This window comes from Alteromonas infernus, assembly GCF_902705815.1.
In genome coordinates this window covers 1-57,671 of sequence record NZ_CACSIG010000075.1, presented here as the reverse complement: position 1 = coordinate 57,671, position 57,671 = coordinate 1, and the positions used below count along the sequence as shown (strand labels likewise).

At 45.6% G+C, this 57,671-nt stretch carries 47 protein-coding genes, 8 tRNA genes and 1 pseudogene (1 of these 56 running past the window's edge); 45 read left to right on the top strand and 11 right to left on the bottom strand.

Annotation, left to right across the window (positions count from 1 at the left end):
- The 5 genes from queA to secF all read left to right on the top strand — a co-directional run.
- Positions 1 to 275: the 3' end of a tRNA preQ1(34) S-adenosylmethionine ribosyltransferase-isomerase QueA gene (gene queA, locus ACX5J7_RS17325; protein WP_278383974.1), read on the top strand. The gene continues 772 nt to the left of window position 1, outside the view; 275 of the gene's 1,047 nt are visible here — the last part of the coding sequence; its start codon lies off the left edge, out of view; its stop codon occupies positions 273 to 275.
- A 299-nt stretch (positions 276 to 574) separates the two neighbouring features.
- Positions 575 to 1,687, top strand: a complete 1,113-nt coding sequence (gene tgt, locus ACX5J7_RS17320; RefSeq protein ID WP_014950189.1) for a tRNA guanosine(34) transglycosylase Tgt — start codon at positions 575 to 577, stop codon at positions 1,685 to 1,687.
- A gap of 24 nt (positions 1,688 to 1,711) precedes the next feature.
- Positions 1,712 to 2,050, top strand: a complete 339-nt coding sequence (gene yajC / locus ACX5J7_RS17315; protein ID WP_012519018.1) for a preprotein translocase subunit YajC — start codon at positions 1,712 to 1,714, stop codon at positions 2,048 to 2,050.
- Between the two features lie 55 nt (positions 2,051 to 2,105).
- Entirely contained in the window at positions 2,106 to 3,950 is a 1,845-nt protein-coding gene (gene secD, locus ACX5J7_RS17310; RefSeq protein WP_015067622.1) for a protein translocase subunit SecD, read from the top strand.
- 10 nt (positions 3,951 to 3,960) lie between these two features.
- Positions 3,961 to 4,902 carry a protein translocase subunit SecF gene (gene secF, locus ACX5J7_RS17305; protein ID WP_015067621.1) on the top strand — a complete coding sequence of 314 codons (942 nt, stop codon included), beginning with the start codon at positions 3,961 to 3,963 and terminating at the stop codon, positions 4,900 to 4,902.
- A 148-nt stretch (positions 4,903 to 5,050) separates the two neighbouring features.
- Here the strand turns inward: secF and ACX5J7_RS17300 are convergent, their stop codons facing one another.
- Positions 5,051 to 5,899 (bottom strand): LytTR family DNA-binding domain-containing protein, encoded by an 849-nt coding sequence (locus tag ACX5J7_RS17300; RefSeq protein ID WP_498707663.1) that lies wholly within the window; start codon positions 5,897 to 5,899, stop codon positions 5,051 to 5,053.
- A gap of 135 nt (positions 5,900 to 6,034) precedes the next feature.
- Here ACX5J7_RS17300 and ACX5J7_RS17295 point away from each other — a divergent pair, with 135 nt between their 5' ends.
- The gene (locus ACX5J7_RS17295; protein ID WP_348681794.1) at positions 6,035 to 7,252 is read left to right on the top strand and encodes an acyltransferase family protein; all 1,218 of its coding nucleotides are present in this window, start codon (positions 6,035 to 6,037) and stop codon (positions 7,250 to 7,252) included.
- 192 nt (positions 7,253 to 7,444) lie between these two features.
- On the opposite strand, the gene suhB is transcribed toward ACX5J7_RS17295, so the two are convergent.
- Complete coding sequence (suhB, locus tag ACX5J7_RS17290; RefSeq protein WP_012519013.1) at positions 7,445 to 8,221, bottom strand: inositol-1-monophosphatase; 777 nt, start codon at positions 8,219 to 8,221, stop codon at positions 7,445 to 7,447.
- A gap of 391 nt (positions 8,222 to 8,612) precedes the next feature.
- Between suhB and trmJ the strand changes: the two genes are divergently transcribed.
- From trmJ to der, 21 genes are all read left to right on the top strand, one after another.
- Positions 8,613 to 9,398, top strand: coding sequence for a tRNA (cytosine(32)/uridine(32)-2'-O)-methyltransferase TrmJ (trmJ, locus tag ACX5J7_RS17285; RefSeq protein WP_012519012.1), 786 nt, complete (start codon positions 8,613 to 8,615; stop codon positions 9,396 to 9,398).
- A 5-nt stretch (positions 9,399 to 9,403) separates the two neighbouring features.
- Positions 9,404 to 10,228 (top strand): serine O-acetyltransferase, encoded by an 825-nt coding sequence (cysE, locus tag ACX5J7_RS17280; RefSeq protein ID WP_012519011.1) that lies wholly within the window; start codon positions 9,404 to 9,406, stop codon positions 10,226 to 10,228.
- Positions 10,229 to 10,349: 121 nt separating this feature from the next.
- Positions 10,350 to 11,825 (top strand): flavin-containing monooxygenase, encoded by a 1,476-nt coding sequence (locus tag ACX5J7_RS17275; RefSeq protein WP_462835378.1) that lies wholly within the window; start codon positions 10,350 to 10,352, stop codon positions 11,823 to 11,825.
- Between the two features lie 145 nt (positions 11,826 to 11,970).
- A complete protein-coding gene (gene iscR, locus ACX5J7_RS17270) occupies positions 11,971 to 12,456 on the top strand; it encodes a Fe-S cluster assembly transcriptional regulator IscR (protein ID WP_012519009.1) in 486 nt (161 codons plus the stop codon).
- An 18-nt stretch (positions 12,457 to 12,474) separates the two neighbouring features.
- Positions 12,475 to 13,641 carry an IscS subfamily cysteine desulfurase gene (locus ACX5J7_RS17265; RefSeq protein WP_012519008.1) on the top strand — a complete coding sequence of 389 codons (1,167 nt, stop codon included), beginning with the start codon at positions 12,475 to 12,477 and terminating at the stop codon, positions 13,639 to 13,641.
- A 344-nt stretch (positions 13,642 to 13,985) separates the two neighbouring features.
- Positions 13,986 to 15,422: a Fe-S cluster assembly protein SufB gene (sufB, locus tag ACX5J7_RS17260; RefSeq protein ID WP_012519007.1), complete on the top strand. Its 1,437-nt coding sequence runs from the start codon at positions 13,986 to 13,988 to the stop codon at positions 15,420 to 15,422.
- A gap of 3 nt (positions 15,423 to 15,425) precedes the next feature.
- Entirely contained in the window at positions 15,426 to 16,187 is a 762-nt protein-coding gene (sufC, locus tag ACX5J7_RS17255; protein WP_015067617.1) for a Fe-S cluster assembly ATPase SufC, read from the top strand.
- Positions 16,184 to 17,440: a Fe-S cluster assembly protein SufD gene (gene sufD, locus ACX5J7_RS17250; RefSeq protein WP_498707660.1), complete on the top strand. Its 1,257-nt coding sequence runs from the start codon at positions 16,184 to 16,186 to the stop codon at positions 17,438 to 17,440. Before sufC ends, sufD begins: the two co-directional genes overlap by 4 nt.
- Positions 17,437 to 18,654, top strand: coding sequence for an aminotransferase class V-fold PLP-dependent enzyme (locus ACX5J7_RS17245; RefSeq protein ID WP_498707659.1), 1,218 nt, complete (start codon positions 17,437 to 17,439; stop codon positions 18,652 to 18,654). Before sufD ends, ACX5J7_RS17245 begins: the two co-directional genes overlap by 4 nt.
- Positions 18,655 to 18,663: 9 nt before the next feature.
- Positions 18,664 to 19,020, top strand: a complete 357-nt coding sequence (locus ACX5J7_RS17240) for a HesB/IscA family protein (RefSeq protein WP_012519003.1) — start codon at positions 18,664 to 18,666, stop codon at positions 19,018 to 19,020.
- Positions 19,021 to 19,071: 51 nt separating this feature from the next.
- Entirely contained in the window at positions 19,072 to 19,605 is a 534-nt protein-coding gene (sufT, locus tag ACX5J7_RS17235; protein WP_020743950.1) for a putative Fe-S cluster assembly protein SufT, read from the top strand.
- A 67-nt stretch (positions 19,606 to 19,672) separates the two neighbouring features.
- Positions 19,673 to 20,083: a SufE family protein gene (locus ACX5J7_RS17230; protein WP_020743949.1), complete on the top strand. Its 411-nt coding sequence runs from the start codon at positions 19,673 to 19,675 to the stop codon at positions 20,081 to 20,083.
- A 279-nt stretch (positions 20,084 to 20,362) separates the two neighbouring features.
- Positions 20,363 to 20,794, top strand: coding sequence for a nucleoside-diphosphate kinase (ndk, locus tag ACX5J7_RS17225; protein ID WP_012519000.1), 432 nt, complete (start codon positions 20,363 to 20,365; stop codon positions 20,792 to 20,794).
- A 400-nt stretch (positions 20,795 to 21,194) separates the two neighbouring features.
- On the top strand, positions 21,195 to 22,313 hold the full coding sequence (rlmN, locus tag ACX5J7_RS17220) for a dual-specificity RNA methyltransferase RlmN (protein WP_012518999.1): 1,119 nt from the start codon (positions 21,195 to 21,197) through the stop codon (positions 22,311 to 22,313).
- 24 nt (positions 22,314 to 22,337) lie between these two features.
- Entirely contained in the window at positions 22,338 to 23,531 is a 1,194-nt protein-coding gene (pilW, locus tag ACX5J7_RS17215; protein WP_341456321.1) for a type IV pilus biogenesis/stability protein PilW, read from the top strand.
- Between the two features lie 6 nt (positions 23,532 to 23,537).
- Positions 23,538 to 24,590, top strand: coding sequence for a RodZ domain-containing protein (locus ACX5J7_RS17210; RefSeq protein ID WP_012518997.1), 1,053 nt, complete (start codon positions 23,538 to 23,540; stop codon positions 24,588 to 24,590).
- 8 nt (positions 24,591 to 24,598) lie between these two features.
- Positions 24,599 to 25,717 carry a flavodoxin-dependent (E)-4-hydroxy-3-methylbut-2-enyl-diphosphate synthase gene (ispG, locus tag ACX5J7_RS17205; protein WP_012517543.1) on the top strand — a complete coding sequence of 373 codons (1,119 nt, stop codon included), beginning with the start codon at positions 24,599 to 24,601 and terminating at the stop codon, positions 25,715 to 25,717.
- A gap of 83 nt (positions 25,718 to 25,800) precedes the next feature.
- Positions 25,801 to 27,084 (top strand): histidine--tRNA ligase, encoded by a 1,284-nt coding sequence (gene hisS, locus ACX5J7_RS17200; RefSeq protein ID WP_157316347.1) that lies wholly within the window; start codon positions 25,801 to 25,803, stop codon positions 27,082 to 27,084.
- Positions 27,085 to 27,096: 12 nt separating this feature from the next.
- A complete protein-coding gene (locus ACX5J7_RS17195; protein ID WP_498707657.1) occupies positions 27,097 to 27,717 on the top strand; it encodes a YfgM family protein in 621 nt (206 codons plus the stop codon).
- 44 nt (positions 27,718 to 27,761) lie between these two features.
- Complete coding sequence (gene bamB / locus ACX5J7_RS17190) at positions 27,762 to 29,021, top strand: outer membrane protein assembly factor BamB (RefSeq protein ID WP_012518994.1); 1,260 nt, start codon at positions 27,762 to 27,764, stop codon at positions 29,019 to 29,021.
- A gap of 309 nt (positions 29,022 to 29,330) precedes the next feature.
- A complete protein-coding gene (gene der, locus ACX5J7_RS17185; RefSeq protein WP_012517547.1) occupies positions 29,331 to 30,776 on the top strand; it encodes a ribosome biogenesis GTPase Der in 1,446 nt (481 codons plus the stop codon).
- Between the two features lie 708 nt (positions 30,777 to 31,484).
- Here the strand turns inward: der and ACX5J7_RS17180 are convergent.
- Both ACX5J7_RS17180 and xseA read right to left on the bottom strand, forming a co-directional pair.
- Positions 31,485 to 32,735 carry a hypothetical protein gene (locus tag ACX5J7_RS17180; RefSeq protein WP_498707656.1) on the bottom strand — a complete coding sequence of 417 codons (1,251 nt, stop codon included), beginning with the start codon at positions 32,733 to 32,735 and terminating at the stop codon, positions 31,485 to 31,487.
- Between the two features lie 15 nt (positions 32,736 to 32,750).
- Complete coding sequence (gene xseA / locus ACX5J7_RS17175) at positions 32,751 to 34,103, bottom strand: exodeoxyribonuclease VII large subunit (RefSeq protein WP_023559789.1); 1,353 nt, start codon at positions 34,101 to 34,103, stop codon at positions 32,751 to 32,753.
- Positions 34,104 to 34,203: 100 nt separating this feature from the next.
- On the opposite strand from xseA, the gene guaB reads away from it, so the two are divergent.
- The 4 genes and pseudogenes from guaB to ACX5J7_RS17155 all read left to right on the top strand — a co-directional run bounded on the left by guaB (position 34,204) and on the right by ACX5J7_RS17155 (position 40,159).
- Positions 34,204 to 35,673, top strand: a complete 1,470-nt coding sequence (gene guaB, locus ACX5J7_RS17170) for an IMP dehydrogenase (RefSeq protein ID WP_012517551.1) — start codon at positions 34,204 to 34,206, stop codon at positions 35,671 to 35,673.
- A 70-nt stretch (positions 35,674 to 35,743) separates the two neighbouring features.
- Complete coding sequence (gene guaA, locus ACX5J7_RS17165; RefSeq protein ID WP_012517552.1) at positions 35,744 to 37,321, top strand: glutamine-hydrolyzing GMP synthase; 1,578 nt, start codon at positions 35,744 to 35,746, stop codon at positions 37,319 to 37,321.
- A gap of 186 nt (positions 37,322 to 37,507) precedes the next feature.
- Entirely contained in the window at positions 37,508 to 39,130 is a 1,623-nt protein-coding gene (locus tag ACX5J7_RS17160) for a methyl-accepting chemotaxis protein (protein ID WP_498707655.1), read from the top strand.
- Between the two features lie 119 nt (positions 39,131 to 39,249).
- Positions 39,250 to 40,159 (top strand): annotated as a pseudogene (locus ACX5J7_RS17155) (histone deacetylase family protein).
- A gap of 91 nt (positions 40,160 to 40,250) precedes the next feature.
- On the opposite strand, the gene ACX5J7_RS17150 reads toward ACX5J7_RS17155, so the two are convergent.
- From ACX5J7_RS17150 to folD, 6 genes are all read right to left on the bottom strand, one after another.
- A complete protein-coding gene (locus ACX5J7_RS17150; protein WP_012517557.1) occupies positions 40,251 to 41,270 on the bottom strand; it encodes a phospholipase A in 1,020 nt (339 codons plus the stop codon).
- A gap of 35 nt (positions 41,271 to 41,305) precedes the next feature.
- A complete protein-coding gene (locus ACX5J7_RS17145) occupies positions 41,306 to 42,148 on the bottom strand; it encodes an MBL fold metallo-hydrolase (RefSeq protein ID WP_498707653.1) in 843 nt (280 codons plus the stop codon).
- 39 nt (positions 42,149 to 42,187) lie between these two features.
- On the bottom strand, positions 42,188 to 43,906 hold the full coding sequence (locus tag ACX5J7_RS17140) for a proline--tRNA ligase (RefSeq protein ID WP_498707651.1): 1,719 nt from the start codon (positions 43,904 to 43,906) through the stop codon (positions 42,188 to 42,190).
- A gap of 171 nt (positions 43,907 to 44,077) precedes the next feature.
- Positions 44,078 to 44,797, bottom strand: coding sequence for a tRNA (N6-threonylcarbamoyladenosine(37)-N6)-methyltransferase TrmO (tsaA, locus tag ACX5J7_RS17135; RefSeq protein ID WP_287148750.1), 720 nt, complete (start codon positions 44,795 to 44,797; stop codon positions 44,078 to 44,080).
- 255 nt (positions 44,798 to 45,052) lie between these two features.
- Positions 45,053 to 45,697 (bottom strand): DUF1415 domain-containing protein, encoded by a 645-nt coding sequence (locus ACX5J7_RS17130; protein ID WP_498707650.1) that lies wholly within the window; start codon positions 45,695 to 45,697, stop codon positions 45,053 to 45,055.
- A gap of 64 nt (positions 45,698 to 45,761) precedes the next feature.
- A complete protein-coding gene (folD, locus tag ACX5J7_RS17125) occupies positions 45,762 to 46,616 on the bottom strand; it encodes a bifunctional methylenetetrahydrofolate dehydrogenase/methenyltetrahydrofolate cyclohydrolase FolD (RefSeq protein WP_278382929.1) in 855 nt (284 codons plus the stop codon).
- 408 nt (positions 46,617 to 47,024) lie between these two features.
- Between folD and ACX5J7_RS17120 the strand changes: the two genes are divergently transcribed.
- The 14 genes from ACX5J7_RS17120 to ACX5J7_RS17055 all read left to right on the top strand — a co-directional run bounded on the left by ACX5J7_RS17120 (position 47,025) and on the right by ACX5J7_RS17055 (position 57,299).
- Positions 47,025 to 47,101 (top strand) — tRNA-Pro (locus tag ACX5J7_RS17120).
- A gap of 23 nt (positions 47,102 to 47,124) precedes the next feature.
- Positions 47,125 to 47,201: transfer RNA gene (locus ACX5J7_RS17115), tRNA-Arg, on the top strand.
- Positions 47,202 to 47,289: 88 nt separating this feature from the next.
- A tRNA-His gene (locus tag ACX5J7_RS17110) sits at positions 47,290 to 47,365 on the top strand.
- Positions 47,366 to 47,372: 7 nt separating this feature from the next.
- Positions 47,373 to 47,457: transfer RNA gene (locus ACX5J7_RS17105), tRNA-Leu, on the top strand.
- A gap of 41 nt (positions 47,458 to 47,498) precedes the next feature.
- Positions 47,499 to 47,575 (top strand) — tRNA-Pro (locus ACX5J7_RS17100).
- Positions 47,576 to 47,734: 159 nt separating this feature from the next.
- Positions 47,735 to 47,810 (top strand) — tRNA-His (locus ACX5J7_RS17095).
- A 7-nt stretch (positions 47,811 to 47,817) separates the two neighbouring features.
- Positions 47,818 to 47,902: transfer RNA gene (locus ACX5J7_RS17090), tRNA-Leu, on the top strand.
- A 45-nt stretch (positions 47,903 to 47,947) separates the two neighbouring features.
- Positions 47,948 to 48,024 (top strand) — tRNA-Pro (locus ACX5J7_RS17085).
- A 349-nt stretch (positions 48,025 to 48,373) separates the two neighbouring features.
- Complete coding sequence (gene tig / locus ACX5J7_RS17080) at positions 48,374 to 49,678, top strand: trigger factor (RefSeq protein ID WP_012518983.1); 1,305 nt, start codon at positions 48,374 to 48,376, stop codon at positions 49,676 to 49,678.
- Between the two features lie 98 nt (positions 49,679 to 49,776).
- Entirely contained in the window at positions 49,777 to 50,406 is a 630-nt protein-coding gene (gene clpP / locus ACX5J7_RS17075) for an ATP-dependent Clp endopeptidase proteolytic subunit ClpP (RefSeq protein WP_012518982.1), read from the top strand.
- A 73-nt stretch (positions 50,407 to 50,479) separates the two neighbouring features.
- Complete coding sequence (gene clpX / locus ACX5J7_RS17070; protein ID WP_012518981.1) at positions 50,480 to 51,754, top strand: ATP-dependent protease ATP-binding subunit ClpX; 1,275 nt, start codon at positions 50,480 to 50,482, stop codon at positions 51,752 to 51,754.
- Positions 51,755 to 52,148: 394 nt separating this feature from the next.
- Positions 52,149 to 54,500, top strand: a complete 2,352-nt coding sequence (gene lon, locus ACX5J7_RS17065) for an endopeptidase La (RefSeq protein ID WP_020743944.1) — start codon at positions 52,149 to 52,151, stop codon at positions 54,498 to 54,500.
- 322 nt (positions 54,501 to 54,822) lie between these two features.
- Entirely contained in the window at positions 54,823 to 55,095 is a 273-nt protein-coding gene (gene hupB / locus ACX5J7_RS17060) for a nucleoid-associated protein HU-beta (RefSeq protein ID WP_012518978.1), read from the top strand.
- Positions 55,096 to 55,406: 311 nt separating this feature from the next.
- Positions 55,407 to 57,299 (top strand): SurA N-terminal domain-containing protein, encoded by a 1,893-nt coding sequence (locus ACX5J7_RS17055; RefSeq protein WP_498707649.1) that lies wholly within the window; start codon positions 55,407 to 55,409, stop codon positions 57,297 to 57,299.
- 49 nt (positions 57,300 to 57,348) lie between these two features.
- Here the strand turns inward: ACX5J7_RS17055 and ACX5J7_RS17050 are convergent.
- The coding region (locus tag ACX5J7_RS17050; RefSeq protein ID WP_498707648.1) for a hypothetical protein at positions 57,349 to 57,671 on the bottom strand (323 nt) is incomplete at its 5' end.

Here is a 57,671-nt window from a genome sequence, read left to right as displayed (position 1 = left end):
CACTAGAATCGGCGGCGAAAGCAAGTGCAGAGCGGGGCGATGAACAGATTATCGCGCCCTTTAATGAAGATACCGAAATCTTTATTTACCCTGGTTTTGAATTTAAAGTTGTGGACGCTATGTTTACTAACTTCCATTTGCCGGAATCTACGTTAATGATGTTGATTAGCGCATTTGCAGGTAAAGAAAACGTGATGAATGCCTATCAAGAAGCGATAGCGAAAGAATACCGATTCTTTAGCTATGGCGATGCTATGTTTATTGAGCGCGCTTAAAACGGTAGCGGTTTGCTAAAAACACCTCGTCATGTGTTTTACGCTACGACGTTAAAAAACCGTTGCGATTTCGGTTAACTCGTTTCGAAATCGCAACAAACCCATTGAGGTTTGGCCGTTTAATATAGCCTTATTTTACGCAAAAAGCAGGCAAAAACAGGCTATAGCAGGCGCGGTTCTAGCCCAGTTACAGATAAACATAGATACGGGGCATGATCTCAGCCAAATTACTGGTATAATCGCCGCCAATTTATTTTTATACCCAGCGCAAAAGCGCACCAAAGTGGGAATGCTTTCACATGCAATTTGAGTTGTTAAAAACCGAAGGCCGAGCACGACGCGGTCGTTTGGTGTTTGAACGCGGTGTTGTTGAGACCCCAGCGTTCATGCCGGTAGGTACGTACGGTACCGTTAAGGGAATGACCCCTGAAGAGTTAAAAGACAGTGGTGCTCACATCTGTCTTGGTAACACCTTTCACCTAATGCTGCGCCCAGGTACGGGGATTATTCGCCAGCATGGCGACCTGCACGATTTCATGAATTGGGATAAGCCTATTCTTACTGATTCGGGCGGTTTCCAGGTATTTAGCCTTGGCGATTTGCGTAAAATTACCGAAGAAGGTGTAACTTTCCGTTCGCCAATCAACGGCGAGAAGATCCTTCTTACGCCAGAAAAGTCGATGGAAGTTCAGCGCGACTTGGGTTCTGACATCGTGATGATTTTTGACGAGTGCACGCCGTATCCTGCCACTGAGCAAGAAGCGCGCGTTTCTATGGAAATGTCGTTGCGTTGGGCCAAACGCAGTAAAGAAGCCCACGGCGATAACCCCGCGGCTCTGTTTGGTATTATTCAAGGCGGTATGTACGAAGGGTTGCGCGATGTGTCGCTTGCTGGCCTTGAAGCCATTGGTTTTGACGGCTATGCCATTGGTGGCCTGTCAGTGGGCGAGCCAAAAGAAGACATGATCCGCATTATCGATCATACGGCGCCAAAAATCCCTGAAGACAAGCCGCGCTACTTAATGGGCGTGGGCAAGCCGGAAGATTTGGTAGAGTCTGTGCGTCGCGGTATCGATATGTTTGACTGTGTTATGCCTACGCGTAATGCGCGAAATGGTCACCTTTTTGTGACTGAAGGCGTGGTGAAAATTCGCAATGCGAAACACAGGAACGACACCTCACCATTAGACGAGAATTGTGATTGCTACACTTGTAAAAATTATTCTCGCTCTTATTTACATCATTTGGACAAATGTAACGAGATTTTGGGTGCGCGTTTAAACACCATCCATAACCTTCGTTACTATCAGCGTGTTATGCAGGGTCTTCGCGATGCGATTGACGCAGGTACGCTTGACGAATTTGTACAAGAATTTTATGAACAAAAAGGGTTGCCGGTTCCGGCACTATAACAACGATAATATTTGGGGAATTTTATGAGCCTATTTATCTCGAACGCTTACGCGCAATCTGCTGGCGGTGCTCAGCAAGGTGGTGGCATGGAAATGATTATCATGCTTGCTGTATTTGGTCTAATTTTTTACTTCTTGCTTTATCGCCCGCAGGCTAAGCGCGTAAAAGAGCATAAAAACCTCGTGTCTTCACTTGGCAAAGGTGATGAAGTGCTAACACAAGGTGGTTTAGTAGGTAAAATTACTAAAGTGTCGGAAGAAAAAGATTTCATCGAAGTTGCACTTAACGATTCAAACAACATTGTTGTTCAGAAGTCTTCAGTAACTGCTGTGCTGCCTAAAGGCACAATGAAGTCACTGTAAGTAACAACCGCCGGGGCCGGGATGCTACCCGGTACTGGCACGAAAGGATTATCCAGTGCTAAACAAAAACTCTATCTGGAAGGTACTGAGTGCACTCATTGTGGTTGCAATGTGTGCACTTTACGCACTTCCTAACATTTACGGCGAAGATCATGCCGTACAAATCTCAGCAGGTCGTGATGCTGTGGTAACTAACGCCACGGTAGAGCAAGTAAAGGCCGCGCTAAACGAAAAAAACATCTCGCCGAAGCGTGTTGAGTTTGAGAACGACCAAATTTTGGTTCGCGTTTCTGATTCAGATACACAGCTAGTAACCCGCGAAACTTTAGAAAAGACGCTTGGTGACGACTACTACGTGGCAATGAACCTTGCCCCAGACACGCCGGAATGGCTAGAAGGGTTAGGTGGCGCACCGATGAAACTTGGTCTTGACCTTCGCGGTGGTGTGCACTTCTTGATGGAAGTGGACATGACGGAAGTTATCACTAAGTCACTGGAAGATGCTGAAAGCGGCTTTCGCACCTCTCTGCGTGAAGAGGGTATTCGTTACCGTGGTGTTAAACAAGTAGACGACCATATCGACATTACCTTCCGCGATGAAGATACGTTAGATAAAGCGGAGTTCTTCCTGCGCAACCAAAGTCGTGACCTAACGTTTAACCAAATTGATGACTTAACCCTTCGCGCTATTTTCGCGGAGAGTAAGCTTCAAGAAATTCGCGACAACGCGGTTAAGCAAAACATCACTATCATTCGTAACCGTGTTAACCAGCTTGGTGTTGCTGAGCCTCTTGTTCAAAAACAAGGCGCTGACCGTATTGTTGTTCAGCTCCCCGGTATTCAAGATACCGCTCGTGCAAAAGAAATTCTAAACGCGACGGCGACCCTAGAATTCCGCATGGTTGATCAGAAAAACGATATTCGCGATGCATTGAACGGCCGTGTTCCTCCTGGTTCTCAGGTGATTGAAGATCAGCAAGGTATTCCACAGTTACTTGAAAAGCGTATTATGCTTACTGGTAGCCACATTATTGATGCTAATAGCGGTGTTGATGAATATGGTCTTCCAAATGTAAATATCTCGCTAGACTCTGAAGGCGGTAACAAAATGTCTCGCTCAACCCGCGGCAACATTGGTAAGCCAATGGCAACGGTGTTTATCGAGTACAAATCTACCGGAGAGCGAAATGACGACGGTAAACTTGTGTTCGAAAAGCATGAGCAAGTTATCTCAGTTGCCACCATTCGTGCGCAGCTTGGTAGTAAGTTCCAAATTACCGGTCTTGATTCTCCAAAAGAAGCTCGTGATTTAGCGTTACTACTTCGCGCGGGTGCACTTATTGCGCCAATTCAAATTGTTGAAGAGCGCACCGTAGGCCCAAGCTTGGGTAAAGAAAACATCGAGCTAGGTATGCAGGCTATTATCTATGGCCTTGCGGCTGTGCTTGTTTTCATGTTGATTTACTACAAAGCGTTTGGTGTGGTAGCGAACATCGCGCTTATCACTAACCTGGTAATGATTGTAGGCATCATGTCGATGATCCCGGGCGCAACCTTAACGCTTCCAGGTATGGCGGGTATTGTACTTACCGTTGGTATGGCGGTAGATGCTAACGTGCTAATCTTTGAGCGTATTCGTGAAGAGCTTCGCGAAGGGCGCAGTCCGCAGCAAGCTATTCACCACGGGTACGACAGTGCATTCTCAACCATTTTGGATGCGAATATCACTACTTTCATTGCTGGTCTAATTCTGTTCGCAGTTGGTACCGGCCCAATTAAAGGCTTCTCTATTACGCTAATGATTGGTATCGCAACTTCAATGTTTACCGCTATTTTGGTTACTCGCGTTATTGTTAACGCAGTATGGGGCGGCAAACGTGTAGAGAAATTAGCGATTTAAGGAGCGTAAAATGCAGTTATTAAAATTATCCGAAACCGTTAATTTCATGCGCCTTCGCATTCCAGCGATGGTGTTATCTACAGTCTTAATCCTTGGCTCGTTTGTGTCATTAGGGGTAAACAGTCTTAACTGGGGGCTGGATTTCACTGGCGGTACGCTTATTGAAGTGGGCTACGAAGACTCGGCTGACCTAGAAGCTATTCGCGTGCAGCTTAACGAATCGAACTTTGAAGATGCAGTAGTGCAAAACTTCGGTAGCAGTCAAGACGTGCTTATTCGCATTGCACCGCGTGATGGCGTAAAAGCCGTAACCATTGGTGAGCAGGTACTTGCGGCACTGCGTGCAGATGGCACCTCGGTGGATATGCGCCGTATTGAGTTTGTTGGACCTAATGTCGGTGAAGAACTGACAGAGCAGGGCGGGCTAGCAATGCTGGTGGCACTGTTATGTATCTTGGTTTACGTAGCGATGCGTTTTGAATGGCGCTTTGCGCTGGGTTCCGTTTCGGCACTTGCCCATGACGTGATCCTTACGCTAGGTCTATTTTCGGTGCTTCAAATTGAATTTGACCTTACGGTGCTTGCAGCTGTACTCGCGGTTATTGGTTATTCACTTAACGATACCATTGTTGTATCAGACCGTATCCGTGAAAACTTCCGCAAAATTCGTAAAGGTGAGCCGGTCGAGATTATCAATATCTCTCTAACGCAGACGCTTAATCGTACTATCATCACCTCACTAACCACGGTGTTAGTATTGGTTGCCTTGTTCTATAAAGGTGGTGCGCTTATTCACGGTTTCGCCACTGCGTTGTTATTCGGTGTAGTAGTAGGTACTTACTCATCGGTGTATATCGCAAGTTCGGTTGCCCTAGCATTAGGTATAAGTAAAGAAGACCTAATGCCACCGCAGGTAGAGAAAGAAGGCGCTGACTTAGATCCAATGCCTTAAGCAGGCTATGGCGAGCAGCGCTAATTACGCTAAATGAATAAAAAGCCGCACAGTGTTGCGGCTTTTTTGTAGGTGTGAATTACACTGTTTTTCAATTGTCGCAAACAGTGTTTATTTATCAATAGCCAGCTTATACCTTCGTGACATCTTAACAGTATGGCCCATTTTTTAATGTAATTACGCCATCGCCGCTGTCCCCGACTTTTACACTTTCAACATCATTAAGGTTTACAGCAAAAGAGCGGTGGACCCGTGCAAAAGGCAAGTAAGCATTTTCATCTAGAAATGAGGTTAGGGTATTACGCATGGGGTAAACCTTATCGTCAATGTGTAAGTTGACATAATTACCCGAAGAGGCCATCCAGTTAATATCTTGCTTTTTGATTAGAAACTCATGGCCATTTTTTTTAATCAATAATAGTTCATGCTTGAAGGCTTTCTCATCTGGGGCATTTTGTGTATTGCGCTGGTCTAATTTAGCTGACTCAAGCCCGATATTGCTGGCGTTACCTAACCATTGTGCTACCACATAGCGATAACACCAAATCATTACTACAAAAAAGATGAAAGACCATAAATCTTTTCGCATTTCATAAATGAGTTCAAAGAACCATTGCTCTGCAGAAGTGGCGAATTGGTAATTGCCACCCACTAATGCGTAAATAATTTCTCTACTAACAATCATAAATATAATATGTGTAGCTGCAAAGCACAGACCCACAGCACTGTATAAAGCAATACTAAAAGTAAACCGTTCCCATCGCCAAGGAAAATGGTTGAGTATCTTTGCCAGTGCTATCACCACGCAGAAGCTGCCAACGGCACTGGTATACTCCCAAGCAAAAGGTTCCCATTGGGCAAAAGGTAGCGGCGGCGTGCGCATCGCTTCCATGAGTACAGTGGTGCTATTGATAAATCCATTGACTAAAAAATACAAGCCCAGAAGGGAAAGGGATATTGAGCTTTGATGCGCTTGAAACCACGCTTTATTAATCATGCGAACACTTGTCCTTCCGTCACTTAATTCCACCGCTTGTCACTTTTTCGAACCCTTTCAATAGCTTGGTTGGTAGTTTGTTTATACTCACGTTGCTAAAAATTGAAGGCGCTTTTCGCCTCAATAAGGGACAAGATGAACACAAAGTACCACACACGTTTAACGTCAGAAAATTCACGAATAGTAGTACTTGATTATCTTAGAGTATTAGCCGTCATTGTTTTGTTCTTTTTTCATCTTGGTATGGTTTGGGTGCCCGAGTGGAACTTTCATTTTAAGCAAGAAACACAGTGGTTTTGGCTGCAACATATTTTATTGATAAGTTCACCGTGGAGAATGGGGCTGCTGTGGTTTATCGCGGGCACGTCGCTGTATTTTATGCAGCAAAAGTACGGACTGGCTTTTTTGTTAACCCGAAGAAGCAATGCGATATTACTTCCCCTATTAACAGGTATTTATTGCATAGTTCCTATTCAGTTATTTGTTGAAATGACGCAAAAAGGCGCAATTGACACCTCTGTAGGCTATTTTTTCATTCAATTTTATTTTGGTGCGAATGACTATTTTAATGGTTTTAGTGCTGGCATATGGCATCACGTCGACGTAAACCATTTGTGGTTTCTTCGTTCTCTTTGGCGGTTCACGTTATTGTTGGTTATTTTTCATCTGCCTCTTAAGTGGGTACGCAACAGTTTAGGCAATTTCAATAGTGTATGGTTGTTGTTACTTGTTTCTATTTCGCTTTTTGCATCACAAATAGAGGAAAGCGACTTACAGCGTGATATTTACGGCTTTGCGTGTTTAGTTTGGGGCTACCTTTTTGGTGGTCAAGCGCAATTTTGGGGGTGGCTACGCGATAGGCGCGGGGCGCTGATTGCGTTCGCCATTATACTTACTCTGTCTTATGAAGTGGGGTTTAAAGTAGTAGGATACCAACCTGATAACCTGCCGATAAAAACCATTGCATTATGGTCGTATTACTTAGCTAAAGTATTCAGCGTATTTGCAATTTTGGCACTGGCAGACAAAGTCTTCGTAAAGGCGAATCCCGCGGTAGTTAAAGCGAATGGATATGTTTTTCCTTTCTATGTAATTCATCAAAGCGTGATAATTGGCGTCAGCTATTTTATTACGAATACAGCACTGTCTGCGCTTACGGCAATGGCGTTATCTGCCGTCGTGAGTATGTTGCTTTGTTTCCTATTATTACTGCTGTGTAAATATAGTGCCGTGACAGGCGTGTTTTTAGGTAAAAAAGCGCCGGCATCCCATTGGCTGTCAGGTAAAACGGCCCAAATGATCATAACCGCTTTTACGTTGCCCTTAGCATTGAGGCTAGTAGGCTTAATATAGGGAAGGGAGGGAGTATACAAAAGCGCAGTTTTGGCATGTTTACGTTCGCAATGAGGTACAAAAAGCAAAAAGGCGCGAATTAAAATAATTCGCGCCTTATCGTTTGTTTGTTCGTTTTACGTACGCTGTGGCGTAGGTTAAAAAAAGTTGCTAAGAAAAAGCATCTGTTTCGACCCCAGCCAGCCCACATTTTTACTTAAGGTGTTTTACCAAGCCTTGAACTACCTTTGCACTACCGGCAACAATTTCGCCCTTGTGTAGTGGGTCGTTATTACCTTTAAAGTCTGTAACCAAGCCGCCTGCTTCGCGAACAATAAGTTCACCCGCTGCGATGTCCCAAGATTTGATGCCGCGTTCCCAGTAACCGTCGTGACGACCAGCTGCAACATAAGCAAGGTCTAGTGCTGCACTGCCTGCACGGCGAATGTCGCCCACTTCGTGGAATATTTTGTTTAGACTAAGTGCGTATTCACCGAATGCAGCTTTGTTTTTGAACGGAAGGCCAGTAGCAATAATGGTTTCTGTTAAATCACGAGGCTTAGAAGCGCGAATACGGTAACCGTTAAGCTGTGCACCTTGACCACGGCTAGCAGTAAATAGTTCGCTGCGAATTGGATCAAATACAACCGCTTGGTCCAAACGACCTTTATGAAGAAGTGCGATAGAAACCGCAAAGTGGGGAATGCCTTTTACAAAGTTAGTGGTGCCATCTAGTGGGTCGATGATCCACTGATAGTCTGTCTCTGTGCCGTTAACTTCGCCAGACTCTTCACCTAAGAAGCAATGTTCTGGGTAAGACTGCTGAATTTTATAGATAATTGCTTGTTCTGCTTCTTTATCAACTTGAGTAACAAAGTCGTTCAAACCTTTCGACTCTGTTGCTACTTCGTTATATTTTTCAAAACCGCGAACAATAACTGTTCCAGCCGCACGCGCAGCGCGCACCGCAATATTCAGCATAGGATGCATAGATAAACCACCAATTGTAAAAGACCAATGAAACGAGCCAGCTGTATAAAAAATAGCTAGTTGTTTTCGAAAACGGGCGGAGTCTACCAGAATCCACGCACGATGCAAATGAATTCAAGGCTGAACGCAAGGTGAAGTAGAATAGCTTTTTGCCACTTTAAACGGCGATGCCTAGAAATGGGGCTGACAACATAGATAGTGCCGCGGTCTTTCGTTATGAGAAACGTCGAAAGAAAGCAAACTACATAAGCAATCGAACAGGTAGCATGCCGTTGTGAGTGAATAGCCATCTATACTGCCGCTGTGATAAACTTGCCCTAATTGAAGTTCATTAGATGATGCTTAACATATCAGTATCATCCTTTTTTGAAAGTACGTAGGTATCACAGGCATGCTCGAAAATATTCGCATCATTTTGGTTAACACCTCTCACACTGGGAACATTGGCTCCACCGCACGAGCGATGAAGACTATGGGGCTCAGTAGCCTTTATCTTGTTGACCCAGTGAACGAACCTGATGGCCAAGCAAGCGCGCTTGCTGCAGGCGCTGGTGATGTACTTGCGAACGCAAAAATTGTAGGTACGCTGGAAGAAGCGGTAAAAGACTGTGGTTTAGTTGTAGGCACATCAGCCCGTTCTCGTACGCATTCTTGGCCTATGCTTGGCCCTCGTGATTGCGGTGAAAAGCTAGTTCAAGAAGTAGAGAAGTACCCGGTCGCATTGGTCTTTGGCCGTGAAAATAGTGGCTTAACAAATGAAGAATTACAGCAGTGTCATTTCCATATGTGTATTCCGGCGAACCCTGAATACAGCTCGCTTAACCTAGCTGCTGCGGTTCAAACCTTATGTTATGAAATTCGCATGGCCTTCCTAAATCGTGAAACCTACCCAAGCGTAGAGGAAACGTACCCATTAAACGAAGATTTAGAGCGTTTTTACGCGCACCTTGAAACGACACTAGAGGGGACATCGTTTATACGCAAGAGTCACCCTGGTGTGGTTATGACTAAGCTTCGTCGTTTGTTCAATCGAGCACGCCCAGAGTCGCAAGAGTTGAATATCTTGCGCGGTATTTTGGCGTCTATCGATAAATCGGTTAAGTCAGCAAGTGTAAGTCAAAGTGACTCAACTGAAGCGCCGGTTAACGAAAACACGTCGAAAGAAGAGCAAGAGTAAGCATTATGTTTGCCCGTATCAAAGATGACATTAAAGGGGTTTTCCATCGCGACCCAGCGGCAAGAAATACCTTTGAAGTGCTAACTAATTACCCCGGTCTACATGCAGTATGGCTACACCGCGTAAGCCACAAGTTGTGGAAGGCTGAATGGAAGTGGTTGGCACGCACGTTATCAACCTTTAGTCGCTGGCTGACGGGCATAGAAATTCACCCTGGAGCAACACTGGGCAGGCGGGTATTTATAGACCATGGTATGGGCGTGGTCATTGGCGAAACCGCAGAGATTGGTGACGATGTTACGCTATATCATGGCGTTACGCTTGGTGGTACTAGCTGGAAAGCCGGTAAACGTCATCCAACCCTTAAAAAAGGGGCGGTAGTAGGCGCTGGCGCTAAAGTGTTAGGGCCTATTATCATTGGTGAAAATGCCAAAGTCGGCTCAAATTCCGTAGTGGTGAAAGATATTCCAGACGGCGCCACTGCGGTGGGTATCCCCGGTCGTATTATTATCTCAAAGCAGGATGATGGGAAAGCGACGGTTAACCCCCAGCGTGACAAAATAGCGCAAAAATACGGTTTTGATGCGTACGCTGTAGCGCCCGATAACCCAGATCCTGTGGCCAATGCCATGGGAGTAATGCTTGAGCACATGCATCAGATGGATACCAAAGTTGAGGAAATGTGCAAGGTCATTCAGTCATTAGGTGGTGATGTGTGTACCGATAATTTACACAACATCAGTGCTGAAGATTTCGCGGATACGGGCTTTGACTTGACGGAGGCCCATGAACGAGAGAAAGCGCATTCGTCTTTCGACCCGGCAATTTAACGCCTTAGTTCCACGTCTGGATTAAGGTGTGTTTTACAAATTGTTAACGTACGTGTTGACTCCCCCGTAACTCCAACATACATTGAAATCAAAATGTTAGTTGTCACGTTTCAGGGCGGTTATGCAAAACACGTTGCCATTTCTAGACGTTTTAATCGTAGGGGCCGGTATCTCGGGTGTTGGCTGTGCGTACCATATTCAAAAGAAATGCCCTGACTTGTCATACACTATTATAGAAGCGCGTGCCGACCTCGGTGGAACATGGGACTTATTTAAATACCCAGGCATTCGCTCCGACTCTGATTTATTCACCTTTGGCTACGACTTCAAGCCTTGGAAAGAGAAAAAGGCCATTGCAGATGGCCGCTCGATAAAAGCTTATGTCGAGGAAACGGTAAACGAGAACGGCATAAAAGAGAATATACGATTTCGCACACGCGTTATTGATATCGATTGGCAAGGTGACAAGCAGTATTGGCTTGTCACGTTAAAATCAGAACAGAGCGAGCACACCGAGCAGGTCGCTACGAGGTGGGTGTTTAATGCCTCAGGCTATTACCGTTACGACAAAGGCTATACGCCTGATTTTAAGGGACAGTCGGCGTTTAAAGGTAAAATTGTCCACCCTCAGCACTGGCCAGAAGACCTAGAATATCAGGGTAAGCGCGTGGTGGTCATAGGCAGCGGAGCAACGGCAGTTACTTTGGTGCCAGCACTGGCTCAAACTGCTGCACACGTTACTATGCTCCAAAGAACGCCATCTTACGTATTGCCTGTACCCGTAGAGGATCCTGTCGCAAAGTATTTACGTGCGTGGTTTAACGACAATATTGCATTTAATGCCGCCAGGCGCTTTAACATCGCGAAACAGCGCTGGGTATACGCATTTTGTCAGCGCTTCCCGAAGCGAGCTCGAAAGATAATACGCAGCCTAAACGTTAAGATGCTGCCCGAGGGGTACCCTGTCGATACGCACTTCAACCCGCCTTATAATCCGTGGGAACAGCGACTTTGTGCCGTCCCGGGCGGTGATTTATTCGAGTCTATTTCTAAAGAAAAGGCGTCCATTGAAACGGATACTATTGCTACGTTTACCGAAACAGGCATTAAGCTTGATTCAGGTAAGCATATAGAGGCCGATATTATTGTAACGGCCACGGGTTTGAACCTTCTTCCGCTAGGGGGGGTAATTCCTAAAATAGATGGCGAGGCTGTTAAACTACCTGAGTGCATCACCTATAAGGGGATGTTACTCAGTGGCGTCCCTAATTTTGCCATTGCGGTGGGCTATACGGCATCTTCTTGGACACTAAAAATTGGCCTTCTATGTGAGCATTTTACCCGTTTGCTTAATCATATGAATAAACGAGGCTTTACGCAGTGCACCCCTATTGCAGAACCGGATATGGAAACACAACCACTGCTTAACTTTGGCGCGGGTTATATTCAGCGTTCACTCGATAAGTTACCCCGGCAGGGTACGCGTTATCCTTGGTCGATGTCATTTAATTATGCCGAAGACGTGAAAATTTTCAGAAAGGGACGTGTTGACGACCCAGCGTTGAAATTTGAAAAACGTCATGAAAAAAGGGCCTGACAAGGTCGCACACGCCCAAGGTATTTTCATAAAAAAAAGCGATTGATTAAATCAATAATACTTGACTAATTTACTGGGTTTTATACTTGACCATTTTAGTCAGGTATGTGAGAATTTCGCCATTATATAACGGCGGGAGAATCCAATGAAACTCACTTCTAAAGGGCGCTATGCGGTTACCGCAATGCTTGATGTCGCTTTGCATTCAAAGCGTGGTCCAGTGCCTCTTGCCGACATTTCAGAACGACAAGAAATCTCTTTATCTTATCTTGAGCAGCTGTTTTCTCGCTTGCGCAAAGAGCAGTTAGTCGACAGTGTTCGCGGCCCCGGCGGCGGCTACCTATTGGGTCGAGAAGCGAGCGAGATAGCCATAGGTGAGGTGATCCGCGCAGTAGATGAGTCTATCGATGCGACGCGCTGCCAAGGGCAGGCCGATTGCCAAGGCGGTGATCGTTGTCTAACCCATAGTCTGTGGCAAGATTTAAGTGACCGCATTGCGGCGTTTTTAAATTCAATTACCTTAGGTGAATTAATGGCAAAGCGGGATGTACAAGAAGTAGCGGGTCGTCAAGACGGCAATGCATCACTTCGTCATATCACCAAAGATATTGAAGTAAGTATTCAACTTTAAATAGGTTTTGAGCATCGCATGGCTTTATCAACACCCATTTACTTAGATTACGCGGCAACAACGCCGGTCGACCCTCACGTCGCTGATGCGATGTCGAAGTGCCTAACCCTAGATGGCAACTTCGGCAATCCTGCTTCTCGCAGTTACCGTTTCGGCTGGATGGCAGAAGAGGCCGTCGACGTTGCCAGAAATCAAATTAGCGACGTACTTAATTGCGACCCTAGAGAGGTCGTGTTTACCTCAGGTGCAACGGAATCAAACAACCTTGCGATTAAAGGCGTAGCACAAGGATATCAGGAAAAAGGAAGACATATCATCACGGTGAACACCGAGCATAAAGCGGTGTTAGATACCTGTGAGTACCTCGAAAGCCATGGCTTTGAGGTGACTTATTTAAGCGTCAAGCAAGACGGCTTACTTGATATTAATGATTTGAAAGGCGCCATGCGCGACGACACCATTTTAGTGTCGGTCATGCATGTCAACAACGAGCTTGGTGTAATTCAAGATATGCAAGCTATTGGCGAGCTTTGCCGTGAACATGGAGTGCTCTTTCACGTGGATGGTGCACAAAGTGTAGGCAAGATTGCTATCGATTTAGCCCAAGTGCCTATCGACTTGCTTTCTATCTCGGCGCATAAGATTTACGGGCCGAAGGGAATGGGAGCTTTGTATGTGCGTCGCCGCCCTAAAATTAATTTGGTTGCACAAATTCACGGTGGCGGGCATGAACGCGGTATGCGCTCTGGGACGCTGGCCACTCACCAAATTGTAGGGATGGGGGAAGCACTCGCGTTAGCCGCGTCGAAAATGAAAGATGACAGCGCTCGCATACTCTCACTGAGGGAGTCGCTTTGGCAAGGTTTACAGCAGCTTGACGGCGTTTATCTAAATGGCCATGCCACTCAGCGAATCCCTGGCATCTTAAACGTCAGTTTCGCCGGTGTTGACGGTGAAAGCTTGATGATGGGACTGAACGATATTGCTGTGTCATCGGGCTCAGCATGTACATCGGCAAGCCTTGAACCCTCTTATGTGTTAAAGGCTATTGGGCGAAGTAATGAATTAGCGCACGCCGGTATCCGTTTTAGTGTTGGGCGTTTTACAACCCAAGACGACATAGATTACGTAGTAAAGAAAGTAGTAGACGTAACTACACGATTACGTGAAGCCGTAACGGCTTAAATCTTCTACGAATCTGAGCCAAAGCGAAGACGATGAACAAAAATTAATGGCCATACGGCGGTGACGAAGCCGTAGGCTCCGTTAAATAAGTATTTACCGCCGTAAATTAGTGGCTGAATATTTGAGTGAAATAGTCGGGTATTATATACTACGGCACCAAAATTTTAGGCTGTCCTCAATGTAACTGGCAGCTTCAACTGCGCTACGCAACGTTTTTACAACGAGCCGCGTTCAGGTTGAGCAGAGGTTATGCGATAAATTACCAAGACCGTGGGGTAATTTATTTGCCAGTTAAGTAACGAATTTAGTGGCAGCAAATGCAGGCAAACAAGTGAGATCCCAACATGAGTGAACAGATCGAACAGGCGTTAGAAAGAAAGTACGATGCAGGTTTCTATTCAGAAATCGAGTCAGAAACGTTTGAAAGCGGCCTGGACGAGTCGGTTATCCGCCGCATATCAGCAATGAAAAACGAGCCTGAATGGATGCTTGAATGGCGCTTGAAGTCGTACCGTGCATGGCTTGAAATGGAAGAGCCAGACTGGGCGCATGTGGATTATCCAAAAATCGACTATCAGTCCATTTCTTACTACTCGGCACCAAAGAGTATGAAAGACAAGCCTCAGTCGCTAGACGAGGTGGACCCAGAGTTACTGCGTACCTACGAAAAGCTTGGTATTCCGCTTCATGAGCAAGAAATGCTGGCGGGTGTAGCTGTAGATGCGGTATTCGACTCGGTTTCCGTTGTGACGACATTCCGCGAAAAGCTGGAAGATGCAGGGGTAATTTTTTGCCCGATTTCTGAAGCGGTTCAGAAGTACCCAGACCTTGTGAAAAAATATATCGGTTCTGTGGTTCCTCGCACGGACAACTACTTTGCGGCACTAAACAGTGCAGTATTTACTGACGGTTCATTCGTTTATATTCCAAAAGGCACCCGCTGCCCTATGGAGCTATCAACCTATTTCCGTATTAACGAAATGAATACCGGTCAGTTCGAACGTACGCTTATTGTTGCCGATGAAGGCAGCTACGTGAGCTACCTAGAAGGCTGTACCGCGCCTCAGCGCGATGAAAACCAGCTGCATGCCGCTGTGGTTGAACTGGTCGCGATGGACGATGCGCAAATCAAATACTCGACGGTACAAAACTGGTACCCGGGCGATGAAAACGGTAAAGGCGGTATTTACAACTTCGTGACCAAGCGCGGTGTTGCACACACGAACGCTAAAATCTCTTGGACGCAGGTTGAAACGGGCTCTGCGGTAACGTGGAAGTACCCAAGCTGTGTACTTAAAGGCGACAATAGCGTAGGTGAGTTCTACTCAGTAGCCCTAACACGTGGTCGTCAGCAGGCAGATACCGGTACTAAGATGATTCACGTGGGTAAAAACACCAAGTCGACCATCATCTCTAAAGGTATCTCAGCAGGGAATAGTAACAATGCCTATCGTGGACTGGTTCAAATGGGCCCGCGGGCAGACGGTGCACGTAACTTTACCGAGTGCGACTCGCTGCTGATTGGCGACAAGTGTGGTGCACACACGTTCCCGTATATCGAAAGCCGCAATCCTTCAGCCATTGTTGAGCACGAAGCGACAACATCGAAGGTGAGCGACGAACAATTATTTTTGTGTCAGCAACGTGGCTTAGACACAGAGAAAGCCGTTTCTATGATTGTTAACGGTTTCTGTAAAGAAGTATTCAAAGAGCTACCAATGGAATTTGCCGTAGAAGCCGGCAAACTGCTCGAAATTAGTCTTGAAGGTTCAGTGGGGTAATCAATGCTTAGTATCAAGAATTTACATGCCAGCGTGGAAGAGAAAAACATCATTAAAGGTCTTAACCTTGAAGTTAAACCTGGTGAAGTACACGCTATCATGGGCCCCAACGGTGCCGGTAAAAGTACACTAGGTTACGTACTATCTGGCCGTGATGGCTACGAAGTGAGTGATGGTGAAGCCACGCTTAACGGTAAAGACTTACTTGAGCTTGACGTTGAAGAGCGCGCTCGAGAAGGCCTGTTTTTAGCGTTTCAGTACCCAGTTGAAATTCCTGGCGTAAGCAACATGGAATTTATGAAAGAGTCGGTTAACGCCATGCGTGAAGAGCGCGGCGAAGCGCCACTGACGGCTGCTGAGTTTCTTAAAAAAGCGAAAGAAGCCTGTAAGCAAGTTCAACTTCCCCTGGATTTCTTAAAGCGTGGCGTTAACGAAGGCTTCTCTGGTGGTGAGAAAAAACGTAACGAAATCATGCAAATGATTTTGCTTGAGCCAAAGCTTTGTATTCTGGACGAATCAGACTCTGGCCTTGACGTTGATGCACTACAAGTGGTTGCCGATGGCGTAAACAGCCAGCGCGACGGTGAGCGTAGCTTCATTGTTGTTACCCACTACCAGCGTCTTCTCGACTACATCAAGCCTGACTTTGTACACATTCTTGCCGACGGTAAAATTGTGAAAAGTGGTGATGCGTCACTGGCACTAGAAGTTGAAAAGAGTGGTTACGCTTTCCTAGGTAAGGCGTATGAGGAGGCCGAGGCATGAGTCAATGGCTAGAACAGGTCATTGATACAGCACAGCGCGACGATTATCTATCGCCCGTGCGTCAACAGGCCTTAGCACAACTAAAAGCCGACGGCTGGCCAGCGCGCAGAAACGAAAGCTGGCGCTTTACGCCGCTTACGCCAATTGAAAAGCGTGAAGCAAAGCAAGCAGTGCAAGCTGACAACTTGCCAGTACCGGCTATTGATAATTTAAATGCTATCGATCTTATTTTTGTCGATGGCGTGCTGGTTACACAGGTTAATACGCTTGATGTGCCAACTGGCATGAGTATTACGTCACTAAACAGTGATGATGCTGCTACGCAACAGGCGATTAGCAGCGTGTATGGCAAAGTTAAGCCTAGCCGTCATATGTTTGGTTTGGTAAACGATGCGCTATGCCAACATGGTATTTTTATTAATGTTGAAGCAGGCGTGAAAATCGACACACCAGTGCGCATTGTGAACATGGCGTCGCAAAATGTAGATGCCCACACGCGCGTGGTAGTAAAAGTAGCAGAAGGCGCAAGCGCCACTGTTATCGAGCAAGGCTTTGGTGATACTGAAAGCTTAACCACGGCGTTTGCTGAATACGATTTGGCGGATGATGCTCATCTAGAGCACTATCGTTTCGCTATGTTTACTGGCAAAGCAAAGCAACTAGGCGGTAGCCACTTCAAGCTACACAACCGCACCACGCTCAATAGCACCATGGTGGGTTATGGCAGCGAACTGTCGCGCTTAGACGTAGACATTCACCATGCGGGCGAGTTTGCTGACGCGAAAATGAATGCTGTTTATTTGTTGGCAGAAGGCGAGTTGTTCGACCTGCACTCTACCATTGAGCACGCTATGCCTAACGGTACTACCGAGGAAAATGCGCGCGGTATTGTGGGTGATAAAGCGCGCGCTGTGTTTAACGGTCGTATTCATATTCACCGAGACGCACAGAAAACGCTGGCTGAACTGAACAACCGCAATTTGTTATTGTCACGCCGCGGCGTAATTAATACCAAGCCTGAGCTTGAAATTTACGCAGATGACGTAAAGTGTGCCCACGGAGCAACCGTAGCTGAAATTGAAGAAGAAGCCTTGTACTACATGCTGACTCGTGGCATTCCGCGTAGTAAAGCACTTGTTATGCTTAACTTCGGCTTCATTCAAGAGCTGATAAACGATGTACCAAATGGGGCAATCCGTGAATGGCTTGCGCCACTGTTAAGTGAACGCTTCGCCCAAATGGAGGTGAAATGAGCCTAGACGTTGCAGCACTTCGTGCCCAGTTTCCTATTTTATCAAAGACGGTAGACGGCAAACCGCTAGTCTACCTAGATAACGCAGCGACCACGCAAAAACCGCAAGCGGTAATAGACGCGTTGGTAGACTTTTATACGGGCACGAACGCGAACGTGCATCGCGGTGCTCATCACTTGTCTGATGAAGCCACCCGTCGATATGAAAATGCACGTAGCAGCGTCGCGAGTTTCATTAATGCCAACGCCCGCGAAGAAGTTATTTGGACGTCGGGCACCACTGAGGCCATTAACATCGTGGCCAATGGCCTAGGTCAGCTTCTCGGTGAAGGTGATGAAGTGATGGTCACCGAGCTTGAGCACCATGCTAACTTGGTTACGTGGCAACAGGCCTGTCGTCGCGCTGGCGCTACGCTCAACATTGTACCTATTTTCGATACTGGTGAGCTTGATGTAGAAGCCTTTGATAGACTGCTTTCAAGTAACACCAAAATGGTCGCCTTCCCGCACGTGTCAAATGCCTTGGGAACGGTAAACCCAATTAAACTGCTAACGCAAAAAGCCAAAGCATTAGGGGCCTGGGTTTTGGTTGATGGTGCGCAGGGTATAGCCCATGGCGGTGTAGACGTACAAGACATCGGCTGCGACTTTTACGCATTTTCAGGGCATAAGCTTTTTGGCCCAACAGGCATTGGCTGCTTGTGGGGTAAAAAAGAGGTCCTAGAAACCTGGCCAGTTTGGCAGGTTGGTGGCGAGATGATCAAGGATGTCACCTATCACGAAGCGACGTGGGGCCCTTTACCTAACCGCTTAGAAGCCGGTACCCCAAATATCGCCGGCGCTATCGGAATGGGGGCGGCAGTTGACTGGTTTAGCGCCCTTGATTTAAACGCATTACACGAACATGAGCAAAAGCTGCTGGCCTATGCCACCGAGCAGGCTGAAGCCTTTGAAGGGATGCGTATTATTGGTACAGCACCAAACAAGGTTGGCGTGTTAAGCTTTTTGCTTGAAGGTGCGCATCCAGCCGATGTGGGCTTTATTTTAGATAGACAAGGCGTGGCTATTCGCACAGGTGATAACTGTGCGCAACCACTGATGAAGCGATTCGGCATACCGGGTACCGCTCGTGCGTCGTTTTCAATTTACAATACGCTTGAAGAAGTAGACAGCTTATTTGCTGCGCTTAAAAAAGCAAAAATGATGTTGGCCTAAGGAGGCATTATGAGTGTTGAAACGTTTGTACCTAGTACAAAACTCATTACGCTAACTGACAGTGCCGTTAAGCATTTCGAAAGTAAGCTTAAAGACAAGCCTGGTCAGTTAATTCGTTTATCAACAAAAGTAAGCGGCTGTACGGGCTATGCTTACGTGCTTGATTTCGCTGACAGCGCCCAAGCAGATGATGAAATTATTGAAATTTCTCCCCTTGTTAATGTAGCGGTTGCCGCAGATGCAACCGATCTTTTGCGTAACACCGAGATTGACTATGTTATGGAAGGCGTAAACGGCATTATCAAGTACAACAACCCTAATGTTGTTGATGAATGTGGGTGTGGCGAGAGTTTTAACGTAGGTTAATTGCCGCGCAAAAGCACTTCAGTTGTAGAATTAAAGAGTACTAAGTCGTTTATGAAACAAAAAATGGTGACCACCGAGCGCGATTGTAAAGCGCGTTTGGTGCCAGCGGGTAACCCAACTGTTATCCCTGAAGGCGAGTTTGTGAATATCACCCAAGAGCTCGGTGGTAACTACACGGTAACGTGGCGCGGTAATATGTACCGCATTGACGGTACTGACGCGGGCGCTATCGGTCGCAAAGCGATGACGTTGACCTTTGATGCGCCAGAAGATGGTAACATTAGCGAACAGCAAGTGTGGGATGCCTTAGAGACTATTTTTGACCCCGAAATTCCAATTAATCTGGTTTCATTGGGGCTTATATATAAAGTCGAAATTGATCAAGCATCCGGTGACGTCAATATTGATATGACGCTTACCGCACCGGGTTGTGGCATGGGACCGGTTCTGGTCGGTGACGTGGAGTATCGTGTAGCCATGGTGCCCCATGTGAAAAACGTCAATGTTGAGCTAGTGTTCGACCCAGCATGGTCACGAGACATGATGAGTGAAGAAGCGCAGCTTGAAGCGGGCCTTTTCTTCTAAGCACACTAGCCATCGTTTATCGCCTTGTCGTTTAACCTTATTACAGATTTTAAAAGCGGAAATAGAAATGCAATTACCAAGTAGTGAAGAGATTATTGATGATTTAGCGTTCTTCGACGATTGGGAACAGCGATATCAGTACATCATTGACTTAGGCAAATCTATTCCAGGTTTACCCGAAGACGCGAAAACCCCTGAGCGCCTAGTGAAAGGCTGTCAAAGCAGCGTGTGGTTAGTCGAATCTTATGACGGGAACAAAATTACCTTTGACGTAGATAGCGACGCGGTTATCGTTCAAGGTTTATTAGCACTAGTGCTTGCCGCCTACAACGATAAAACCCCAGCAGATATCGTAGCGTTTGATATCGACGGGTACTTCGAAGCGTTAGATCTGGAGCGTCATATTACCCCAACGCGGGGTAATGGCTTGCGCGCTATTGTGGGTAAAATCCAAGAACTAGCCAAAGCTAACGCTTAGTATTTGGTGGCTCATCGCTTTTCCGACATCGTTTTATTCGGTCGTCGCTGAGTCGATAGGGCAGGTTGTGTTGCAACTGAACATCTGCCTTCGCAAAATAATGTATACGTTGTCATCATATTGTCATAGCTAGTGCGCTATTCTGATATTACATTTGCAAGTAAAAACAATGCGTTAAGCCTGATTTGATAAAGGCTCTGGTCAAGCTGCTATTTATTGCCTATAATTCGCGGCCAAAATTTTAAGATACATACACTATTATTTGTTTGGAGAGATAACATGGCTCTTGAGCGTACTTTTTCGATTATCAAGCCTGATGCGGTAGCTAAAAACGTTATCGGTGCAATTTACAACCGTTTCGAATCTGCAGGTCTTCGCATTGTGGCATCTAAGATGATCCACATGAGCAAAGAGCAAGCAGAAGGCTTTTATGCAGAACACAAAGAGCGTCCTTTCTTCGGCGCACTTGTTGACTTCATGACGTCTGGTCCAGTTATGGTTCAAGTACTAGAAGGCGAAAACGCTGTTCTAGCTAACCGTGAAATCATGGGCGCAACTAACCCAGCTGATGCAGCTGCAGGTACATTACGTTCAGACTACGCTGCGTCAATCGACGAAAACGCAGTTCACGGTTCTGACGCGCCTGAGTCAGCAGCACGCGAAATTGCTTACTTCTTCTCTGAAGAAGAAATCTGCCCACGTACTCGCTAAGAATACGCTGGTAGGAAAAAACGAGGCCTTAGCGCCTCGTTTTTTTGTTTTCGGCGTTTGCAACGGTTTCTTACAGCCTAATTAAATCGTCGCTTACCCTCATCTTCTCTTCACCTATTCGCTTTTTTCTCAGCCGCGCTTGAAAGTAACAACGAAAATCACTAACTAAGGTGCTTGGGGATATCATCTATTTGCCAAGTGGAAGCAACCTCGCTGGCACGGCAATCTTAACCATCCTCTGCGCTAAATCGACTTTTTCTCATTTCTCATCTGTGGTAGAATCCGCGCAAATTTTAATCAGCACACGTCCGCTGCTCATTAGGTAGTCAGAACGCTGGTTATTACATCAATTTCAGCAGTAAGAGGGGGAACCCTCGAAGGTAAAAGGGTCATCTTATTCATGGCAAAAACTAACTTATTAAACCTAAATCGCGAAGGCTTGCGCAATTTCTTCAAGGAAATGGGCGAGAAACCGTTTCGTGCCGATCAGGTAATGAAATGGATTTACCAGCACGGTGTTAGCGATTTCGAGGAAATGAGTAACCTCAATAAAAACCTTCGTGCCATGCTTATTGAGAACTGTGAAATTAAAGCACCTGAAATTGCGTATTTTCAAGAAGCCAGTGACGGTACTATCAAGTTCGCATTGACCCTTGAAGGTGGACAGGAAGTGGAATCGGTGTGGATCCCCGAAACCGATCGCGCAACCTTGTGTGTCTCATCACAAGTAGGTTGTGCACTAGAGTGTACGTTCTGCTCGACAGCGCAGCAGGGTTTTAACCGAAACCTCAGCGTCAGCGAAATTATTGGTCAGGTATGGCGTGTTGCTACATTCCTTGGTCTGTCGAAAGACTCAAGTAAACGCCCCATCACCAACGTGGTAATGATGGGCATGGGTGAGCCATTACTTAACCTTAAAAACGTTGTACCGGCTATGGATATCATGCTAGATGATTTTGGGTTTGGTTTGTCAAAACGTCGCGTAACGTTAAGTACCTCTGGAGTGGTGCCAGCGCTTGATATGCTGGGCGACCAAATAGATGTAGCCCTCGCGATATCGCTTCACGCGCCAACGGATGAACTACGCAACGAAATCGTGCCGGTGAATAAGAAATACAATATAGAAGCATTCTTAGCAGGCGTACGTCGTTATCTAGCGAAATCAAAGGCAAACCAGGGCCGTGTAACGGTTGAGTACGTGATGCTTTCAAATATCAACGACAGTACTGAACAAGCGCACCAGCTGGCGAAAGTATTAAAAGATACGCCGAGTAAAATTAATTTAATACCGTTCAACCCATACCCGGGGTCACCGTACACCTGCTCGAGTAACTCCCGTATCGATAGATTCTCGAAAGTGCTTATGGAATACGGGTTTACCACGGTTGTTCGCAAGACCCGCGGCGATGATATTGATGCTGCGTGCGGTCAATTAGTAGGCGATGTAGTTGATAGAACGAAAAGATTGTTAAAAAAACAGGTGAAGGGCGAAGCGATTTCGGTAAAAATGGCCCAATAATCATTAAGATAATAGGGTAAGACTATGGTTGCGGGATTGCGTACTTCACTTCGGGTTAGTTTATTGAGTGCCGTTATAATGGTGACTGGCTGTGTAAGCAACAACCAGCCTGATTTATACGGGGGTAACTTCGATCATGAGGAAGCCGCTAAAACGAGAACGTCCCTTGGTCTTACCTACCTTCAAAACAACAACTACACGCAAGCGAAAAAGAATTTAGACAAAGCGCTGGCTTTTGACCCTCGCTCTGCCGATGTTCAGTTCGCCATGGCCTACTACTATCAACTAGTAGGCGACAACCGCCGTGCCGAAGAGTTCTACAAATCAGCGATAGACTTAGCGCCTGAGAATGGTGACATTGCAAACAGCTATGGTGCGTTTAAGTGTCAAAACGGGGAATACGATAAAGCTAAAGCCTATTTCTTTGATGCTATCAACAACCGCCTTTATGCAAATGCAGCGCAAACTTACGAAAACCTTGCGCTATGTGCACAAAGCCAAGGAAAAGTGGATGAGGCGATAGGCTACCTTCAAGACGCCTTGAAACACCAACCAGCCCGAGGAAAAACCCTCTTTCTATTAAGCGAGCTCTACGCTGTGTCTGAGCAGTGGGGCCTTGCTGAGTCTTCATTGAGTAAATACGAGCGCGTCGCAAAAATCACACCTGACTATTTATGGTTAGCGTATGAAGTTGCCAAAGGCCAAGGGGATCTCGAAGCGGCTAGAGACTATGGCGAAATGATGGTTTCGGTGTTTCCCGAAAGTGAACTGACGAAACGCTACCTTGTTCAACGAGATAGTTTGCAAAATAGGGTCGTTAGAACTGTTAAGTCTTCGCCTGTAAACGAAGTAGAAAGCCAGCAGGCAGGCGCTCAAGTGGAAAAGCAAAAACAGGGCGAAAACGCAGAGCAATCAACCACTTCAGAGGCAGAACTTGATGATGCGGGGGAGCAAAGCCAGCGTGTTGAGCCCAATGACGATGAGCAAACCACAACTTCAACATCCCCTTCAGATAACGAACAAAAGCAAAATATTGAATTATCTGAGCAAAGTGACAAATTCCATGTAGTAAAAGAAGGTGAAAACTTATATCGTATTTCTTTATTGCACAATATCAAAATGGCAACACTGCTAAAGTGGAATAACCTAGAAAATACTGGCGCTATTATTGCTGGTCAGACGCTTTGGTTAGTACCACCGAATATGCAGGAGGAATAAGGTTTAATGGTGTCAGAAGAAAAAGCGAATCAAGAAGTAACTTCGCAACAACAAGAAAATACGCCAAGCCCGGGGGCAATGCTAAAAGCGCGCCGTGAAACGCTAGGTTTGTCCCAACAAGACATTGCCGATAAATTATTTCTAAAATCATTTCAAATCAATGATTTAGAAAGTGACGTTATTGATGAGAAATCGTCGGTTACGTTTACGAAGGGATACGTAAGAAATTATGCTAAGCAATTAGGCATGAATTCTCATGAGGTTATTGAAGCGTTTGAGCGGTTTCACAACCAAACATCTGTTCCGTCTTCTGAAAAGCTACAAAGTTTTTCAAAGCGTGTCGCAAAACAGACACACGATGACAGATGGATGATGGTTACTTACATTATTCTGCTTCTTATTATAGCCGGTGTAGTGGTCTGGTGGTATCAACAACCTAATGACGAGTCAGTTGCCGAGTTACCCCTTACCGAAGCGGTTAAGCGTGAAGCTGCTAATACGCCTATTTCATCAACCGAACGTGGAACGAGTAGTTCACAGGCCGAAAAGCGTATTTCATCAGACAATACTGCCTCGCAAGCATCAACCTTAGGTAATGACACGTTAACGTCGCGTAGCGCTGAAGTGGGCGAGTCGCAGTCTGGTGAAGACACCGGCCCACAAGATGATGACTTTGCTCAAGACGGTAGTTTAAACGATGGGGCTATCTCGGCCCCAGATACAACCGTCGATGATAGCAATAATCTAACGGCGCTAGTTAGCGGCGACAATGAAGCTCAACAGTCTAGCCTGAAAATCAATACACAAAGTAGTGCAGCACCTATCTCAATGACTTTTACCTTTGACGATGATTGCTGGGTAAATATTAAAGACGCGTCTGGTGAAGCAATAGCCTATGGGGTTAAGCAAAAAGGGCGCGTTATGGAAATTCAAGGCGTACCTCCTGTTGAAGTTACGCTCGGTGCACCGGATAATGTGCGCATATCAGTTAACGGCGAGTCTGTTGATATTTCTTCATACCAAAATGGTAAAACAGCTCGGTTCGCACTTCCTTTATAGGTAATTAGATGTTTGCAGAAAGCCCTATTAAACGCAGAAAGTCTACGCGTATTAATGTAGGTAATGTTCCCATTGGCGATGGTGCTCCCATTGCTGTTCAATCCATGACAAATACTCGCACCACAGATGTGGCAGCGACAGTTGATCAGATAAACCGAATTGTAGCTGTCGGTGGTGAGATAGTTCGTGTATCTGTACCTACCATGGAAGCGGCAGAAGCATTCAAGGAAATAAAGAAGCAAGTAAGCGTACCCTTGGTCGCCGATATTCACTTTGACTATCGTATAGCGCTGAAAGTGGCAGAGTACGGCGTAGACTGCTTGCGCATAAATCCGGGCAACATTGGCAATATGGAGCGCGTTCGCTCTGTGGTTGACTGCGCGAAAGACAAAAATATTCCTATTCGGATTGGTGTTAATGGCGGCTCGCTAGAGAAAGACTTACAAGAAAAGTATGGTGAGCCCACGCCAGAAGCGCTGGTTGAGTCAGCCATGCGCCATGTAGATATTCTAGATAAGCTCAATTTTGACCAGTTTAAAGTCAGTGTTAAAGCTTCTGATGTATTTTTGGCTGTTGGCGCCTATCGCTTATTGGCACAAAAAATCGACCAACCCCTTCATTTAGGTATTACCGAAGCCGGTGGGCAACGAGCTGGGGCGGTTAAAAGCGCCGTCGGTTTGGGTATGCTTCTGGCCGAAGGCATAGGTGATACAGTACGTGTTTCACTTGCTGCTGACCCGGTCGAAGAAATCAAAGTTGGCTTCGATATCTTAAAGTCGCTGCGCATTCGCTCTCGCGGTATCAACTTTATTGCATGCCCTAGCTGCTCAAGACAAGAGTTTGATGTTATCGGCACGGTAAACGCCTTAGAACAAAGGCTAGAAGATATTCTAACCCCAATGGATGTTTCCATTATCGGGTGTGTGGTTAACGGCCCTGGGGAAGCTGAAGTATCTGACTTAGGGCTTACCGGCGCACGCAATATGAGCGGCCTTTACGAGGACGGGAAACGGGTTAAAGAACGCCTTCCAAATGACGATCTCGTTGACAAGCTAGAAGCGAAAATCCGTGCTAAAGCAGCGCGCCTAAGCGAGCAAAATAAAATTCAGGTTTCGGTGAAAGACTAAGAGACCTTTTTGTTCGTTGTTGTTTACTCCCAAAGCCCCTATAATGCGGGGCTTTTCACTATTTAGCAGTATGAGAATTTCACGTGGCTAAGACTATTCAGGCAATTCGAGGCATGAATGACTGCCTACCGGAGATTTCCGGCACATGGCAAAAGGTAGAATCTGTACTTCGTCAGGTTGTGGCGAGTTATGGCTACCAGGAAATACGCACCCCCATCGTTGAAAGCACCGATCTATTTAAGCGCTCTATTGGTGAAGTTACCGATATCGTTGAAAAGGAAATGTATACCTTTGAAGATAGAAATGGCGATAGCTTGACGCTGCGTCCAGAGGGTACAGCAAGTTGCGTGCGTGCGGGTAACGAGCATGGTTTACTGTATAACCAGCAACAGCGACTATGGTACATGGGCCCAATGTTTCGCCACGAGCGCCCACAAAAAGGTCGCTATCGCCAGTTTCACCAATTTGGTGTTGAAACCTATGGCATGGATGGACCTGACATAGATTTAGAAGTGATCCTCCTTAGTGCACGCTTCTGGAAATCCTTTGGCATAGAGCAGCATGTAAAACTACAAATCAACACGCTAGGCTCGAACGAGGCACGTGCGGCGTACCGCGATACTCTTGTGGCGTTTTTAAAAGAAAGAGCTGACCAGCTTGATGACGATTCGCTGCGTCGCCTTGAAACCAACCCGCTTCGCGTGCTTGATTCGAAGAACCCAGATGTTCAGGCTGCCATTGCAGACGCGCCGGCCCTTATCGATCACTTAGATGATGAGTCTAAGGCACATTTCGACACATTGTGTGCGCGACTTACACAAGCCGGTATCGAATTTGAAATTAACCCGCGCTTAGTGCGTGGGTTAGACTACTACAACAGAACAGTGTTTGAATGGGTAACCGATAGCTTGGGTGCGCAGGGCACAGTGTGTGCTGGCGGTCGTTATGATGGTCTAGTCGAACAGTTAGGTGGTAAAGCGACTCCAGCGGTTGGTTTTGCCATGGGTATTGAACGTTTGGTACTGTTACTGACCACGCTAACCGAAGAAGGCCAAGATACAAGCTTTGCCGATGTTTACGTGACAGCTATGGGTGACGATGCCCAGCCTTATGCCATAGAAGTGTCAGAAGCGCTTCGTAACGCGCTGCCTAATATCCGCATTATGATGCACTGCGGTGGCGGCAACTTTAAAAAGCAATTGAAGCGTGCAGACAAAACCGGTGCACGTTTGGCGCTGTTGTTAGGTAGTGACGAAATGCAGTCTCGTGAAGTGGGTGTAAAACCGCTACGCGACGGTCAAGAACAAGTTACAGTAAGCTTTGACACCTTAGCGGATAAGGTTGCTGAGATGCTGAGCGCAAAATAAGAAGAGGACATCATGGAACAGTTCGCAACAGAAGAACAACAAGTAGAAGCGATAAAGCGTTTTTGGAAAGAGCACGGTACTGCCATCATTGTGGGCGCAGCGCTAGGTTTAGGCGGCCTTTGGGGCTGGCGCTACTATTCAGAAACACAAATTGAGAGTAAAGAAGCAGCATCAGTTGCTTATCAAAATGCGGTTGAAACCTTCGGAAGCGAAGGTAGCGATGCTAAAGTGAATGCGTTCATTGAAGAAAACAAAGACAGTGGCTATGCCAGCATTGCCGGTCTTCTTGCCGCGAAACAAGCGGTAGATACTGGCGATTTAGATGCCGCTGCGTCTCATTTAAATAGCGTAGTCACCTTTGCTGAAAATGACGAGCTTAAGGTACTTGCGTCACTTCGTTTGTCTCGAGTGCAAATTGAAATGAACCAGCTGGACGCGGCGTTGTCTACGCTTAGCAACGTAACTAACGACGCATTTTCAGCAGAGGTTTCTGAATTAAAAGGCGATGTGTATCAAAAACAAGGTAAGTTTGATGATGCTCGTTTAGCTTATTCAAATGCGTTAGAAAAAAATGCCAATAACCCGCTTTTACAAATGAAGCTAGATAACTTATCGGTTTCAGCATCACAGTAAGCGTTAGCCTTTGGGCTGGTATAAAAAATAAAGAGGTACGCAATTTGTTTCACAACACGTGTGGCCGTAAAGGTCGATTTGCTCGCACGATAGGTATGGCATTAGCAGTGTCTATCACAATGTCTGGCTGCTCTACAATTTCAGACTGGTTTGCTGACGAAGAAGAAATCGAAATTCGTCGTTTAAAACCAATTGAAGCCAAATTCTCTCCAACGCTAGCTTGGGAGCGTGATATTGGTGATGGTGTTGATCATTACTTTTCTCGCCTTCGTCCTGTCTATGCTTATAATAAGCTCTACGCAGCAGACCGTCACGGCGCAGTAGTGGCGATGGAGCCGGAAACGGGTAAAGTGTTGTGGGAAAAAGATTTCGCGCAATTTCGCTCTGAAAGCATGATGAGCGCAGTAACCAAATTATGGCGCAGCGGTGAAACAGCACGGATCGGTGGTATTTCAGTAGCAGATAGACACGTATTTATTGGTACTGAAAATGGCTATATCGCCGCGATGGACGCAGAAACCGGCGAACTGGCGTGGGATGCAACCGTGCCAGGTGAAATCTTAGCGGCGCCAGCTGCCGATGAGGGTATCCTTGTGGTAAACACAGGTGCAGGTAGCCTTTTTGGCTTCAATACCCGTACTGGCGAAGAGGTGTGGAGACATGAAGGTGACACGCCCCCGTTAACACTTCGTGGTATTTCAGGTCCTATCGCCTCAAACGGTGGTGTCATAGTTGGAACACCCACCGGAAAAATTCAGGTAAACCTTATCGAAACCGGTGTGTTGGCGTGGGAAACGGTTATAGCAACACCATCAGGTGCAACAGAACTTGAGCGTATTGTCGATATTGATACAACACCTGTTTTATTTGGTGGAACAGTTTACACGGTTTCGTATAACGGCACGCTAGCAGCCGTTGAATTGCGCTCGGGCCGGGTTATTTGGAAGCGTGAATACGCATCGTTTCGTAACTTGAACATCGACGGCAATAAGATTTTTGTTGTTGATAACAACTCAAATGTATACGCGCTGGATAGACGAAATGGCGTAGAGCTATGGTCTCAGGGTTTGCTCAAGAAGCGCTCATTAACTGCGGCTACACCGGTTGGCGATCACATTGTGGTTGGCGACAACTGGGGATTCTTGCATTGGATTGAGCAAGAAACTGGCGAAGTGGTAGCGCGACTGGATGTGGGTGGCGATGACGAAGACGACGCTATTTTCGCAGCACCGCTAAAAGTTGACGACAGTGTTGTTGCTGTTACGCGAAATGGTGTAGTGGCATCGGTACAAGTACCTAATTAATCGATGTAGATACGCTACAGTAAATAAGCTTAACTAAGGCGCTTCAAGGCATACTTGAAGCGCCTTTTCTTTTGGCGGGCGAAAACCCATCAACCGATTAAATAAACCCTAGGCATTCTCGAAAAGCTCACGATTAAACTCGCAGCGAACTGCATTGGTATTAGGTAGTGAACAAGGTATAATGCGGCCATTCTCAAAAGCCTCTTGTAAAACACCACGTATTTAGAGACGCAATCTCAAAACCAAGTTAGTTGTATTTGGTGTGTGGCTTGTGCTTTTTTAGCTTTCATGACCCTTAGGATCTGATAAATGTTACCCGTTGTTGCTTTGGTTGGCCGCCCGAATGTAGGTAAGTCAACCTTGTTTAATCGCCTTACAAATACTCGTGACGCACTTGTTGCTGACTACCCGGGGCTAACTCGTGACCGTAAATACGGTCAAGCGAAATTTGAAAAGCGTCAGTTTATTGTAGTGGATACCGGCGGTATTACAGGCGACGAAGAGGGCATTGATGCAGAAATGGCACAGCAGTCGCTTTTAGCCATAGAAGAAGCAGACGTTGTACTGTTTTTGGTTGACGCACGAGCGGGTTTACTTCCTGCAGATCAAGGTATTGCCGATCACTTACGCCGTATTAATAAACAGATCTTTGTCGTTGCTAACAAAGTTGACGGTATTGACGGTGACAGTGAAAGTGCAGAGTTTTACTCCCTTGGACTTGGTGCAATAAAGCAAATTGCTGCGGCACATGGTCGCGGTGTTAGCCAGTTACTGCAAGATGCGCTAAAACCCCTTGAGTCAGACTTCCCTGATATGGAGATCATCGACGAAGCGCCTGAAGAAGAGGAAGATGCAGAAAGTCAGCGTCAGCGCTTACAAGAGTTGCCTATTAAACTGGCTATTGTGGGTAAGCCAAATGTGGGTAAGTCTACGTTAACAAACCGTATTCTTGGTGAAGAGCGCGTGGTCGTTTACGACATGCCTGGTACCACACGCGACAGCGTTTACATCCCAATGGAAAGGGACGAACGAGAATATATTTTGATTGACACCGCAGGTGTTAGAAAGCGTAAAAAAATCAGCGAAGCGGTAGAAAAATTTTCAATTGTAAAAACGCTACAGGCTATCGAAGAAGCCAACGTCGTGCTGCTGGTTATCGATGCAAGAGAAGGCATCACCGATCAAGATTTGAGTTTATTGGGTTTTGTACTCAATTCTGGACGCTCACTGGTGGTGGCGGTAAATAAGTGGGATGGGTTAAGTACCGATATTAAAGATGATATAAAGCGCGAGATGGACCGTCGTTTAGGCTTTATTGACTTCGCGCGTATTCACTTTATTTCTGCTTTGCACGGTTCAGGCGTTGGAAACTTATTTGAGTCGGTACAAGAAGCTTACATGAGCGCGACGAAGCGTATTAATACTGCGCTGCTTACTCAAATTATGGAAATGGCGCAAGATGACCACCAACCGCCACTTGTGCGCGGTCGCAGGGTGAAAATGAAATACGCCCATGCAGGCGGGTACAACCCACCTGTTATCGTTATTCATGGTAATCAGGTAGATGATTTACCGAGCTCGTATAAACGCTTCTTAATGAACTACTTCAGAAAAGCGTTAGAAATAATGGGCACGCCTATCAAGATTGAGTTCAGAGAGGGTAACAACCCTTTTGAAGGTAAAAAGAACAACCTTACTTTGGCGCAGCAGCGCAAGCGCCGTCGTATGATGTCTTACTACAAAGAGAAAAAGTAAGCGTCGATTTAAATAGCTACCTAGTTGTATCTAGGTAGCAACCCCTTCCTTTATTTGCGTGCTTTTAAGCTGCCGCCCCTCGCTATATTGTGAGTAAAACTCGCTTACGCCGCCATATAATCTAAACCTTTTTGCCTTTGATGGGTATTTCGCTTATTCCAGCGTCCTAAGCAGTACGTGCAGGATATATAGGGCACGAAGTCTTGATGTATCAGAATTACATGGCGCGTGTAAACCTTGCAGGAATGGGTGGGCCGAGTCGAGGCAAGAGAGGCTTCATTACTTATGTTTACGACGTGTACCGGACGCGCTATCAATAGAAAAGCGCATGCGTAGAAATATGCGTAAATAATTGAATACTGGTGTTCTTTTTGCTCTACCTAGTTGCTACGCATGTTCTTCTGTCTATGGCGAGGGCTTGCTAAACAGCAATAAACATCATTTATAAATGACATTGGCAAGCAGCATTAGGGAGTTACTGTGTCAGTAGTGAAATCATATAACCACACCTCATCACTTCAAAAAAACCAGGTGTATAACTGGTATGACAGATATAAACCAAAACAACAGTTAAAAACTTATGTACTTAGCGATAATGTGAAGCCAAAAGCAACGCCTAAAACCTCTTTTATCAAGCGTCTTTCCGCGAAATAGCGACCTCGGTTAATTGCCTGAATATCAATGTAAGCTACCCAATGGCAAATGTACTTACTGTTGAGGCCGCTGCAACAGCAGTGCGCGCACGTTTTTCATCATTTTAGATTCTTCTGGTACTTCTATTTTTACAATGAGCTTATCCACTATATTGTCCGAATAGTCGGGCGGGAAAGTGGTAGATACTTTAATAATTTTATCTTGTCGTCGAAAAACGTAGGTGGTGGCATAGATGGATGGTGATGATTCAGAAGTCGCGCTAAGGCCTAATCGCCATCCAAAAATTTGGTTATTAACCTCGTAGCGAGCAGCGGGCTTTACTTGGGACAAGGTGAGTTTTTGTATTTGTGCGTTACTCTTGGCTCGCTTTAGGTCTTCCTCTAACTGCTTTGGCAGCAACTCATTTTCGTCGAGAGTAAGTTGTTCTAAAAAGGGGTAAACGGTAACGTCAATTAATGCATCTTCGTATGCCGGATGCGTATAACGGGTTATCGCGCCGCTAAAGGGGTCAGCGTAAAGCTGAGTAGCTAATTTGGTAAATTCACCCACCGCACTAGGTACCTGTAACGCGCTTTCATAATTGCTTGCCTCTAGCGCGGTAAATAAATATTGGCTTGTGAATAGCCCCGTACGTTCTGCATAGTCAAGCCATTTTGAAACAAGTGTTTGTGGGGCTTGTTGTTGGGCGTTAGCTATACCTTCTTGTGAACCCTGCCTTTTACTTTTTATTTTATTAGTATCGTTATTTAATGACGCACTAAACGACGCTGAGTCTATTTCAATGCCGCGCCACTGTATTGTAAATTCAGCATATTGTTTAGCGTCTTTTGGCATTAAATTATCATGTGTAGTCCTTGGTGCTGGGCCGACATTTGCTATAAGCAATTCGTAATCGTTACCCTCGCCAAAAGGGCGAAGGTTAGTAAAAACGCCAGATTTTATTATTTGCTCAATAAAGGCATCGGGGGATATGGCATCTTCGATACATAATTCGTTGTTAGCAAATAAGGCACTTTCATTGACGTAGCCATCAATACTTTCATGTTGAGGTTTAAAAGAAGTGACCGTTTTCGTTTCAACATCTATTTGGCGTTGGGTTTGACAGGATTGTTGCAGGGCGTCGCTGGGATAGGTAGAGAAAACGGATACCGGTAGGTTAACTTCGGCTCCCCAGGCCAAACTGGGTAAAAGTGAGAGGGAAAAATACAGGGTAAAAAGCAGCACAAACCCCTGTATAACGGGAGCAGGAAAAAGCGCCCGTCGGTGTAATGTGAAAAAAGAATTCGGGTTTACCTTAACGGGCATAAAACTAAAGGCTACCTATTGCCGTTGAATATTTGTCACTGTACTGGTTATTTCGCCATCAGTCACTCGTGTTTTTATCTCATCGCCTACATTAACCTTGCTAACGTTATTAACCGTAGTGCTATCAGTAAGGGTAATGCTGTAGCCTCGAGCCAACGTAGAGAGCGGGCTTACAGATTGTAAGAGTGTTACGGAACCACCGAGTTCACTTTTCTTGTTTTTGAGCAAGGCAGTCATAGTAGCGATCAACTTAGCGTTTGCGTAACTAAGTTTGTCTTTCGCTCGGGCTACACGCGCCGCAGGCGATTGTTGATTTAATCGGTAGTTAAGCGCATGAACGCGCTTTTCCGCAGTGGACATATCCCTTTGCATTGCGTGTACTAAGCGCAGCTGTAACCTGTCTAAGGTTTGCCACTGAGACTGTATACGACTTTGCGGGTGCAGAGCATCTAAGCGCTGCTTTTTAAGGGTCAGTTGTTGCTTATTCGCCTGAATACAATGGTTCATCGCGCGGGCCAAACGCTGCTTCTGCTGGTTTATGGTTTGATAGAGCGCTGTAGAGTCTTGACTTAAAATTTCTGCCGCAGCAGATGGGGTGGGAGAGCGTACATCAGCCACAAAGTCGCTAATGGTAAAGTCTACTTCGTGGCCAACGGCGCTCACGATGGGAAGGGTACTGGCGGCTATTTCTCTGGCCAAGCTTTCATCGTTAAAGCACCATAAATCTTCCAGCGAGCCTCCGCCTCTGGTGAGTAGAAGCACGTCGACCTCTGAACGTTGGTTAGCTTTACGCAGCGCATTAATTAGCTGAAGCGGTGCGGCTTCACCCTGTACCATAGATGGGTAAACAATAACCTCAGTTTGCGGGCTTCTGCGTTTCAATACGCTTAAGACATCGTGAAGCGCTGCGCCGCTTGATGAAGTGATCACTCCAATGCGATTTATACGTTCAGGCAGTGGCCGCTTATTCGTTGCATCAAATAGCCCTTCATTATTAAGCTTGAATTTTAATGCTTCAAACGCTTGCTTAAGCGCACCTTCACCGTCGCTTTCCATGTGCTCAACAACAAGTTGATAGTCACCGCGGGCTTCATATAGTCCTACCGAAGCGCGCACTAAAATTTTATCGCCTTCTTTTGGGCGAAGGCGTACATTGCGATTAGCGCCTTTAAACATGGCGGCGCGAACTTGCGCTTTATTGTCTTTCAGGGTGAAGTACCAATGCCCTGAAGCGGCGGCCACAAAGTTTGATATTTCTGCAGATAGCCAAATAAGACCAATTTCGCCCTCTAGTACGGTTCTGGCGAGGCGATTTAGCTTAGTAACTGTTAAAATTTGTCGAGAGGTAGATGGCGAATTTGTAAACATAAAAAAAATCACAAGGTTTAATACATTTAGAGTTTACCTGAAAAACAAAAAACACTACAATTGCGCCGCAATTAACCCTCAACTGAATAGGTGTTGTTGCATGCTACGTATCATCCAAGAAGCCCTGACGTTCGACGATGTGTTGCTGGTTCCCGGCCACTCGACCGTCCTCCCTCACACTGCAAACTTACAAACGCGCCTTACGCGTAATGTAACGCTTAATATCCCAATGGTGTCAGCTGCCATGGACACGGTTTCTGAAGCCCGCCTAGCAATCGCGCTAGCACAAGAGGGTGGTATTGGTTTCATTCACAAGAACATGAAGCCAGAAGAGCAAGCTAAACACGTACGCGAAGTTAAAAAATATGAAAGCGGTGTGGTATCTGACCCGGTAACGGTAGATAAAGATGCGACTATCGGTGACGTTATTTCCCTTTCTAAACGCCTTGGTTACTCGGGTTTCCCTGTAACAGATAAAGACAATAACCTTATTGGTATTGTTACTGGTCGAGACCTTCGCTTTGAAAAGCGCTTAGAGCTACCTATTAGCAATGTGATGACCGGCAAAGATGATTTGGTTACGGTTAAAGAGGGTGCAAGCTCTGACGTGGTGTTAGACCTTATGCACGAACACCGTATTGAAAAAATTCTCGTGGTTGATGATGCATTCAAGCTAACCGGCCTCATCACCGTTAAAGACTTTCAAAAAGCTGAAAATAAACCTAATGCATGTAAAGATGAATTAGGCCGCCTTCGTGTTGGCGCTGCAGTGAGTGTAGGGCCAGGTACTGATGAGCGTATTGCACTATTGGTTGACGCTGGCGTTGACGTTCTGCTTATCGATACTTCACACGGCCACTCACAGGGCGTTATTGACCGCGTTAAGAAAGTACGCGCAGATTTCCCAGACATCCAAATTATTGCGGGTAACGTTGCAACGGGCGACGGCGCAAAAGCACTAGCTGATGCGGGCGTAGATGCGGTTAAAGTAGGTATTGGCCCTGGTTCAATTTGTACTACCCGTATCGTAACCGGGTGCGGTGTACCTCAAATTACTGCGGTATCTGATGCTGTTGAAGCACTTAAAGATACCGATATTCCCGTTATTGCTGACGGCGGTATTCGTTTCTCTGGTGATATTGCCAAGGCACTGGCTGCCGGCGCAAGCTGTGTAATGGTTGGCAGTATGCTAGCGGGCACCGAAGAATCACCAGGTGAAGTAGAGCTGTTCCAAGGCCGCTACTACAAGTCGTACCGCGGTATGGGCTCGCTAGGTGCAATGAACCAAAGCCATGGTTCATCAGATCGTTACTTCCAAGAGTCTAACAACGCTGAAAAATTGGTACCAGAAGGTATCGAAGGTCGCGTCGCCTATAAAGGGCCGATTGCGAACATTATTCATCAGCAAATGGGCGGTTTACGTTCAGCTATGGGCTTAACTGGCTGTGCTACTATTGAAGAGATGAACACCAAAGCGCAATTCGTGCGCGTTACGTCTGCCGGAATGGGCGAGAGTCACGTACACGATGTAAGCATAACCAAAGAAGCGCCAAATTACCGTTTAGGTTAAGGCGACCGACGACTGCGAGGCTGGTACTACACCAGCCTTTGTTCTTTTATTTAACGGGTAAAAACAAAACATGACCACAAATATCCACGACCAACGCATACTCATTTTGGATTTTGGCTCGCAATACACGCAGTTAATTGCACGTCGCGTTCGCGAAATTGGTGTTTACTGTGAGCTATGGGCTTGGGATGTCACGGAAGAGCAAATTCGCGAATTCAATCCGCAAGGTATCATTTTATCTGGTGGGCCTGAGTCGGTCACAGAAGAAGGCTCTCCGCGAGCGCCAGATTATGTATTTGAAGCTGGTGTGCCTGTATTAGGCGTGTGCTACGGCATGCAAACAATGGCTCACCAATTAGGCGGTGGTGTATTAGGTTCTGATAAGCGCGAGTTTGGCTACGCGCAGGTTGAAGTGATTAAACCAAGCCCGCTACTTGATAAAATTGAAGATGCCATTGGTGATAACGGCGCAGCCCTGCTTGATGTATGGATGAGTCATGGGGACAAAGTGGCCGCTATTCCTGAAGGCTTTGAAACTATTGCGCAAACGGCGTCATGCCCTCACGCTGCAATGTATAACGAAGAGAAGCAATTCTACGGTGTTCAATTCCACCCAGAAGTGACTCACACCCGCCAAGGTATGCGCTTACTTACCCAATTCGTAATGGATATTTGTAAGTGTGAAAAGCTGTGGACGGCAGGAGCGATAATAGAAGATGCCATTGAGCGCATTAAAGAAAAAGTAGGTGATGAGAGAGTTATTCTTGGTCTTTCAGGTGGCGTAGACTCTTCAGTTACTGCCATGCTGCTTCACCGTGCTATAGGCAAAAACCTCACCTGTGTATTTGTAGATAACGGGCTGTTACGCCTAAATGAAGCTGACCAGGTAATGGAAATGTTTGGCGACCACTTTGGGTTAAACATTATCCGTGTCGATGCAGAAGGGCGTTTCTTAGACCGCCTTAAAGGCATTGAAGACCCAGAGCTTAAGCGCAAAGCCATCGGTAACGAGTTTGTTCGCGTATTCGATGAAGAGGCGAGTAAGTTAGAAAATGCCAAGTGGCTAGCACAGGGTACTATCTACCCAGACGTGATCGAGTCAGCGGGCTCTGCAACAGGTAAAGCACACGTAATTAAGTCTCACCATAACGTAGGCGGCCTTCCAGAAGATATGGAACTAGGGCTAGTTGAGCCACTGCGTGAGCTATTCAAAGACGAAGTACGTAAAATTGGCTTAGAACTAGGCTTGCCATACGACATGCTTTACCGTCACCCGTTTCCTGGTCCGGGTCTAGGCGTACGTGTGTTAGGCGAGATAAAGAAAGAGTATTGCGATTTACTTCGTCGTGCCGATGCTATCTTTATCGAAGAATTGTATGCCGCCGATCTTTACCAGAAAGTAAGTCAAGCGTTCACGGTATTCTTACCCGTGCGCTCAGTTGGCGTAATGGGTGATGCCCGCAAATACGACTGGGTGGTAAGCCTTCGAGCGGTAGAAACCATCGACTTTATGACAGCACACTGGGCGCACCTGCCATACGACTTCTTAGGTAAAGTGTCGAACCGCATTATCAATGAAATCGACGGCATCAGCCGTGTGGTCTATGATATTTCAGGTAAACCGCCTGCTACCATTGAGTGGGAATAACCTGCTTTAATGCAATAAACAAAAAAGAGCTTTCGGGCTCTTTTTTTGTGAGAGCTACTGCGAACAATATTCGTATGAGTCGTTATATAAACGTATGCTTATTTATACGTACCATGTAACCATACCGTCATAAAAATATCATTTAATGGCGACGTCCTTCTTTGAATTTATACTAAAGGTTAAGCCGTGTTCAACTACACTAGCATCAGCCGTTTGGTTATGACGCCCGTTCTAGCCAGCTTCTTTATCCTCGTATTGTTAAACGGTGCGTCTATTTTAAAATCGTTTTCACTGCTTAATGCTTTTGATGAACTAGAAAATACTCTAGTACAGTCAGAGCGTGACGTAAATACCACGCTAAGTACATTCAAAACACAGGTTCAGGAATGGAAAAACGTACTGCTTCGCGGCCATAAAAAAGAGGATAGAGTAAAATATTGGGAGCGCTTCAAACAACGTGAAGCGGATATTACTCGCCAATTCGACAAGATGTTATCAAGTGCGGTTATCAACGATAGCGTTAAATCGAACATTAGGCAGTTTCAACAGGCTCACGCCGTCATGGCTGAAAAATACCGCGAAGGTTATAACGCATTTGTCGATTCGGGGTTTGATCCAAAAGTAGGCGATAGTTATGTTCGTGGTATTGATAGAGAGCCGGCGAAGCTTTTAAGCGGCATTGCCTCAGATATAGCGTCGGATTCAGCCAGTGCAATTGCTGCACTTAAAGCGAATACGCGAAGTATGCTTTGGGTGATAATACTGGCAGCAATCGTATTGTCTGTATTGTCTGTAGTTTATGTCATCGCCCGCTTGCGTTTGCAGGTCATTAAGCCTACTAAAGAGGTTGCTGCATGTATATCAAACCTAGCGAACAGTCATTATGACTATGCGCTTACTTATACAAGCGATCATGAGCTTGGTATGCTGGCGAACTCTGCACGGGCTTTACAGTACAAGCTAAAAGAGTCTGTTGCGCAGCTCCAGCAGGCAGAGAGAGAAATTGATAAAGCGTTTGGTACCCTTGGGAATGTCAGTCAGTCGATTATGGAAGGCGCTAATGATCAACGCGACGCGTCCCGCTCTTTAGATAGTAGTACTGACAAGCTTAAAGAAATCGTACAAAACTTGGTGGCGATAACCGACCAGGTAGCGGTAGCAACCAATAATTCTGAAAAAAATGTGGCAAGCTGTTATGCCACATTCGAAAGCGCCAATGCCGGGTTTAAACAATTAGCTAAAACGGTGACTGAATCAAGCGACATTGTTTCAGATTTACAAACCCGCAGTACGAATATTTTAAAAGTTGTGAATGTCATCAATGAAATAGCGGACCAAACCAATCTTTTAGCGCTTAACGCAGCAATTGAAGCCGCGAGAGCAGGGGAGCACGGGCGAGGTTTTGCGGTGGTCGCTGATGAGGTGCGCGCCCTCGCCGCTAAAACGCAGCAATCGACGAAAGAAATTAACGATATATTAAGCAGCTTTGAAGCCGAAGCAAAAGGGGCTGTTGCGGCTATGTCATCAGGCAAACAGTTATCTGATACTAACGCAGCGGAGGCTGCTACAGCGCTTGAAACGTTAAATAACGTGGTAAAAGATATTCAAGAGACTGCGAGTGTAGTGGTTGCGCTTAACGAGGCTGCAGATGAACAAGAGGCCGTATTGCATCAAGTTGAGATGATAATAAGCAATGTGGTTAACTCTTCAGAGAAGTATCACCAGCTCGCACAGCGCGACGATATGTCTCACTCTATGAAAAGTATGTCAGAAAACGTAGAAAAAGTGGTGAACAGTTTGACCCGCTAGCGTCCCTTTGTCAGTATCAAACGCTATTTATTGAAAAAGGAGCAGTCATGCTCCTTTTTTCGTTGCCAAGCCGCAAGTAATTAAAACCAGTACGTGAAGTGAAGAGTGTACCGAAATTGATGACAACGCCATTAGTCTTTCACCCCATATACAGTCAGCTAGACCTTCCCGAACGGCATCGCTTTCCCATAGAGAAATATGTGGGTATTCGAGATGAATTAATAAGGCGAGGAATAGACAAGGCGCGTTTTATTACTCCGTCGCCTTTAGATTTCTCTGTGTTGACAGACAACTACGACCGTCAATATGTAGAGGCGCTCACATCCGGCAATTTAGATAAGAAAGCCATGCGGCGCATTGGTTTTCCGTGGTCACAGCAGCTCATCGAGCGCACCCGAACCGCGGTTGCTGGCACATGCTTAACTGCCTCATTAGCATTACAGCACGGCAAAGCGCTTAACTTAACCGGTGGGTATCATCATGCTTTTGCTGATTTCGGCTCAGGGTTTTGTTTATTTAACGATTTATATCTTGCGGCGAAAACCATGCAAAAATCGTCCGCTATTGATAATGTACTTATCGTTGATTTAGACGTGCACCAAGGCGATGGAACGGCAAAGCTTGCTGAAAATGATAGAGATATCTTTACCTTGTCTATACATGGAGAAAAGAACTTTCCTTATAGAAAGCAGCAATCAGACATCGATATTGGGCTTGCCAAAGGTACCGAAGATGATGAGTACCTACAAACACTTGAACAAGCGCTGGCACTAGCAAAAAGGCAATTTCAGCCCGATGCTCGATGCTATTATTTATGATGCCGGTGTTGATGTGCACGTGAATGACGATTTAGGGCATTTACATATCTCCACCGAAGGGGTGTACGAAAGAGACAAAATCGTATTCGCGCTGGCCGAACAATTAGGTGTGCCTATTGCAGCCGTTATTGGTGGAGGGTATCAGCGAGATATTGCAGCGCTGGTGGATGTACATATTCAGCTATATCGCGCCGCGGGGGTAATAAGTTAGGCGCTGTAAAAAGCGAGTAGCTAAATAAAAAGCGCGCTAAACATGTAAGCGTAGCGCGCTTGATTTACTTCATAGGGTGAGGGGTATCAGCCTATAAGAAAAGCAGCTGGAAACCCAAACCAATGCGCTCTTGCGACCGGTTATAGTCGATAAGTGAATCACCATAGCCGTTGAAATATTGCAGTAAGATTTCGTACCTATCAGAAATGGGGTAAGTCAAATCTAGTTGAATACTGCCTCGGTTTTCATCGAAATCTAAATTGTTTCTAAGTAGGGCGAGTACTTTGAATGCTCCAATTTTTCTACCATATCCGAACTCCATTCGCCCGTAATAGTCCTCTATATCAGGGTTATCATCGCCCGTAGGATCTAATGGATCTTCTTTTTCGTCTTCAGGAATACGATACCAGGTTTTTAGGTAATAAATGTCGTCGTTATCACTGAATACAATAGAGGCAAATAAGCGGTTCCAGCTTCTTGATTGTAGGCCGCTTTGACCATTAGACATGTGATTGAAGCCTACTTGAAATGTATTAAATTTATACCCCAGTACGGAATAATCAGCGGTTTCCTGCCAAAAAATTTCTGGCTCGTAGTTGGTCTCGCGAAACGGCTTAGATGCCTCGCTATTATACAGCTGCCAAAATGATGTCAGCGTAAAGCCAAAATACACCCCGTCGAATCCTGTATCTTCTAAGTAAAGGGGGAGTTTGGCACTGACTTGGAATTTTGCTTCTTTATTATCGACGTTTTCGTCCGTCAAGTCTTCGTTTCCAGTGGTATTGGGGTTGGAAACGTAAGTAATGGGAAGCAGGTAATTTTGTCGATGTTGCGTAATAGCAAACACGTTATCCAGCGCTTCTTTATCACCTTCTAAACGGTCATCTAACGCGCTTTCTGAGGTGGTATCACGCTTTATAATGTCAATGACTTCGATACCTTCTTCATCTTGAGAGGGATCGTTGGTTTCGTTTTGATTGCTTATTTGTTGCTCGCTGCTATCAACGATTTGAGGTTGAGTGCTAACAACATCTGAGGATGTTTCTTGTCCACACACACTTGTGCTAGCAGCAAACGCTGCCAAAAATACGAAAGGCTTTAACACTGACACCTTTAATTCTCCGTAACATGGGGTTATTTTTATGCTTAACTGAAGTCCAGTGTGAGGCCTTCTGAGGAAGCAAATACGTGTAAAGTAGACTCTGCCACTGTGACATATTCATTACAATGTTTTACAACATCATCTATATCGTCATCTGTGCGTTCTGGATCATGACTGTATAGTGCTAATTTTTTTGCATTGGACGCCATAGCCAGTTTAACCGCCTCCTCAGCCACAGAGTGGCCCCACCCGTTTTTAGCAGGCATATCAGACAGCATATACTGTGCATCGTGAATAAGTAAGTCTGCATTCTCAGCAAATTTAGCAAAATCAATAAAGTCGGTTTCTTTCTTATAAGGAGGGTAAAGCTCATTATCTGTAATGTAAGTAACCTTCACACCATCAGCGTTTATGCAATAGGCGCTGCCGCTTCCCGGATGATTCATTGCAAGTCGCGTGATCTTTGCGCTTCCTATTGCAAAGGTGTTGTCCGCTTTCGGTATTTCAATAAGCGAGATGTTTGCTCTGAGCGCACTTCTTGGTACGGGAAATAACGATCCTTCCATTTGTTTTAAAATTTGGTCTGGTTCTTCAAACAGAGTTTGTCCTGGATAGATATTTATTTCGCGTTCGGCTTGATATATGGGAGGAAAGAAGGGGAAACCTTGTATGTGGTCCCAATGATTATGGCTCAGCAAAAGATGGATAGGGGTGTTCTTTTTCGCTAAGTGCTCACCAAGAAGGCGAATACCCGTTCCAGAGTCGAGGACGATATCGGTACCGTCCTCAAGCTCGATATGAACGCATGCTGTATTGCCACCATAGCGGACGAAAGCTGCTCCCGGAGTGGGTATAGACCCTCTAACGCCATAGAATGTTAACCGCATACGCCCTCTTTATACTTAACTTATGGGCAAGTTCAGATGTTAGAGTGCGGCTACAAATTCTTTTGCTGCGCTGAGGTCTAATAACTGCTTCTCGCCAGTACGTCTATTTTTATACTCAACCTGTTGATTATCTAGGTTTCTTTCACCAATAACAATACTATGAGGTATGCCAATTAATTCCATGTCATTGAACATAACACCCGGGCGCTCTTTTCTATCGTCAAATAGCACTTCTATGCCTAATGCAACAAGCTCTTCATAAAGGGCTTCGGCTGCTTCTTTGATACGGTGAGACTTATGCATATTCATTGGTATTAATGCAATTTTAAACGGTGCGATAGGATCTGGCCACTTTATGCCAAATTTATCGTGATTTTGCTCAATGGCCGCCGCCACAATACGTGATACACCAATACCGTAACAGCCCATAGTAAGGGTTTGGTGCTTGCCTGTTTCGCTCAATACACCGCAGTTCATTGCTTCTGAATATTTTCTACCAAGCTGGAAGATATGACCTACTTCAATACCGCGTTTGATATCGAGCGTACCTTGGCCATCAGGTGATGCGTCGCCGGCAACGACATTGCGGATATCAACGGTATTGATACCATTTGGCCAGTTAACGTTGACGTTAACTTTTCCGCCTGCGCCAGCACCTGTTGTGAAATCAGCAAGGGCTGCTGCACTTGCGTCAACGTAAGCAGGTACGGGCAGGTTAGTTGCATCTGCAAAGAAAGGCGATACACCAAGCACATCTTTTGCTTGTTCAAATGACGCTTCAACAAGAGGAATAGCAACGCCGTCTATTTTTTCAGCCTTAATGTCGTTTAGCTCATGATCTGCACGTAGTACGAGCGCTACCCATTTATCAGCAACAACGTCTTCGCCTTTATCATTGAGTTCATTAGCCCCTTTTACTAATACGACTTTAACGGCGTTAGTAGCGTTGGCATCGACACTCTTTAAAATCGCATTAAAGTCTTTGCCTTTGGCATCTTTGGTTTTAACATCGGCGCCGGAAGGCGCTGCTTTTTCAGGCGCAACGGCCGCAGCCATTTCAACATTAGCGGCGTAATCGCTGTCGCTTGAAAACGCGATAGCATCTTCACCTGATTCAGCAAGTACGTGGAATTCGTGCGAGTGGTTACCACCAATAGAGCCAGAGTCAGCAATAACCGCTCTGAAATCGAGCCCCATGCGAGAGAAAATCGCACAGTAGGCGTCGTACATTTTCTGGTAGGTCTCTTCTAAGCAGCTATCTTCCAAGTGAAAGCTGTAGGCGTCTTTCATTGTAAATTCGCGACCGCGCATAATACCGAAACGAGGGCGAACTTCGTCTCGGAATTTGGTTTGAACCTGATACAGATTCAAAGGAAGCTGCTTATAGCTGCTAATTTCATTGCGTACAAGCGCCGTGATCACCTCTTCATGGGTTGGACCTAGCACGAAATCTCGCTGGTGGCGGTCTTTAACGCGAAGTAGTTCAGGGCCGTATTCTTCCCAACGGCCTGATTCTTCCCACAAATCCGCGGGCTGAACAACGGGCATTAGCACCTCAATAGCACCTGCTTTGTTCATTTCTTCGCGAACAATATTGGCTACTTTGTTTAGTACACGAAGACCAGAAGGTAGCCAAGTGTAAAGACCTGAAGCTAGCTTTCTGATCATGCCAGCTCTAAGCATAAGCTGGTGGCTAATAACCTCTGCGTCTGCAGGTGTTTCTTTCTGCGTGGCAAGCAAATATTGACTAGTGCGCATGTAAAGCAGGTTTCCTGTTAAATTTATAATATAAATAGTGAGTGTGAAGGCAATACGCTCAACTTTTTATGTCACAAAACGCGAGTAAGAAGGGCGTGGCATCACTTATTTTGGCGTATTCTAATTAACTGTGAGCAATTACGCCACAGACGGTTACCACTTATCGGTGATTTATCCTAGTTGAACAAGCTCAGTCACGCACACCGCAGCATTTTTAATAGTGAACCCCACATCGATATCATATAGCGTGACGCGATAGATTTTTTCATCATTATCAAGATGTTGTTTATACGCAGGGCGGGGGTCTTGGGCGAGAACTGCAGTTACTAGGGCTGAAAAATCGCTATGTTTCGTTTCTATTTTCTCCAGCATAGACGAGAGACTAGGAGCGAAAAAAACATCCCGGTGGGGGATAGGGTTAATGTCGTCTAGCTTGTCTTTTGCGTTATCAACACTATCGGCATATGAAATATAAGGCTTAACATCGATGAGCGGCGTGCCGTCTACAAGGTCTACGCCTTCAACACAAAGCTGCGTTTGCCCGTTTCTGCTGGTAATGCCCTTATTAACTACGACCGACATTCCAATGCCGTTAGGTCTATGCGTACTTCTGCTTGCTAGTACGCCCATTGTTGCATTACCACCTAACCGAGGGGCTTTTACGGTACTTTTCCAGCCACGCTCTAGATTTTGGTGAAAAATGAACAAAAGCCATAAATGACTGTAGTGCTCTATTCCTTTTAGCATATTGATGTCGTTAAACCCTTCCCCGAACGTAATAACACCTTGTGCTTTTGCTAGGTTTGGCTGCCTAGGAATGGCGAATTTTTGTTTGAACGGGGTGGCGATAGTGGCAATACTGGCTATGTCGAAAGAAGAAGGGGCGGTCACGCTTTGTTCCTAACGCAGTTAAAGAAAATATTATTTGTCATATTACTCTCATATATTGAAGGTAAGGTAGCCCTTCAAGTGAAAACTTGGTCCAAATTAAACGCCGACTATTTGTGTCGTTAGCGGGTTTGTTTGGATTCCCTGGAGTAATCCAATGCTTTAAGCCTGCCTGAGTAACGGTTAAAACGGTGCTAAATAGTAGTGTAGTGTTTTCAGATTAACCTATCTCTAATCAAACGCATCGCTATTCTTGCCTTACTCGGCGGGCTTGTCTTTTTTAATTTCTTTTAGCACTTTTTCGAAGTACGGACAGCCTAGTGACTGTGCTTTTTCAATGTTGTGACTGAAAATCTTCTCTGCATCTTCTTCTTTTTTCATATAGCGCGTAATATCGGCTTCGCGAATAAGGTGTAGAAGGGGATAGGGAGAGCGATTAGTAAAGTTTTCAGCGTCACTCGCCTCACTGCCATCAAATATATAATCAGGGTGGAAACTCGCGAGTTGATAGGTTCCGCTATAGCCCCAGTCATGAAGCATATTATCCGCGATGGCTAAGACATCAAGGTATTCGTCGAAGTCCCCAAGGGTTGTGTGAGTAAGTGCAATTAGCGTAGTAGCAGTGTCTTCGTTCTCTTCTAAATGCCTGACTTCATCATAGAGCGATCGGATAACGTCGCCCACATCACCGCCTATAACTACGCATCGAATACCGCTTGGTGTTCTTACATAGCGGGCGAAGGGGCAGAAATTGTGCTCTATAACAATATCATCAACCCATTTTAGCGTTGCATCAATAACGTGCTGTTCGAGTAAGGGGGAAGTTAAATTAGCCATAGTAGGAATAAAATAAGTAGGGTTGTATGTTGTGTTGTAGCGTGGGCTTATCAAAAAGGCAGACATCACTCTCTGCCTTTGTTTGTTACGCTATTAAGGTTGCTTATTGATGTAAAATGAAGATGGACTATTAAGAGTGATACTTAACATACGCTTCTAACGTATTTTCAATAAGGCTCGCTACGGTCATTGGCCCTACACCGCCAGGAACCGGCGTGATCCAACCGGCCCGTTCCTTCGCTTTATCAAAGTCTACATCTCCCACCAAAGAGCCATCGTTAACCCGGTTAATGCCGACATCAATAACAATAGCACCAGGCTTCACCCAGTCTCCTGGAATGAAATTCGGCTTACCTACAGCAACAACCAGCAAGTCCGCACGTTGAACATGGCTTTTTAAGTCTTGAGTGAACTTGTGGCAAGTGGTCACTGTGCAGCCTGCTAACAATAGCTCAAGGCTCATTGGGCGGCCTACAATATTTGAAGCGCCTACAATAACCGCGTCCAAACCTTTCACAGGGCGCTTAGTCGACTCTATCATTGTCATGATGCCTTTAGGCGTACACGGGCGTAATGCAGGGATACGCTGTGCAAGGCGACCAATATTATAAGGGTGGAACCCGTCTACATCTTTATGCGGATGGATACGTTCTAGCACCTTTTCCGCATTTAAACCTGCGGGAAGCGGAAGCTGCACTAAAATTCCGTCTATTTCTCTATCTTCGTTAAGCTGATCCACTAAGTTAAGCAGTGTCTCTTCAGTCGTATCAGACGGAAGGTCGAATGAACGAGAAACGAAACCTACTTCATCACAAGCTTTTCTCTTGTTAGATACATACACTTGTGAGGCGGCATCGCTACCCACTAAGACAACCGCAAGGCCTGGCTGTCTTTTACCTGCTTGAGTTAACGAGTCAACGTAGGAAGTAACGTGTTGGCGAACTTGTTTGGCAATTAATTTGCCGTCAATAAGGTGAGCGGTCATAGTCTTGTACGATTCTTATATGGTTGAGTGGTCAACAAGTGGGCTATATTGTTTCATAAAACAGGGCTAATACTCTAGCAATTATTGGAGGTTATTACGCGTTAGCATAAGCGTTATGGTAAGTTAAAAATTCATTTAACAGGGTTTTGCCCCTACGATTACACGTCTTTGTATATCAAATAAATTAATTCACGGTTACAAGGGGGCCCACATCCTCTTCATTAACAGAAAAATCATTTCAAAGAAGGCCCGAATTAAGGCGCTATTGTTCAAAAAAACGTGAGAATGCGTGCTTTGTGAGCGGTTGATTATTTTATTTAAAAAAGTGTTTGACGAGGTGGGGGGATGTCAGTAATATTCGCACCCCGTAACGGCACAGAGGCTAGCGCTTCAGGTCGGTACAACAGTCGGTGAGTGGCGCAGCTTGGTAGCGCACTTGTTTTGGGTACAAGGGGTCGCAGGTTCAAATCCTGTCTCACCGACCATTTTTGCAGCGAAGATTCGCCAAGCGCCCGTAGCTCAGCTGGATAGAGCAACGGCCTTCTAAGCCGTGGGTCGCAGGTTCGAATCCTGCCGGGCGCGCCATGCGAGTCAGGTAGGTCCTGACAGCAAGGCTGAATTTTTTATTTTACACTGCTAAGATAAAGCGTGTAAGTTGCAAACACACCCTATGGTGGGCGTAGCTCAGTTGGTAGAGCCCCGGATTGTGATTCCGGTTGTCGTGGGTTCAAGTCCCATCGTCCACCCCACTTTTTCGCGGAAGTGGTGGAATTGGTAGACACGCTGGATTTAGGTTCCAGTGCTTCACGGCGTGAGAGTTCAAGTCTCTCCTTCCGCACCATATTTTCAAGCTTTATTAAAAGCTTAACAAAGCATTCCAGTCGGTGAGTGGCGCAGCTTGGTAGCGCACTTGTTTTGGGTACAAGGGGTCGCAGGTTCAAATCCTGTCTCACCGACCATTTTTGCTTTTTCGATTCATCGAATTCCCAGAGTTCACTATGCAATCGCCTAGCGCATGGCAGATTTGAATCGATTATCGAGCGTGTAAGTTAGGTCCTGACGGCTCGAGCGATGTTTATGTGTTCAATTCACACATAAACAGATACAGGACTACTGTGGTGGGCGTAGCTCAGTTGGTAGAGCCCCGGATTGTGATTCCGGTTGTCGTGGGTTCAAGTCCCATCGTCCACCCCACTTTTTCGCGGAAGTGGTGGAATTGGTAGACACGCTGGATTTAGGTTCCAGTGCTTCACGGCGTGAGAGTTCAAGTCTCTCCTTCCGCACCATGTTTTCAAGCTTTATTAAAAGCTTATCTTTAAAGATATCTCTGTCGGTGAGTGGCGCAGCTTGGTAGCGCACTTGTTTTGGGTACAAGGGGTCGCAGGTTCAAATCCTGTCTCACCGACCATTATCTTACATCTACACACGCTATTCTCCTTAGTACTTATACGATTTCCCCCGTTTCTTTGCATATTTTTACGCTTAGCTTCGCTGTTTGTTTAAATTGCGTTCAATTGCGTGTTACAAACTTGTGTTTGCCTCTCGACTCTTGTGGTGTGCGGCTGTATACTACCGCGTCTTTTTTTAACCAGTATGTTTGATTCGGGTTAGCACATTGACACGATAATTGTGTCCTAATCATGAATTTTCAAACGTCGAATAACGACCTCTACCCCGGAGTGATGTGCAAATAATGCATGACGGGTGAGGGGATTGAGAACAAAACGCCTGTAGAGGCGTATAGTTGAGGTAACATAATGCAAGTTTCAGTCGAGACGACCCAGGGTTTAGAACGCCGTCTTACAATCACCGTTCCATCTGACACGGTTGATTCAGCAGTTAAGTCACGCCTACAGCAGTTGGCAAAAACGCAACGCATCAACGGCTTCCGTCCAGGTAAAGTACCTGTGAGCGTAATCAAGAAGCGTTTCGGCCAGGCAGTTCGCCAAGAAGTTGCTGGCGATGTTATGCAGCAAAACTTCTACCAAGCGGTCATTCAAGAAAAAATTCAGCCTGCAGGTATGCCTAAGTTTGAGCTGACTAAAGACGAAGACGGTCAGGACCTAGAATTTACAGCATCTTTTGAAGTTTACCCAGAAGTAGAAGTGAAAGGTGTTAGCGATATCGAAATCGAAAAGCCAGTAGTGGAAATTACTGACGAAGATCTTGATAACATGATGGAAACACTTCAGAAGCAGCACGCCACTTGGAAAGAAGTTAAGCGTAAAGCGAAGAAAGACGATAAAGTAATTATCGACTTTGTTGGTTCTATTGACGGTGAAGAGTTCGAAGGTGGTAAAGCTGAAGACTTCGCGCTAGAGCTTGGTAAAGATCGCATGATCCCTGGTTTCGAAAAGCCACTAGTTGGCGCGAAAGCAGGTGAAGAAGTAACTATCGAAGTTACTTTCCCAGAAGATTACCACGCTGAAAACCTAAAAGGTAAAGACGCGGTTTTCCAAGCTACCGTTAAGAAAGTTGAAGGTTTAGATCTTCCAAAAGTTGACGAAGAGTTTGCTAAACTATTCGGTGTTGAAGAAGGCGGTGTAGATGCGCTTAAAGCAGAAGTTCGCAAGAACATGCAGCGTGAACTAGACCAAACGCTTAAAGCACAAGTTAAAGAAGACGTTATCTCTAAATTGGTAGACGCTAACGAGATTGATATTCCTCAAGCGCTTATCGACCAAGAAGTTAACGCACTTCGCGAGCAAGCTAAGCAACGTTTCAGCCAGCAAGGCGGTGGTCAGAACCTTCCAGATCTACCGGCTGAGTTGTTCACTGACAACGCTAAGCGCCGCGTATCTATTGGTCTACTTCTAGGTGAAGTGATCAAAGAGAACGAACTTAAAGCAGACGAAGCTAAAGTTAACGAGATGATCGAAACTGCTGCTTCAGCGTATGAAGATCCTCAAGAAGTTGTTGATTACTACAACAATAACCAAGAGCTTATGCAGCAAATGCAAAACGTTGCACTAGAAGAGCAAGCTATTGAGTGGGTTCTTGAGCAAGCAAAAGTTACCGAAGTAACTAAAGCTTTTGACGAGGTTATGAACAAACAGGCGTAATTTTTTACTGTCTGATTGACAATACTTGTCAGCAACTGCTTAAATGCTCGGAGCCTTCCGAGCATTTTTGTTTTTAACGCTAGATAATCAAGGTAGCTATGACTAATACCCCGTTTGACCCAATGAATGCACTTGTTCCTATGGTTGTTGAGCAAACCTCTAAAGGTGAGCGCTCATACGACATTTATTCGCGACTATTAAAAGAAAACGTTATTTTCTTAGTAGGGCAAGTTGAAGATCACATGGCCAACCTCATCGTTGCTCAAATGTTGTTCTTAGAAGCTGAAAACCCAGAGAAAGACATTTTCCTATACATCAACTCACCAGGCGGTTCAGTAACTGCTGGTATGGCAATTTATGATACGATGAGATTTATCAAGCCAGATGTGAGCACGGTATGTATGGGCCAAGCTGCCAGCATGGGTGCATTTCTACTATCTGCAGGAGCAAAAGGTAAGCGTTATTGTCTACCTAACTCGCGCGTAATGATTCACCAACCACTTGGTGGATTCCAAGGTCAGGCGTCTGACTTTGAAATACATGCGAAAGAAATTCTGTCTATTAAAGAGAAATTGAATCGCCTATTGGCAGACCATACTGGTCAAGACTATGAAAAAGTCGCGCGCGATACAGACCGTGATAATTTCTTGAGCGCAACTGAGGCAAAAGAATATGGCCTTGTTGACCAAGTTTTAGCAAATCGATCTGACGTAGCTGCAACTAAGTAGTATAGTTATAGTAGACCTGAGCCAGTGCAACGCACGTTTTGGTTTCGGCTCGGGCAAGGCAGAGGCAAAAGTAATGAGTGATAAGCAAAGCGGTGACGGTGATAATAAGCTACTGTACTGTTCGTTTTGTGGCAAAAGCCAACACGAAGTAAGAAAGTTAATAGCAGGCCCGTCGGTATTTATTTGCGACGAGTGTGTTGAGTTATGTAACGATATCATTCGCGAAGAAATTAAGGAAATCGCGCCTAAGCAAAAGCAGGACGCTTTACCCAAACCAACCGAAATTCATGCACATCTTGACGATTACGTAATTGGGCAAGAACATGCGAAGAAGGTACTATCAGTAGCGGTTTACAACCACTACAAGCGTTTGCGCAATGGCGATGTTCACGAAGGCGTTGAATTAGGCAAAAGTAATATTTTGCTTATAGGCCCAACAGGCAGCGGTAAAACGCTGCTTGCTGAAACCTTAGCGCGTTTACTTGACGTTCCATTTACTATGGCTGACGCCACCACGCTTACCGAAGCGGGTTATGTAGGTGAAGATGTTGAGAACATTATTCAGAAGCTGCTTCAGAAGTGCGACTACGATGTAGAAAAAGCCCAAAGGGGTATTGTTTACATCGATGAAATCGACAAGATTTCTCGTAAGTCTGACAATCCTTCTATTACTCGAGATGTATCGGGTGAAGGTGTGCAGCAGGCGCTACTTAAGCTAATAGAAGGTACCGTGGCTTCAGTGCCTCCGCAAGGCGGCCGTAAGCATCCACAGCAGGAGTTTTTGCAGGTTGATACCTCTAAGATCCTATTTATCTGTGGTGGTGCATTTGCAGGGCTTGATAAAGTTATCGAGCAACGCGCACAAAAAGACACAGGCATCGGTTTTGGCGCTACGGTCAAGTCGAAAGACAACAGCAAACAAATCAGCGAACTCTTTAAGCAGGTTGAGCCCGAAGATTTGGTTAAATATGGCTTGATACCAGAGTTCATTGGCCGTTTACCTGTTGTAACCAGCCTTGAAGAGTTAAATGAAGACGCACTAATTCAAATTCTACGTGAGCCTAAGAACGCAATTACCAAGCAATATGGTGCATTGTTCTCGATGGAAGATGTAGAGCTTGAGTTTAGAGATGACGCACTAAACGCGATTGCTAAGAAAGCAATGGAGCGTAAAACGGGTGCTCGTGGTCTTCGCTCAATCGTTGAGGCAGTGCTACTTGACACTATGTATGACCTTCCATCAATGGATGACGTGAGTAAAGTTGTTATTGATGAGACGGTTATTCGCGGTGAGTCAAAACCCATTTTGATTTACGATAGCAACGAAAAGAAAGCTGCCTCTGAATAATTGAGCGCGTTTTTTATATTGTTTTTAAAAGGTCCTTCGGGACCTTTTTTGATCGCGTGCTTCCTCGGCCTAATAGATAAAACTTACTTTTTGTTCATGTTTAACTGGCCTGACCTTATTGTTTATGCTCGCAAAAAGAATTGAAATTTCGATGCTCCCTGCCAGATTTGGTTGAAATTTGAACGGTCGTGGGCGCGTAGTCTATCCTTTCTACTAGATTTTCCAGTTAGGTATTGCTATACGCGAGAAAATCGATAATGGTTATACTAAGGTCAACAGGCCCTAGAGCAGGGAAGGTAAGGTTAAGGAATTAACGCACTTTAATAAGTTTCGATTGAACTTTGCTCTTGCATCCCCATATAAAAATGACATTTCAAACTAATTGAGAACAAGTATGACAGTTGAGCGTGAAAATCGCATTGAAATTCCTGTGCTTGCCTTGCGGGACGTAGTTGTTTACCCGCATATGGTCATACCCCTATTTGTTGGGCGTGAGAAATCAATCCGTTGCCTAGAAGCGGCGATGGATAATGACAAACAAATCTTCTTAGTAGCACAAAAAGATGCCGGCGTAGATGAGCCTGAAGCCGACGATATTTATACCGTAGGGACTATTGCTACTATTTTGCAGTTATTAAAGCTGCCTGACGGTACGGTTAAGGTACTGGTTGAAGGAAGCGTGCGTGGCGAAATAGAAAGCTATAAGCAGTCCGATCCTTTCTTTGTCGCTAATGTCGATAAGTTAGAAGACGAAGGCATTGATGAAAGCGAGCAAGAAGTGTTAATTCGCTCGGCGGTTTCGCAGTTTGAAGGCTACGTTAAGCTTAATAAGAAAATACCGCCAGAAGTACTGACTTCGCTTAATGGTATTGAAGATGCAGCGCGTTTAGCTGACACCATGGCAGCGCACATGCCGCTGAAACTTACCGAAAAACAAAAAGTGCTTGAGATGCAGGGCGTAAATGAGCGTTTAGAATACCTCATGGCACTGATGGAAGGTGAGATTGATTTGCTGCAGGTCGAAAAGAAAATTCGAACCCGCGTTAAGAAGCAAATGGAAAAAAGCCAGCGCGAATATTATTTGAATGAACAAATGAAGGCGATTCAAAAAGAACTCGGTGAGTTAGATGACGCGCCAGATGAGTTCGAAGCGCTGTCTAAAAAAATTACCGACGCGAAGATGCCAAAAGAAGCGGAAGACAAAGCGAAAGCAGAGCTTCAAAAGCTTAAGATGATGTCGCCCATGTCGGCGGAAGCTACCGTACTTCGTAGTTACATCGAATGGCTGACCAACGTGCCTTGGAACAAGCGTTCGCCGGTTAAGAAAGATCTTTCTCGTGCAGAAGGCGTGCTTAATGAAGATCACTACGGTCTTGAAAAGGTAAAAGAGCGTATTCTTGAATACTTAGCGGTTCAACAGCGTGTTAAAAAGCTTAAAGGCCCAATTCTGTGCCTTGTAGGTCCTCCAGGTGTAGGTAAAACCTCGTTAGGGCAATCTATTGCTAAAGCGACAGGACGCAAATATGTGCGTATGGCCCTAGGTGGCGTGCGCGATGAAGCTGAGATTCGCGGTCATAGACGTACTTATATCGGCTCTTTGCCGGGTAAACTGGTGCAGAAAATGGCAAAGGTTGGCGTAAAAAATCCGCTGTTCTTGTTAGATGAAATCGACAAGATGTCTTCGGATATGCGCGGTGACCCAGCTTCGGCACTACTTGAAGTACTAGACCCTGAACAAAACAACAGTTTCAGCGATCACTACTTAGAAGTGGATTACGACTTGTCTGACGTTATGTTCGTCGCCACTTCAAATAGTATGAACATTCCTGGGCCGCTACTTGATCGTATGGAAGTGATTCGTCTCTCTGGTTACACCGAAGACGAGAAGCTAAACATTGCGAAGAACCACTTAATTGGTAAGCAAATGGAGCGTAACGGGCTCAAAGCAAAAGAGCTAGAAATTACTGACTCTGCTGTTATTGGTATGATTCGCTACTACACCCGAGAAGCAGGTGTGCGTAGTTTAGAACGCGAAGTGTCTAAAGTCTGTCGTAAGGCCGTGAAAGATATCTTGCTTAAGAAGAGCAAAGATAAAGTAGTTGTAACGCAAGACAATCTAAAAGATTACCTTGGTGTACAGCGTTTTGATTACGGAAAAGCGGACAAAGACAATCAAATCGGTCAGGTTACGGGTCTTGCATGGACTCAAGTGGGCGGTGACTTACTGACCATTGAAACAACATCGGTGCCTGGTAAGGGCAAAATGACCTCTACGGGGTCGTTAGGTGATGTGATGCAGGAGTCAATTAAGGCTGCTATGACAGTAGTACGAAGCCGTGCAGAAAAGCTTCGTATCAACGACGACTTCTACGAAAAGCGTGATATTCACGTTCACGTACCGGAGGGAGCAACGCCTAAAGATGGCCCGAGTGCGGGTATCGCCATGTGTACGGCTTTGGTTTCTTCACTAACGGGTAATCCAGTGAAGTGCGATGTTGCCATGACCGGTGAAATTACGCTACGGGGTGAAGTGTTAGCCATAGGTGGCCTAAAGGAGAAATTACTTGCGGCCCATCGTGGTGGCATAAAAACCGTAGTAATTCCAAAAGACAATGAGCGAGATCTGGAAGAAATTCCAGATAATGTGAAGAAAGATTTATCAATTCACCCCGTTAAATGGATTGATGATGTTCTTGATATTGCACTTCAGGAACCCGTCGAAAGCTTCGAAGTGGTTAAAAAGTAACTCGTCATATTGGCTGCAAGCCTTTAATTTTAAAGGCGTGTAGCCATATTTTTTTTATAAATTTGCAATAATTGACTAAAAAACGTGCATTGAGCGAAAGAAAAGCCCATTTTTTTAAAAATAGGGCTTTCAAGTCGCAAAAGTTGTGTTACCTTTAACTGGTATTCGCTTGAAGCCTTGCCACAAAAGGGATTGCAGCGATTCATATAAAAAGTTAATTATTTGTGACTGAAGCTTGATGTTAACAAACAAGCTTGCTATAACGTTCAAGCAAAATCGTTTTGGACAAACAGTATAATAACAATCGAAGGGGATCATAATTGTGAACAAGTCTCAACTTATCGACCAAATCGCTGCTGGTGCAGACATTTCTAAAGCAGCCGCTGGCCGCGCTCTTGACGCATTCACTGACTCAGTAACTGCTGCGCTTAAAGACGGCGACCAAGTAGCACTAGTAGGCTTTGGTACTTTCTCAGTTCGCGAACGTTCAGCTCGCAGTGGCCGCAACCCACAAACTGGTGAGACTATTCAGATTTCAGCAGCGAAAGTTCCATCTTTCAAAGCTGGTAAAGCACTGAAAGACGCTTGTAACTAAGCAAAAAAATTATAGAAAAAGGCGATGGCTAGTCCATCGCCGTTTTTTATTTGTGAAACAAAGAATTGAATATTGGGGGCAGAGTCTTGTCACTGAGCCCATTATTAAACAGCAAATTTATATCTCAATGGCTTGCCAAGTTTTGTACTTGTTCTCGCGCCGTTGCGGTTAAACGAAAGACAGCATAAATAGTGCGTTTTGGCGTTTATATTCAGCGGCATTGGGTTATAATCAGCGCTTATTTTACTGGGTACCCGACAAAACGAAGGGTTACTGGTAACTGTAGTAAGCAACGGAGTTGAAGAACAATCATGCTAGAAAGAATCAGAGAAGGTTCTCAAGGCCCATGGGCGATGGCGATTATTGCGCTTATCGTTTTGAGTTTCGTATTCGCAGGTGTGGGTAGTTACCTTACATCAAATGGTACTACCGCAGTAGCCACCGTAAACGGCGAAGAGATTTCGGCACAAGAACTAGAGCGTGCATATCAAAATCAACGTGCACAAATGGAATCACAATACGGCGAAAGCATTGCGCAGCTTTTCTCTAGTGAACAGTACCTCGCGGATTTTAGAAAAAATGTGTTGGACAGACTTATCGCTGAAAAGCTTATTCAGCAACAAGCCACTAACATGGGATTGCGCGTAAGCGATGAGCAAATTCGCGAAACCATCGTTCAAATGCCAGAGTTTCAGTTTGGTGGTCAATTCGACAATGAACGCTTTCAAGCTATTCTTCGTCAAAATGGGTTCCAAGTAGCAGATTTCCGTGATTACCTTCGCACTCAAATGACACAGAATCAGCTGGCGGCTGCGCTAACTAATTCATCATTTGCGCTTGACGGTGAAGTTGAACAAGCCAATGCGCTTCAGCGCCAAACACGCAACGCCAAGTATGTGCTTGTAAGCTCAGATGAGTTTGCAGATTCTATTGAAGTGACAGACGCGGACATTGAAGCGTTTTATAACAATAACATCGCGTCGTTTGATACAGAGGAGCAGGTTAAACTTGCTTACGTTAAGCTTAGCGTAGAAGACCTTAAAGGCCGCGTTTCTGTAGATGAAGATTCAGTGCGTACGTATTACGATAACAACCTTGGGAGTTATGGTACCGAAGAGCAGCGCCGTGTTTCGCATATTCTTATAGAGGCAGGGGATGACACAGATGCAGCAAAAGCAAAAGCCGAATCGCTAAAAGCCGAGATTGATAGCGGTGCTGACTTTGCGGCGTTAGCAGAAGCGAACTCAGACGATACATTTTCTGCTGAAAATGGCGGTGACCTAGATTTTATAACGCCTGAAATGATGGACCCCGCGTTCGATGAAGCCGCATTTAGTTTAGAAAATGTAGGTGATGTGTCTGACGTCGTTGAAACCGAGTTCGGTTACCACATTATTAAGCTTACTGAAGTAAAAGAAGCGCAGGTGAAATCCTTCGATGAAGTGGCGGGCGAAATTCGCGATACACTTCTTTATGATGCCGCTATGGAAAAGTACTTTGAACTTCAAAATACGTTGGCGGAAATAGCGTTTGAGGTTCCCGATACGCTTGAAGACGCGGCTAATGCAGTTGATTTACCTATTCAAGAGTCAGTGCTTTTCAGTCGAAATACTGCGCCTGCTGAATTAAGTACTCCTGGTTTATTAGACGTTGCTTTCTCTTCAGAGCTTGTTGAAGAAGGACTTAATAGCGACATTATTGAGTTAGATGATGAGACCGTAGTAGTAGCACGTGTTGTCGAGCACCAGCCTCAGCGTACCCAGTCTCTAGATGAAGTGCGTGAAGGTATTGAAGCATCAGTGAAAGCTGAGAAATCGAAAGAAGCTGCTGAATCTTGGGCGTTTGATGTCGCGCAGAAAGTTCGTGCAGGCGAAAGCGTTGAAGATGAACTAGCAGCGAAATCGGTTGAGTGGGAAACGGCTGCTAACGTGCAACGAGCGGGCGGTACGCTAGCGCGTGCACTAGTAGACACACTGTTCTCATTAGCCCTTGAAGGGGATGATCAGGTTGACGTAGCGACTACCGTAAATGGCGACGTTGCTGTTGTTATGCTAGAAGGCGTAAACCCTGCGCCAGCGCTTGAAAGCGAGTTAGGTGAAAACCTGAAGCAACGCTTAGCACAGGTGCAAGGACAGCGAGTTTATCAACAGTACATTGACGCACTACGCGCGAACGCTGAAGTAACAATCTCTGAAGCACTGTAAAGTCTTATCCCACACTTAACTAACGAGCGTGGGATAACACCAAGAAACGTTAAAGGCCAGTATCGTTTAAGATACTGGCCTTTTTTGTTTGCCCAGCGAAGCTGGCAAACCCGTCAGGTTGAAAGAAACCTGAATCACCCTGACTGAGGGGAAGATAATCCGAATGGCAAGGGCGTTGTTGGCCAACGGCAGGGTCTGAAGGAAGCCATAGGAAGTTAGAGGTACACAACGCAAGTGAACCTGATTCGGCAAGACAGGAGGGTAAGCGTGCAAAATAGCGTGAAGCCCGATACTCAGTCAGTCCTGTTTTGTGTTTGAGGGGTGGGATTTCTAACAGGGAGCCAGCACAGTAACTGGGGAAGCCTGGCACCG

What these genes read in the sequence shown, in the direction of transcription:
- tgt (WP_014950189.1), top strand. Translation starts at nt 575, where the DNA reads ATGCAATTTGAGTTGTTAAAAACCGAAGGCCGAGCACGACGCGGTCGT.
- yajC (WP_012519018.1), top strand. Translation starts at nt 1,712, where the DNA reads ATGAGCCTATTTATCTCGAACGCTTACGCGCAATCTGCTGGCGGTGCT.
- secF (WP_015067621.1), top strand. Translation starts at nt 3,961, where the DNA reads ATGCAGTTATTAAAATTATCCGAAACCGTTAATTTCATGCGCCTTCGC.
- ACX5J7_RS17300 (WP_498707663.1), bottom strand. Translation starts at nt 5,899, where the DNA reads ATGATTAATAAAGCGTGGTTTCAAGCGCATCAAAGCTCAATATCCCTT.
- ACX5J7_RS17295 (WP_348681794.1), top strand. Translation starts at nt 6,035, where the DNA reads ATGAACACAAAGTACCACACACGTTTAACGTCAGAAAATTCACGAATA.
- suhB (WP_012519013.1), bottom strand. Translation starts at nt 8,221, where the DNA reads ATGCATCCTATGCTGAATATTGCGGTGCGCGCTGCGCGTGCGGCTGGA.
- trmJ (WP_012519012.1), top strand. Translation starts at nt 8,613, where the DNA reads ATGCTCGAAAATATTCGCATCATTTTGGTTAACACCTCTCACACTGGG.
- cysE (WP_012519011.1), top strand. Translation starts at nt 9,404, where the DNA reads ATGTTTGCCCGTATCAAAGATGACATTAAAGGGGTTTTCCATCGCGAC.
- ACX5J7_RS17275 (WP_462835378.1), top strand. Translation starts at nt 10,350, where the DNA reads ATGCAAAACACGTTGCCATTTCTAGACGTTTTAATCGTAGGGGCCGGT.
- iscR (WP_012519009.1), top strand. Translation starts at nt 11,971, where the DNA reads ATGAAACTCACTTCTAAAGGGCGCTATGCGGTTACCGCAATGCTTGAT.
- ACX5J7_RS17265 (WP_012519008.1), top strand. Translation starts at nt 12,475, where the DNA reads ATGGCTTTATCAACACCCATTTACTTAGATTACGCGGCAACAACGCCG.
- sufB (WP_012519007.1), top strand. Translation starts at nt 13,986, where the DNA reads ATGAGTGAACAGATCGAACAGGCGTTAGAAAGAAAGTACGATGCAGGT.
- sufC (WP_015067617.1), top strand. Translation starts at nt 15,426, where the DNA reads ATGCTTAGTATCAAGAATTTACATGCCAGCGTGGAAGAGAAAAACATC.
- sufD (WP_498707660.1), top strand. Translation starts at nt 16,184, where the DNA reads ATGAGTCAATGGCTAGAACAGGTCATTGATACAGCACAGCGCGACGAT.
- ACX5J7_RS17245 (WP_498707659.1), top strand. Translation starts at nt 17,437, where the DNA reads ATGAGCCTAGACGTTGCAGCACTTCGTGCCCAGTTTCCTATTTTATCA.
- ACX5J7_RS17240 (WP_012519003.1), top strand. Translation starts at nt 18,664, where the DNA reads ATGAGTGTTGAAACGTTTGTACCTAGTACAAAACTCATTACGCTAACT.
- sufT (WP_020743950.1), top strand. Translation starts at nt 19,072, where the DNA reads ATGAAACAAAAAATGGTGACCACCGAGCGCGATTGTAAAGCGCGTTTG.
- ACX5J7_RS17230 (WP_020743949.1), top strand. Translation starts at nt 19,673, where the DNA reads ATGCAATTACCAAGTAGTGAAGAGATTATTGATGATTTAGCGTTCTTC.
- ndk (WP_012519000.1), top strand. Translation starts at nt 20,363, where the DNA reads ATGGCTCTTGAGCGTACTTTTTCGATTATCAAGCCTGATGCGGTAGCT.
- rlmN (WP_012518999.1), top strand. Translation starts at nt 21,195, where the DNA reads ATGGCAAAAACTAACTTATTAAACCTAAATCGCGAAGGCTTGCGCAAT.
- pilW (WP_341456321.1), top strand. Translation starts at nt 22,338, where the DNA reads ATGGTTGCGGGATTGCGTACTTCACTTCGGGTTAGTTTATTGAGTGCC.
- ACX5J7_RS17210 (WP_012518997.1), top strand. Translation starts at nt 23,538, where the DNA reads ATGGTGTCAGAAGAAAAAGCGAATCAAGAAGTAACTTCGCAACAACAA.
- ispG (WP_012517543.1), top strand. Translation starts at nt 24,599, where the DNA reads ATGTTTGCAGAAAGCCCTATTAAACGCAGAAAGTCTACGCGTATTAAT.
- ACX5J7_RS17195 (WP_498707657.1), top strand. Translation starts at nt 27,097, where the DNA reads ATGGAACAGTTCGCAACAGAAGAACAACAAGTAGAAGCGATAAAGCGT.
- der (WP_012517547.1), top strand. Translation starts at nt 29,331, where the DNA reads ATGTTACCCGTTGTTGCTTTGGTTGGCCGCCCGAATGTAGGTAAGTCA.
- ACX5J7_RS17180 (WP_498707656.1), bottom strand. Translation starts at nt 32,735, where the DNA reads ATGCCCGTTAAGGTAAACCCGAATTCTTTTTTCACATTACACCGACGG.
- xseA (WP_023559789.1), bottom strand. Translation starts at nt 34,103, where the DNA reads ATGTTTACAAATTCGCCATCTACCTCTCGACAAATTTTAACAGTTACT.
- guaB (WP_012517551.1), top strand. Translation starts at nt 34,204, where the DNA reads ATGCTACGTATCATCCAAGAAGCCCTGACGTTCGACGATGTGTTGCTG.
- guaA (WP_012517552.1), top strand. Translation starts at nt 35,744, where the DNA reads ATGACCACAAATATCCACGACCAACGCATACTCATTTTGGATTTTGGC.
- ACX5J7_RS17145 (WP_498707653.1), bottom strand. Translation starts at nt 42,148, where the DNA reads ATGCGGTTAACATTCTATGGCGTTAGAGGGTCTATACCCACTCCGGGA.
- ACX5J7_RS17140 (WP_498707651.1), bottom strand. Translation starts at nt 43,906, where the DNA reads ATGCGCACTAGTCAATATTTGCTTGCCACGCAGAAAGAAACACCTGCA.
- ACX5J7_RS17130 (WP_498707650.1), bottom strand. Translation starts at nt 45,697, where the DNA reads ATGTCTGCCTTTTTGATAAGCCCACGCTACAACACAACATACAACCCT.
- folD (WP_278382929.1), bottom strand. Translation starts at nt 46,616, where the DNA reads ATGACCGCTCACCTTATTGACGGCAAATTAATTGCCAAACAAGTTCGC.
- tig (WP_012518983.1), top strand. Translation starts at nt 48,374, where the DNA reads ATGCAAGTTTCAGTCGAGACGACCCAGGGTTTAGAACGCCGTCTTACA.
- clpP (WP_012518982.1), top strand. Translation starts at nt 49,777, where the DNA reads ATGACTAATACCCCGTTTGACCCAATGAATGCACTTGTTCCTATGGTT.
- clpX (WP_012518981.1), top strand. Translation starts at nt 50,480, where the DNA reads ATGAGTGATAAGCAAAGCGGTGACGGTGATAATAAGCTACTGTACTGT.
- lon (WP_020743944.1), top strand. Translation starts at nt 52,149, where the DNA reads ATGACAGTTGAGCGTGAAAATCGCATTGAAATTCCTGTGCTTGCCTTG.
- ACX5J7_RS17055 (WP_498707649.1), top strand. Translation starts at nt 55,407, where the DNA reads ATGCTAGAAAGAATCAGAGAAGGTTCTCAAGGCCCATGGGCGATGGCG.